The organism is Halomonas saccharevitans, from assembly GCF_032333995.1.
Taxonomy (GTDB): domain Bacteria; phylum Pseudomonadota; class Gammaproteobacteria; order Pseudomonadales; family Halomonadaceae; genus Halomonas; species Halomonas saccharevitans.
Map to the genome: position 1 here is coordinate 451,960 of NZ_JAVXUR010000002.1, position 54,887 is coordinate 506,846.

Sequence of the window (54,887 nt, forward strand, 5' to 3'; positions counted from 1 at the left end):
CCCGGCTGGTCGACATGAACGAGGGACAGGCGCATACCGCCTGCCGTCGCCTGGTGGCACAGGGCATGGAGTGCATGGTGGTCCAGGCCAGCCTCTGAGGCCTTGCCCCGGCTCGCGCCACCGACTAGCCTGAGCCATCTGACACCCCGCCGGCCTCCCAGGCCGGCGGGGTGATCGTTTTCGTCGCCGCCAGGGAGGGCCGTCGGCATGTCGTCGATCTACACGTCATCGACCTTCAAGGGCATCGGCTGCATGTGCCTGGGCGTGTTCTGCCTGGCACTGGGCGACGCCATCACCAAGTGGCTGGGCGAGGTGCACTCCCCGCTGCAGATCATCTTCTTTCGTACCCTGGTGTCGCTGCCGCTGATCGCCCTGATCGCGCGCTTCAACGGCGGCCTGCACACCCTGTCGACCCGCCGCCCCGGGGTGCATCTGCTGCGCGGCCTGATCTTCAGCGGCACCATGATCTGCTTCATGTGGGGCCTGACCCTGCTGCCCCTGGCCGAGACCACGGCCATCGCCTTCGCCGCGCCGCTGTTCGTGACCGTCCTGTCGGTGCCGCTGCTCGGCGAGCGGGTCGACGGGCCGACGCTCGCCGCTACGCTGCTGGGCTTTCTCGGCGTGCTGGTGGTGATCCGCCCGGGAGGCGAGAGCTTTCAGCCCGGCGCCCTGGTGGTGGTCGGCGCGGCGGTGTTCTATGCCCTGACCATGCTCACCGCGCGGCGCTATGGCGACCGCGAGCACCTCTGGGCGATGGTCTTCTACACCACCCTGGTGCCGCTTCTGGTCTCGGCGACGACGCTGCCCTGGGTGTGGCAGACGCCGGCACCGCTGCACTGGCCGGCCTTCCTGGTGGCGGGCGTGCTCGGGGTGGGCGCCATGACCGGCCTGACCCTGGCCTTTCGCTATGCGCCGGCGGCGCTGGTCGCGCCCTTCGACTACACGGCCCTGCTGTGGGCCGTGGGGCTGGGGTGGTGGTTCTGGGACGAGGTGCCGGACCTGTGGGTCTTCGTCGGCGGCACCCTGATCATCGCCAGCGGCCTGGCGATCGCCCACCACGAGCGGCGCACCACCCTGAAACGCCGGCCCACCGCCTGAGGCCTCGCGGCCTGCGCGCTCCTCTCGACGCCCCCGTGCGTGGTGTTTCTCGCCTCTTAAGTCTCTCGTAAGTTCGATGCTCGATGATGAGCCTGTCCCCTTGCCGGCAGCGGCCGGGGCGGCTATGGCCACCGCCTGGGTGGCCCTTCGACACCGACTCTCTGGAGATTTAGTCATGAAGCGCACCCTGATCACCGGCATTCTCGCCACCGGCCTGATGACCGCAAGCCTTGCGGCGCTGGCCGGGCCGACCTGCACCGATGCCCCGCAGAGCGACTGGATGAGCGAGGAGGCCATGCAGCAGCAGATCGCCGACATGGGCTACGAGGTCAAGGAATTCAAGACCACCGATGGCAGCTGCTACGAGATCTACGGCTGGGACGACCAGCAGCGGCGCGTCGAGATCTACTTCAATCCGGTCGACGGCGAGATCGTCAAGCAGGAGATCGACTGAAGGAGGCCGCGTCATGAGAGGCAAGGTGAGCAGCCGGCGGGTTCGCGTCTGGGATCCGCTGGTGCGCCTCGTGCACTGGTCGCTGGTGGCCGGGTTCCTGGCCAACTACTTCCTCACCGAGGGGGGCGAGCGCTGGCATCAGTGGATCGGCTACGGCGTGGCGGCGCTGATCGGCGTGAGGATCCTGTGGGGCTTCGTCGGCCCCTGGTCGGCACGCTGGACGAGCTTCTGGCCGACCCCCGAGCGCCTTCGCGCATCGCTGCGTCCCGCGGCCGGCGCCGGCACCGGGGCGGCCCGGTCGAACCCCGGCATCACCCATACCCCGCTGGGGGCGGTGATGATGCTGACGCTGCTGGCCCTGCTGCTGGGGCTGGGGGCCACTGGCTATATGATGGAGGAGACCGACCTCTTCTGGGGCGTCGCCTGGGTCGAGGAGGCCCATGAACTGATGAGCGATGCGATCCTCGCGCTGGTGCCCCTGCACGTGCTCGGCGCGCTCTGGGAGAGCCGCAAGCGGCAGGACAACCTGATCGCCGGCATGGTGCACGGCTACCATCGACCCCCGGGGCCTCCGCGCTCGGACGCCTGATCTCGGCCCGTCCCGATCCACGCCATCAGCGCGCCTGCCGCGGTGACGGCGTCCTCGTTGGTCAGCGGCGAGGCGGCCTGGCGATCGCCCATCACGATCGGCGCACCACCCTGAAGCGCTGCCCCATCGCCTGAGTCGCGTGCCGCTAGGCGGGGTCCAGCGTCAGCAACAGGCGCGGTTGGTCTGCCGGTACGTCCGGGCTGCGGTGTACCAGGCCGTGCGCCTCGTTGCCGATCCATCCGCTGCCCTTGAGCAGCGCCAGGTCACCGACCTCGAGCCGTTGCACGGCGCCCGGCTCGGTGACGATCTCCGGTTTCTCGGGCGTCGGCGCCCCCAAACCGTGGCGATTCACCGCCCACTCGGGCAGCCACTCGCTGCCGGGGCCGTGGTAGGTCGTGACCAGGCGCACCGGCAGGTTGTCGCAGTGAAAGCGGGGACACATGGCGCCGTCCATCCGGCGCAGGCGCAGACCCACGGTATCGGTGTCGAAGAGGTAGGCCATGGCGTCGGCCAGGGTCACGATATCCTCGATCAGCTCACCGCAGGCGTCGGGCGCATGGAGGTGTTGCGCCAGTTCCGCACGCAGGGCGTCTCCGGCGGGGCCGAGCCAGGCAAAGGAGAGCGCCCGCTCGGCCTGGAGCTGTGTCTTCACGCCGGCCTGGATATCGTCGGGAAGCCGGCGCCGCATGATGGCGATGTTGATGTCATCCTCGAAAACGCGGGGCAGGGTGCTGATCTCCTTGCCCTCCGCATGGCGGGGGATGGCGCGAGAGTCGGATGAATCCTGGCGGCGTGCGCTCGTCGGCATGGCGTGGCCTCAGCGGGTTCGAGGGTTGCTTTAATGTTATGTTATAACGTATCTTTTCTCGCGCTTGAAGCAAAGCCCACCTCATCCGACCGGGAGATCGCATGTCACGCCGCCCCTTCCACCTTCTCACACCGCTCGCCGCCACCCTGTTGATGGGCACGGCGGCACAGGGCCAAGAACACGGCGCCCACCAGCACGATCACGAGGCTCATGGGCATGCCCATGAGACGCATCGTCACGATCGCGGCCATGACAATGACCGTGCTGACGCGGGGCTTGCCGATCTGCGCCTGTCCGCCGCCTTGACCGTGGAGGGCATCTACCACAACCGCGTCTCGGGAGATGAGGGCTCGCCCGCCGGCTTTGGCCATGGCGAAGGTCATGATGAAGGCCACGAGGATCATGACGCTCACGGTCATGAGCATGGCCTCGATGAAGGCTTCAACCTGGGGCACTCGGAGCTGATGCTGCGCGGGCAGACCTCGCTGTTCGAGGGGCAGGCCGTGGTATCGCTTACCGAGGACGACGTCAGTCTCGAGGAGGCCTTCGTGGCGACGCGGGCGCTGCCTCACGACCTGAGGATCAAGGCCGGCCGGTTCCTGTCGGAGATCGGTCACGTCAACAGTCGCCATCCCCATGCCTGGGACTTCATCGAACGCCCGCTGGTCAACGAGTACCTGTTCGGCGATCACGGCCTGCGTGAGGATGGCGTGCAGCTCACCTGGTCACCCTCGCCGCACGCCACCCTGGGCACCGAGTGGCTGCAAGGGGACGGCGAGCCTCTCAGCCGCTTCGACGAGGGGGGCAGCGAGGCGCGCGATAGTGGCCCGCGGCTGGTGACGATCTTCGCCAAGCAGCGCGCCGCCCTGGGCGACGGCCAGACCCTCGACTACGGCGCATCCGCCGGCGTCAATCGCCAGTACGTCCGTCTCGATGACCATGGCGAGCATGCCCATAGCCTGGAGGGTGACGGCTGGTTCGCCGGCCTGGATGCCCGCTATCACTACCGCAGCGGCCGGCACGGGGGCCGGGGCGACTGGACCCTGGGCGCCGAATACTTCTACACCGAGCGCGATCTGACCGAGCGGGTCGAGCACCATCATGCCTGGGAGACGCGGGACGACTTCACCGAGCAGCAGGACGGCGCCTATGTCGAGGCCATCTACGGTGTTGCGCCGCACTGGGAGCTCGGGGTGCGCAGTGAGGCCCTGGGCCTGACCAACGAGACCGTCCACGTCCACCCCAGCGAACTGGAATCCGTCGACGCCTCCTACCGCCACAGCGGACAGGCGACCTGGCGCTTTCGAGACCATGCCTTCCTGCGCGCCCAGCTGAGTCACGAGGACTTCGCCGGCCAGGACGAGAGCTGGGTGGCCATGCTGCAGTTCAATGCCACCTTTGGTCACCAGGCCGGCCATGCCCATTGAAGGTGGCACAGCCCCTCGCGGTCGGCGTAGCGACCACCTGACCGAGATCGACTCGTCCGCCAGGGGCGTTGCCAAGCCGGACTCTCCCTTCCCCTTGCTAGAGGAGTCTCGACCCATGCCCCCACACCACCTGCCCGATGTGGCCGATGACAGAACCGTTCGCGACAGTCCCCTCTCCTGGGTCGGCATGGAGCAGGTCGCTCTGCCGCTCCAGCTGGCAGGACGGCCCGTCAACGGCCGGGTCTCGGCGGGGGTCAGTCTGGACGACCCCGCCGCGCGAGGCATTCATATGTCCCGGCTCTATCTGGCACTGGCCGAGCTGCAGGGCCATGAGCTGACGGTCTCGCGGATGGCGGCGGTGCTGGCGTCGTTCCTGGACACCCATCAGGGGCTCTCGGATGTCGCCTTTCTCGACCTGAGTGGCGAGGCGCTGCTGGAGCGGCCCGCGCTGATCAGTTCCCTCTCCGGGTGGCAGGCCTATCCCTTCGCGCTGCGTTGCCGGCGCGATGCCGAAGGCCTGGCGATCACCCTGGACCTGACGGTGGGCTACTCCTCGACCTGCCCCTGTTCCGCGGCCCTGGCCCGTCAGCTGATCCAGCAGGCCTTCGACGAGGACTTCGTCGACATCCCGATCACCCGTGGGGCGGTGCATGCCTGGCTGGGCAGCGAGCAGGGCGTGCTGGCCACGCCCCACAGCCAGCGCAGCCAAGCTCACTTGTCGCTGCGCCTGGGAGAAGACGTCGATGAACTGCCGCTGGCGGCTCTGGTAGAGCGTGTCGAACAGGCGCTCGGTACGCCCCTGCAGACGGCGGTCAAGCGTATCGATGAGCAGGCCTTCGCCCTGGCCAACGGTCAGAATCTGATGTTCTGCGAGGATGCCGCCCGGCGCCTGCATCACGCGCTTTGCGAACAGCCCGGTATCGACGGCTTCTCCCTGCGCGTCGTACATGCCGAAAGCCTGCACGCCCACGACGCCGTGGCACGTAGCCAGTGGAACTGGCAGGAGGCCTGATGGACGTCTGGAGGCAACTGGAACAGGCCGAGCGCGGTGAGCGCCGCCCGCTCGAAGCCGTCATCGCCGCCATGCCGTGGAACACGATGGCATGGTGACCGCCGTCGCCCAGCAGCATGACAGTGGCGAGGTGCTGATGCTCGCCTGGATGAACCGCGAGGCGCTGCGCGAGACCCTGGACACCGGGCGAGTCTGCTACTGGTCGCGCTCCCGGCAGGCCCTGTGGCGCAAGGGCGAGAGCTCGGGCCACCGGCAGCGGCTCATCGAGGCGCGACTGGACTGCGACGGCGACGCCGTGCTGCTGCTCGTCGACCAGCAGGGGCCGGCCTGCCATATGGGGCGGCCCAGCTGCTTTTATAATGCCGTGCGTGGCGAGGTGGTGGAGGTCATTACTGCGCCTCGGCCAGGAGGGCGGCCTTCACCCATGGGTGAAGACAGGCGCCCCATGCAGCGCCGGACGTCCTGCTCAAGGCGCCGCGTCGGGAGGCGACAAGCTGCGCGCCACTCGGCGCTTGAGCTGTCCAGTCAGGCTCGATAGGGCAAACAGGATCGCGGCCAGGCAGACGATGGTGGGGCCGGTGGGGGTGTCGAGCCAGAAGGCAGCCTGCAGGCCGCCGCTAGTCGAGGCGGCCCCGAACCCGGCTGCCAGCCATGCCATGGCTTCCGGGGTGCGACAGAAAGGCCTAGCGGCGGCAGCAGGAATGATCAGCAGCGCGGCGATCAGCAGCGCGCCCACCACCTTCAGCGCTACGGCCACGACCACGGCAAGCGACAGTGTCAGCACCAGCTGCTCGCGCTTGGGGTCGATGCCGCTGGCCCGGGCGAGATCACCATCCAGGGTGGCGGTGAGCAGCGCCGACCAGCGCCACCCGACCAGGCATATCACCAGCAGCGCCCCGCCGCCGATGATGGCCAGGTCGTCCTTGCCGACCGCCAGGATGTCGCCGAACAGGTAAGCCATCAGGTCGATGCGTACCCCGGAGAGGAACGAGACCGCCACCAGCCCGAAGGCGAGCGCCGAGTGCGCCATGACGCCGAGCAGGGTATCCATGGCGTAGCCCCGCCCGCTGAGTAGCGAGACCAGGGTGGCCATCAGCAGCGAGACCACCAGCACGCCGGCGAAGATGGAGGTGGAGAGTAGTAGCGATAGCGCCACGCCAAGGATGGCGGCGTGGGCGGTGGCATCGCCGAAGTAGGCCATGCGCCGCCATACCACGAAGCAGCCCAGCGGTGCGGCGGCGAGCGCCACGCCGAGGCCGGCCAGGGTGGCGCGAACCATGAAGTCGTCGAGCATCAGGGGGTGGCCTCCAGATGACTGGCGCCGGCTGCCGACGGTGCGGGCGGGTTGGCAGGGGCATCGTGATGTGAGTGGTCGTGATGATGGCGATAGAACGCCAAGGTGTCGGCGGTGTCGGCGCCAAACAGCTCCCGGTAGGCCGGTGAGGAGATCACCCGCTCGGGGGTACCCTGGCAGCAAACGTGGCGGTTCAGGCACACCACGCGATCCGAGGCGCGCATCACCACGTGCAGCTCGTGGCTGACCATCAGCACCGCGCAGCCCAGTTCGCGACGCACGCTCTCGATCTGGCGATAGAAGTCGGCCGTGCCGCGGTGATCGAGGCCCTGGGTGGCCTCGTCGAGCAGCAGCAGGTCGGGCTGCTCCAGCAGCGCCCGGGCGAGCAGGATGCGCTGGAACTGCCCGCCCGAGAGGTCCGTCACCTGCTGTCGGCTCAGCCCGGGAACACCGGCCTGTTCCAGAGCCTGGCGTACCGCCTGCTTGGGGTGGCGACGCGGCAGGTTCAGGAAGCGGGTGACCGTCATCGGCAGGGTGGCATCGATAGCCAGCCGCTGGGGCACGTAGCCGATGGTGAGGCCCGGCTGGCGCACGAGCTGGCCGCGAGTGGGTTGCACGGCGCCGATGATGGCCCGCAGCAGGGTCGACTTGCCGGAGCCGTTGGGACCGACCAGGGTGACGATCTCACCGCGGTCGAGGCGTAGATCGATGCCCTCGAGCACGGTTCGCCCGCCGAGGGCGACGTGCAGATCGTTGAGCGAGAGCAGCGGCATGGTGACCCTCCGGTGTAGTCGTCCTGGTGTTCGAAGCCATTGAAGTCGGATGGAGTTGACACGACCGTTAATGTTATAACATAACACTTTGTGCCACAATCGCTCGTTCACTGCCTGCACGTGTCCTGGATACGGAGAGGAATGATGAGGAACAAGCTACTACGTCCGCTTTGCCTGCCCTGGCTGCTAGCACCCGCCGTCGCGGTTGCCGAAGTGCCCGCTGTGGCCGTGGACATCCCGCCGGTCCACTCGCTGGTCGACCGGGTGATGGGAAAGTTGGGCTCGCCCGACCTGGTGATCCAGCCGGGCGCCTCCCCGCACGGCTACTCCATGCGGCCCTCGGAAGCCGAGGCGTTGGCCAATGCAGACATCGTCTTCTGGGTCAGCGACGACCTGACGCCGTGGCTGGCTCGGGCGCAAGATTCGTTGGCCGACGAGGCGCTGAAGGTGGAGCTGATGCAGACGCCGGGCACTCGCCGCCTTGCGTACCGTCAAGGCGCCACGTTCGAGGCGCACGACCATGGCCACGACGACCACGGGCACGACGATCAGGCGCATGACGATCAGGCTCACGACCAGGGTCACGGTCATGCCCACGACGGCGTGGACCCCCATGGCTGGCTCGATCCGGTGAATGCCCAGGCCTGGCTCGAGGCCATCGCCGGGTCGCTGGCCGATCTCGACCCCGGCAACGCCGACACCTATCGTCGGAATGCGGCCGAGGGGCAGGCCGAGCTGGAGGCCCTGATCGACGAACTGGACGACCACCTCGCGGATGACCGTGGAACGCGTTTCATCGTCTTCCACGATGCCTATCAGTACTTCGAGAACCGCTTCGACGTGCCGGCGGCCGGGGCAATCTCCCTGGGCGATGCCTCCGACCCGAGCCCGGCACGCGTCCGCGAGATCCAGGAACGCGTCGCCGAGCTCGGTGTGCAATGCGTGTTCCGCGAGCCGCAATACAACCCGGCGCTGGTCGAGAGCGTGTTCGAGGGCACCGAGGTCGAGACCTCGATCGTCATCGATCCCCTGGGCGTCGATCTGCCGCTCGGGGCCGGCCTCTATTCACAGCTGCTGCGTGGGCTGGCCGAGGGCGTGACGCGCTGCGCCGCCAACGAGGTATCGCCCAGCGACCACAGTCATGATCACGACCACGACCATGCGCACGACCATGATGAGGACGTCTACGCCGGGTATTTCGAGGACAGCCAGATCGAGGACCGGTCACTGTCAGACTGGGCAGGCGACTGGCAGTCGCTCTACCCCTACCTGCAGGATGGCACCCTCGATGAGGTGCAGGCCCACAAGGCAGAGCGGAGCGCCGAGAAAACGGCCGAAGAGATCAAGCAGTACTACGACAGGGGCTATCGGACTGACGTCGATCGCCTCGTGATCGACGGGAATTCCGTCACCTTCCACGAGAATGGCCAGGCGAGGTCCGGCGACTACGCGTACGACGGCTACGAGGTTCTGACCTACGCAGCCGGCAATCGAGGCGTGAGATACGTCTTCGAGCTCGAAGCCGGCGGCGATGCGCTACCGCGCTATATCCAGTTCAGCGACCATGCTATCACCCCGACCGACGCGGACCACTTCCACCTCTACTGTGGTGACGATCGTGAGGCACTGCTGGAGGAGGTCGTGCACTGGCCGACCTACTATCCCTCGCACCTGGACGGTGACGGCATCGTGCGGGACATGCTGGCGCACTGATTTGCCTGCCCCTCGTCACGACGACGCCCCTCCCCGAGAGGGGCGTCATGCTGAAGGGGCACATCATCATATGGGGTGCGTCGTCAGCGGCGCGGGAAGGCGCGGGCGGCGGCCTCGGGGTCCGGGGTGCCGCAGATGGCGGAGATCACCGCCAGGCCACCGGCGCCCGCCTGGCGCACCGCCTCGGCATGCTCGACCTTGAGCCCGCCGATGGCCACGCTCGGCAGCGGGCTCGCCGCCACCAGGGCGGCCAGGCCGTCGAAGCCCAGCGGCTCGGCGTGGTCGTGCTTGCTGGGGGTGGCGAACACCGGACCCAGGCCGAGGTAGTCCAGGGCGCTCGTGTCGAGGCGGGCGAGCTGCTCGTGGGTCTGCACCGAGAGCCCTAGGATCGCCTGGGGGCCGAGTGCGGCCCGGGCCCGGGCCACGTCGCCGTCGTCCTGGCCGATGTGCAGCCCGTCGGCACCCGAGGCGAGCGCCACCTCCAGCCGGTCGTTGATGATCAGCGCCACGCCGGTGCCCTCGAGCGCCGCCTTGAGGCGGCGGGCCTGGTCGATCATCTCGGCATCAGTGGCGTGCTTGTCCCGCAGCTGCACCAGGGTCACGCCGCCCCGGACCGCGGCGACCACGGTCTCCTCCAGGCCATGATCGGCGCAGAGTCCGCCGTCGGTGACGAGATAGAGCGAGAGATCAGGGTGCATCGGCAACCTCCAGTTGGGCCCGCTCGGTGAGGGCCTCGGTATCCAGGTGATAGAGGGCATCGAGGAAGGCGACCGCGAAGCTGCCGGGGCCGCGTGCCACCTCGCCGGCGAGCTCGCCGGCCACGGCGTAGCCGGCCAGCGCCGCCGTCGTCGCCTCGAAGGAGTCGTCGGCGCCGGCCAGGAAGGCCGCCACCACGCCGGTCAGCGCGCAGCCCAGGGTGGTGACTCGGGGCATCAGCGGGTGGCCGCCGTGCACCCGGGCGAGTCGCCGGCCGTCGGTGACCAGGTCCACCTCGCCGGTGACGGCCACCACGCCGCCGGTGCGCTCGGCCAGGCGACGGGCGGCCGCGAGGGCCGCCTCGGCGGGGTCGGTGCTGTCCACGCCGCGTCCGCCGCCGGCGCCGCCCGCCAGGGCGATGATCTCCGAGGCGTTGCCGCGGATCACGGTCGGCGAGAGCGCCAGCAGTCGCGCGCCGGTCTCGCGGCGATAGCGCGTGGCGCCCACCGCCACCGGATCCAGCACCCAGGGGCGCCCCGTCTCTCCGGCCGCCAGCGCGGCGGCCTCCATGGCCTCGACCCAGTGGGGCGAGAGGGTGCCGATGTTGATCGTCAGGGCGCCGGCCAGAGCGGTGAACTCGGCGGCCTCCTCGCGGGCGTGGACCATGGCCGGCGAGGCGCCGATCGCCAGCAGCACGTTGGCCATGCTGTTCATGGCGACATGGTTGGTGATGTTGTGGACCAGCGGGCGGATCTCGCGCACCCGGGCCAGGTGCGCGGCGGGATCGATGTGGTGCATGGGGCCTCCCCGGCGGGGGAGGTGCAGGTCGACGGGAGGCCGGCGCTGCACGACTCCCTACGCCGGCATTGTCCGGGTCAGGTTCCAAGGGTGCATCTCAGCTGCGGCCTGCTCGCCGCGGCGCCCCCGTCGTCAGGCCCCACTATCCTTGTCGTCCGCGCGACTGTAAAGGCCGCGCATCAGGCCAGCAGCTGAATGCCGGCCAGGGTGATCAGGCTGGCCAGGGTCAGGCTGTAGAGGGCCTCCATGACCTCATGCTGCCGGCTCATGCCCGGCGTCATCAGCACCAGGCCCGACGCCCCCAGGGCGACCACTTCGAGGGGCACGGCTACCGGCTGCCAGCCGATCAGCAGCGCGCCGAGGATCAGCAGCAGCAGGCCCGCGACGATCAGTTGGCCGGCCTGTCGCGGGCTCACCGGGATGGCATTCTGGGTGATCGTTTGCATGGTCGTGTCTCCTGGGGGTGGCCGGGCCGAACATCGGCCCCAGCCCCCCTGACGCTACGGGGGGCGTCTTAACGACCGCTTAAGAAGAGATGACCAGTGCGTGTCAGGGGGCGTTCGCGCGTCAGGCGGCTCGGTCGAGCCAGCGCTGGGCCGACCTTCGGGCGTGCTGCAGCTCCCTGCACCAGCTCAGCCGCCCGGCCGCCCGGCGAATGCCCGCACGGCGCAGCTTGACGAGGATCCGTGTCGGCAGGCCGACCAGCACCAGGGCGACCCCCTCACGGTGCATCGTGTCGATCAGCGCCTTTAGAGCGACGATGGCGGTGCCATCCATGCTCGGCACGTCGTGCATGTCGAGAATGACCACCCGCACCTTCGGGTCCACCCGGTGCAGCGAGGTGAGCGCCTTCTCGGCGGCGCCGAAGAACAGCGGACCATTGATGTCGTAGAGGGCGATCTCGTCGGGTAGTACGCCGATGCTGGCATGGGGCTCGCCGTCGACGCGCTGGGTCTCGGTCAGCAGCGCCATGCGCCGGATGAACAGCGCGGCGGCGAGCCCCATGCCCATGGCCACCGCCAGCACCATGTCGAAGAGCACGGTCAGGGTGAAGCAGGTCACGAGAATGGCCACGTCCCCCGGCGGGGCCGAGCGCAGGGTGTGCAGAACGTGTCGGGCCTCGCTCATGTTCCAGGCGACGATGAACAGCAGCGCCGCCAGGGCGGCCATCGGCACCCGTCCCAGCAGGTCCGCCAGGGCCACTACCGCCAGCAGCACCGCCAGGGCGTGGACCACCGCCGCGATCGGCGAGCGGGCGCCGCTTCTGATGCTGGTGGCGGTGCGGGCGATGGCCGCCGTGGCGGTGATGCCGCCGAACAGTGGCGCTACGAGGTTGCCGAGCCCCTGGCCGATCAGCTCGGCGTTGGGGTCGTGCCGGGTCCGGGTCAGACCATCCGAGACCACCGCGCACAGCAGCGACTCGATCGCCCCCAGCAGGGCGATGGCGAAGGCAGGGCCCAGCAGGGCGCGAATCAGCGCGAAATCCACCGCCAGCGGCTCGCCATCCGCACCGGGCAGCCGCCAGGGCGCGATGAAGCTCGGTGCGATGGGAGGAATGCCGCTGCCCGTCTCGCCCTGGGCCTCCCAGGTGAAGCGTGAGGCGATGGTCTCCACCTCCGCGCCCGACCCGGCCAGCCAGTGGTTGATGGCGAAGGCGGCCAGGGCACCGGCGACCAGGCCCACCAGCGGCGCGGGCAGCGGCAGCCCCAGGCGCGGCCAGAGCAGCATGACCCCCAGGGCGAAGAGGCCGACCCCCAGCTCGATAGGCTCCACGGTCGGCAACGAGATCGCGATCTGCCCGAGGTTGTCGATGAAATGCTCGCCCAGCTGGCCGACCTCGAGGCCCAGGAAATCGGGCAGCTGAAGCACCGCGATCACCACCGCGATCCCCGCCGTGAAGCCGAGTACCACCGGGTAGGGCACGTACTGGATCAGGCGACCCATGCCGGTGATGCCGAGGACGACCAGGATCATGCCGGCCATCATCGAGGCGATCAGCAGGCCGCCCAGTCCGTACTGCTGGACGATGGGGAAGAGGATGACCACGAAGGCCGCCGTCGGGCCCGAGACATTGAAGCGTGAGCCGCCGGTCAGCGCGATGAGCACGCCGGCGACGATCGCGGTGTAGAGCCCGTGCTGGGGAGGAACGCCGGTCGCGATCGCCAGCGCCATGGAGAGAGGCACGGCCACGGTGCCGACGGTCAGTCCGGCCAGGATGTCGCGGCGCAGGTCGTCCAGGCCGTAGCCGTCTCGCCAGGCCGCGCGCAGGCCGGTAGCGATGCCGGGAAGGGACGGTCGGTGGCGTGCCATGCTGAGGATCCTCCTTGAAGGTCGAGCCGATCAGGCATGTTAACGACATTAACATGTCATTAGCATTGTCGACAAAGGCGTCAGCGCCGTTGCCCCGCAAGGCGGCGAGCATTAACATTTGATGGTAATGCTCTGGAGAATTGTCATGGAAAAGAAGACGGCACGCCTGACCCTGCTGATCGACCCGCACAAGAAGCGCGCCTTCGAGCAGCTGTGTGCGGCCCAGGACCTGACGCCTTCCCAGGTGGTGAGGCAGTTGATCCGCGACTATCTGAGCGATCATGACGTGGCCTACGAGACGCGTCCTGACCTGGCCGGGCGCGCGTCCGAGAAGACCTGAGGCCCCGACCAGCGGCACCTCGATCGACCGTCGTCGTGGGCTCGGCGCCGCCAGCGACCCAGGGCGGCGGCGTTACGTCCCGCCTTGCGTTCTCGGCAGCGTAACCGTGACGCTCAGGCCGCCGCCCGGGGCGTCGCCGAGCCGCAGCCGGCCGTGGTGGCGCTGCAGCAGGCGGTCGACGATGGAGAGCCCCAGGCCGGCCCCGGCGCCCGGGCCGCCACGGTGGAAGCGTTCCAGCACCTGATGGCGTTCGTTTGCCGGGATGCCGGGTCCCTGATCCTCCACGTCGATCGTCACGGCGTCATGCTCGGCGGTGAGCACGATGCGGATCAGGGCCCCTGTCGGCGAGTGCTGCAGGGCGTTGCCGACCAGGTTCTGCAGCAGTGTATCGATGGCGCCGGGCTCCACCTCCAGCCGCCAGTCCGACGCCTCGTTGGCCTCCAGCTGCAGCTCCTGGCGACCCTCCACGGCCAGCGGCATCAGCTTGGCCAGCGCCTCGCGCACCTCGGGCAGCAGCGCGATCTCGCGCCCCTGGCCATTGCCCTCCTGCTCGGGCTCGAGGCGGGCCAGGGTGAGCAGCTGCGAGACCATCCGCGTGGCGCGGGCCACGCCGCCGCGCAGCTTGTCCAGCGCCTCGCGACGATCCTCGGGATCGTCGGCGGCCAGGGCGTTCTGGGCGTGCAGGTCGAGCACGGCCAGCGGCGTGCGCAGTTCATGGGCGGCGTCGGCGATGAAGCGCTGCTCCCGGGCGCGCAGGGTGCGGATCCGCTCGAGCAGCCGGTTGAGGGCGCCGGCGATGGTCTCCAGTTCACGGGGCAGCCGGTGCATGATCAACGGCTGCAGGTTCTGGGGGTTGCGGCTGCGGATCTGCTCGGCCAGCTGCGACAGCGGCCGCAGGCCCCAGCCGATGGCCCACCACAGCAGCAGGCCCAGTACCGGCAGCCCCAGCAGGTCCGGCATCAGGGTGCGCAGGGCGATGGCGGTGACCAGCTCGCCGCGCACGTCCTCGCGCTCCGCCACCAGCACCCGCCGCGGGCTGCCCGGGGCGTCCAGGGCGAAGACCCGCCACTCGTAGTCATCGAGGCGCGCGCTGCCGAAGCCGTTGCGCAGCGTCGTGAGCGGGGCCTCGGGGGCCTCGGCAGAGCGCAGCAGCAGGGTCTCGCCACCCCAGGCCTGGAAGATCAGCTTGCTCTCGTAGGGGTGGCGCACCACTGGGCCCAGTGTATCGTCACCGCGCTGCAGCGCGGTGCCGATGCTGGCCAGCAGTTCACGGCGCTGATCCTCGGGGAGCGGAGCGCCCACCAGCCCCTCCAGCAGCCGCGCGTTCTGGGCGAGCCTGGCATCGAAGAGCTCCTCCACCTCGTGGGCGGCGTCGCGATAGCTGGTCAGCCCGATCACCAGCATGCTCAGGCCGAATACCAGCAGCACCACGCCCAGGGTGCGGCGGCGAATCGAGGTCATGAGGAGGGCTTGTCCATCACGTAGCCGATGCCGCGCACGGTGCGGATCAGCTCGGGGAAGAGCTTGCGGCGCAGGTGGTGCACGTGGACCTCGATGGCGTTGCTCTCCACCTCCTCGTCCCAGCCATAGACCAGGCGGGTCAGGGTGTCGCGGGTGAAGACCCGCCCCGGATGGCTGAGGAACTCCTGCAGCAGGGCGAATTCGCGCCGCGACAGCGGCACGGGCGTTTCCCGGCAGCTGACGCTGTGGGTGGCGGGGTCGAGGCGGATGCCGCGCGCCTCGAGCACGCTGCTGGCCTGTCCCTGGCTGCGGCGCAGCAGGGCCCTCAGGCGCGCCTTGAGCTCGTCGACCTGGAAGGGCTTGATCAGGTAGTCGTCGGCGCCGGCGTCCAGGCCGGCGATGCGATCATCGATGCCGTCCCGGGCGGTCAGCACCAGCACCGGCACGCGGTTCCCCCGCCGGCGCACCGCCTCGAGCACCTGCATGCCGTCGAGCCCGGGCAGGCCCAGGTCGAGGATCACCGCATCGAAGGGTTCGTCGCCCTTCAGCGCCGCCAGGGCCTGCCGGCCATCGGCCAGCAGGTCCACGGCGTAGTGTTCGGGCTTGAGCGCCAGGCGAATGCCCGCGGCCAGGCTGGGGTCGTCCTCGACCAGCAGTATGCGCATGTCCTGTCCTTGCGATGATCATGTTCCGAGCGTTTCCAGCAGGGCGCGGACTTCCTCGCGGCGGCCGGCATCGGCTCGCTCTCGTCCCGGCCGCGGCGGTGCCTGAAGGGCCTTCTCAAGCGCCTGGCGGGCCTCGGTGTCGCGTCCCTGCTCATGCAGATAGTCGCCCCAGAAGTAGAGGCTGTCGAGCCCGTCGGGGTCGATGGCCAGGGCCCGCTTCAGGTAGCGCTCGGCCTTGTCGTCGTCGCCGAAGCCGAGCGGCCAGCCCGGCACCTGGTAGTAGAGGGCGCCGAGGCTGGTGTAGGCCGAGCCGTCCAGTGCCAGCGGGTCGAGCGCCAGGGCATGCTCCAGGTCGCGCCGGGCGTCCTTCACCAGCGACAGCGCGCCGAGGCCGCCGCTGGCGCCGGCCTGGGTCGAGCGCACGATGCCGGCCCAGATCTGCAGCCCGGCGGCCTCGGGGTGGGCGGCCACCCGCCGGTCCGCCTTGGCGGCCAGGGCCTCGAGGGCCGTCGCCTGCTCGTCCTTGGGCAGGGTGTAGTGGATCTCGGCCCAGCGCTGCTGCAGGTGCTCGATCCCCTCGGCCACGCTCTCGTCAGCGGAGGTGGGCGTCGCGGCCAGCAGGGGGACGGCTGGCAACCCGACGAGCAGGACCAGCAGGGTGGCCCGCAGGGCGGGCGTCACTCGGGGCATCATGGCGTGTCTCCTCGGGGCTTGGTGATGAAGCGGCGAATGGTGGGCAGCTGGCGGCGCAGGGCCCGGTCGACCACGCCCGGCAGCAGCGCGTTGAGCCGGGCGAAGAGTCGCTCGGGGCCGCCCAGCTGGGTCTCCTCCCGCCCGGCCTCGATGGCGCGGCGGACCAGGCCGGCGACCCGCTGCGGGGCATCCATGGCGTTGCCCAGGGCCTGGTTCATCGCCTCGATCTCCGGGGCATTCATGCCGGTGCGGGTGGCCCGGGGCGCCACGTGCAGCACATGGACCCGGGTGTCGGCGAGCTCCCGGCGTAGGGCCTGGGTGAAGCCGCGCAGGGCGAACTTGGTGGCGCAGTAGCCGGCCTGACCGGGATAGCCGATGGTGCCGAAGGTCGACCCCAGATTGATCACCCAGCCGTGCTCCGCGGCGAGCAGCCGGGGCAGCAGTGCGCGGGTCAGCTGCAGGGTGCTGGTGAGGTTGAGGGTGATCAGGGCCTCGATCTCGTCGTCGCTCGAGGATTCGAACAGCCCCACCCGGTTCACCCCGGCGGCGTTGATCAGCATGGTGCAGCCCGCCTCAAGGGCCTGCTCGACCATTCGCCGGCGCTCCTCGGCGCGGGTCAGGTCGGCGGCCATGACCGTCACCCGGCCCGGATGGCGCGCCGCCAGGGCGTCCAGGGCCTCCCGGCGGCGACCGGTGATCAGCAGGCGCGCCCCGGCGCCTGCCAGCTCGTCGACCAGCGCCTGGCCGATGCCGCCGCTCGCCCCGGTGATCAGCACCGACTGGGCGGCCCAGCCGCCCTCGGGGAGCTGCCTGGACCAGGGCTTTCTAGACCAGGGCATCGGCGAGCTCCCGGATCGCGTCGTTGCCGGCGCAGCGGGCGGTGACGCCGCGGAACATGGCGCCATAGAGCCGATAGACCATCTTCGCGGTGTCGATCACCGCCGCCAGATCCTCGTCGTCGAGCCGGTTCACCAGGCCCTCGAAGAAGGCCAGGTGGCCGATATCCAGGCTGCCGTGGGAGGTCAGGTAGCGCACTGCGTCGTCCGGCAGGCCGAGGCTCGCCTGAAGCCCCTCGGCGGCCCGGGTGGCGATCGCCGTGCTGGTGCCCTCGAGCACCTGCACCATGCCGAAGAAGCCCACCGGGTTGCCGTGCTCGATGATGTCGCGCACGTGGGAGACCATCAGCGTCGTGGCCGGGTCGGGCGCGGCGGCGGCCGCCGCCTCCGGGTCGCCGCCGGCCGCGCGGATGTCGTCGAGGATCCACTGCTCATGGCCGTGCTCCTCCTCGATATACTCCACCAGGGCGCTGCGCAGCCAGCCGAGGCGCTCGGGCAGGCGCGCCCCGCAGGCCATCATCAGCGGCACCGTGAAGCGCACGTGATGGTAGGCCTGGCCGAGAAAGGCCAGGTACTCCTCGCGGCTTACCTCACCGCTCTCGTCGCCACCTAGGGCGCGGGTCAGCAGCGGGGTGGCCAGCAGCCAGTCGCGTTCGGCGCGGGTGGCGTCCTGCAGGTGCTGGTAGGGGGTCATGGCGTGTCTCCTTCTGAGAGCGGCGGTGTCGGCCGGGCCGGCATCGGGGTGCGGCTGGCGAGAGGCGAGCAGCCAGTCGCGGTAGGTGTCGTGGAGGGTGTCGCGGCGCAGGCGGCCGTTGGCCGTCAGCTGGTGATTGGCGGGGGTGAAGGGCGGGCAGCGGCGCCATTCGCCGATCCGGGCATAGTCGGGAAGGTCGGCGTTGGCGCAGGCGATCGCTGATGCCAGGGCGTGGTCGTCGCACTCGGGGCCGGCGGGCACGATCAGCGCCCGGTTGCGCGACAGGGCCTCGCCGAACACCAGCGCCTGGGCGATGGCCGGCCTCGCGCAGAGCTCGCCCTCCACCCACTGGGGATCGACGTTGCGGCCGTAGGCGGTGATGAAGACGTCGCGCCGGCGGCCGTCGAGCACCAGGTGTTCGCCCTGCCAGTGGCCGAGATCGCCGCTTGGGTGCCAGCCGTCCAGGGGCGGCTCACCCAGGTAGCCCAGCATGGTGGTGCCCCGGATCTGCACCTCGCCGTCGGCGGCGAGACGCACCTGGGCGTGGGGCAGTGGGCGACCCACGCCGAGGGCGGGCTCGCCGGGTCGGTTGAGACAGACCACCGAGGCGGCCTCCGAGAGGCCGTAGCCCTCGACGACCGGCCAGCCCCCGGCGCGCGCCCGGTCGAGCAGCGAGGTGGCGACCCGGGCCCCGCCCACGGCGACGGCGCGCAGCCCGGCGGGGGCCTGCGGTGAATGCTCGACCAGCGCCTGCAGCAGCTGGGGGACCAGGATCAGGCTATGCGGGCGAAAGGCCTCGAGAGCCGCCAGGGCCCGGCGGGGATCGAAGCCGCTGCTGCCGGTCCAGCCCAGGTCGGCGGCCCCGGGCAGGCCGGCGGTGGCGCCCAGCAGCAGCGGTACGTAGAGGCCGCCGATGTTCTCCAGCAGGGTAGCCAGGGGCAGCATGGCCAGGTGGCGGTGAATATGCAGCGGCGCCACCGCCTCGGCGAGGCTCTCGGCGACGCGCAGTGGGGCCTCGCGGTCGAGGCACACGCCCTTGGGGTGGCCGCTGGTGCCGGAGGTGAAGGTGATCATGCCGGTGCCGGCATGCAGTGCGGGCGGTGAGGCCACCCGCCGGTGGGCGATGGCCGGGTCGGGGCTTTCCGCGAAGCCGAGCGACGCGCCGCCGGGGCCGATCCAGGCGTCCAGGCCGGCCTTTACCACCAGGTGGCGACGCTGGGTCTCGCTGAAGAAGTCGGGGATCGGCACGTCGACGCGGCCATCGGCCAGCAGGGCGAGGTGCCATAGCGCCCAGTCGAGGCCGTTGTCCAGCGCCAGGCCGACTCGCCGGGCGTCGAGCGCCGTCAGGCGGGCTCGGCGCGCCGCGATCTCTCCCGGCAGTGCGCCGTAGGCGATGCGCCGCCGACCGTCGTCCAGCGCCAGGGTGTCGGGCGTGGCCTCGGCGTGGTGGGCCAGGCGCGCCAGCAGGGCCTCAGTGCCGCGGGACATGGTCGACCTCCACGGGGCGCGCCGGGCCCAGCAGGCCGTGCGCGGTGAGCACCCGGTGGGCCAGGCGCAGGTCGCCGGCCATCACCCGGGGCTGATGCTCGTAGTAGCGGCCCCAGCCGGTCTGCTCGTCGCCCAGCCGCGTCGGGTCGGCGAGTTGCAGCGGATGCAGCTCGATGCCGAGGCGCCGGATGCCGTTGGCCACCGTCGGCGTCGCGGTGAACAGCACCCACTCGAGGCCGTCGTCGACCAGCTGATCGATCAGCGGCACGAAGATGCGCCGCTGCAGGCCGCGGCGCTGACTCGCCAGGTTGCCGATCTCGGCGATCGCCTCGCGGCCTACGGGCCGGCCGAGGTGGTGGGAGAGGAAGGCTTCGACGGGCTCGTCGAAGTAGTGCTCCTGAAAGAGCGGCCCTTCGCTTGCCCGACCCGCCCCGACCGCCGCCAGGGGCGTATCGCCTTCCCAGAGCCCGAAGAGGCGCGGCAGGAAATGGCGGATGCGGGCGCCGTGGTCGAGGGTGAAGCAGCGGCGCACCAGCCGCTCCAGGCGGCGGCGCTCATACCAGTGGCGGCCCTCCCGCCACACGAGCGGGGAGGCCACCACGGTCGAAGCGTTCGGGGTGACAGGGGCGATCGTGACCAGAGGAGCCGTCGGCGGGCACTGGCCGGAAGCGGTGGCGTGAGCGGGATCGGGGATCGACATTGGGGCGTCTCCATGACGTTTCCCCAATACTGTGGTTGCGGCAACTTAACGATGGCTTAAGGGGCGGGAAGAAGCGCTGCTAGCCACAGGAAAGTGGTCAGGGCGCGGGCGCGGCGGCGCCCAGGAAGCGCTCCTGCCAGTAGTCCAGGGTCAGGGTCGTGGTGGTGACGCTGCGTCCATGTCCCGGGGCGTGGATCATCTCGCCGTCGCCCAGGTAGATGCCGACATGGCTCGCCTTGCGGCCCCCGGCGGTGGCGAAGAACAGCAGGTCGCCGGGTCGCGCCTCATCGACGCGCGGTAGGGCCTGGAATTGCGCCCGGGAGGTGCGTGGTACGCGGATGCCTGCGCGGGAGTAGGCGCGCTGCACCAGGCCCGAGCAGTCCAGCCCTCGCTCGCTGGTGCCGCCATAGCGATAGGGGGTGCCGAGAGAGCGCTTGGCCTCGGCGAGGATCAGCGCCCGGTCGATGGAGAGGGCGCCCGGCTCGTCGCGGGTGGCGAGTTCGCGACCCGCGCAGCCGGTCAGCAGCCAGGCGATCAGTAGGCCGATTAGCAGCCTGAGTGCGCCGTCCCTGGCCGATCGGCGGTCAAACATCAGCGAAAGGCGATGCGCGTGCCGCTGGCCAGCATCTCGTCCGGCGAGAGGGCATGGCCCGGCACGCCGATCATCTCGTCGCCGCACTGGTCGCCCCAGGTGAGCACGCCGTGGGTCAGGCCGATGCCGCCAAGCAGATCGCGGATCTCGCCGGTACCCAGGAAGGTGCGAGTCTTGCCGTGGGCGTCGGAGAGCTCCGAAACGTCATTGGCATGGTGGAAGCGTACGGTATAGATGCCGTCCATGGATTCGACCTCGACGATCGGCGTCAGGCCGTGATGGATGGCGTTGGCGATTTCCTTGAGGGTGACGTGATCACCTAGCTGGTAGGCCGCGATGGACATGAGGGATGCCTCGGTGGTGAATGATGTTGGCGTTGTACAACTAGTGTAGAAGGTTGGCGGGCCACTTCAAGGGGTATTCGCGACTCCATGCCGCCTGGCGCTGTCGGCGCGTCACTTCTGTACATGTTGATCGACGCGAGGCGAGCCGCACGCCTGCCGGGGCTGGAAAAGCCTGCCCGTCGTCCCCACTTCCTACATTCTCGTCAGCAGTCCGGCATCATGCCGCTATTTTTTACCCACCCGTTCTTGTCCATTCGTTACTACACACTCGTTATCACACATGAGGAGCTCCGCATGAGTTTTCAGGGAGAACAGCACCCCGGCGTCCAGGCCCCCACGGCCGAGAGCCACGGCTTTCGCTTCAACCACACCATGCTGCGTATCAAGGATCCCGAGCGCGCGCTGGCCTTCTATACGCGCGTCTTCGGCATGCGGGTGCTGCGTCGGCTCGACTTCGAGGAGATGCAGTTCTCGCTCTACTTCCTGGCACGCTCCGAAGCCGGAGAGCAGATCCCCGAGGCGAGTGACGAACGCACCGCCTGGACCTTCGATCAGCGCGGCGTGCTGGAGCTGACCCACAACTGGGGCACCGAGAGCCAGGACGACTTCGCCTACCACGACGGCAATGCCGAACCCCAGGGCTTCGGCCACATCTGCTTCAGCGTGCCGGATCTCGAGGCGGCCCAGGCCTGGTTCGATGCCAACGAGGTCGAGTTCATCAAGCGCGCCGACCAGGGCAAGATGAAGGATGTGGTGTTCATCAAGGACGCCGACGGCTACTGGATCGAGGTGGTCGAAGCGGCCCGCATGGCCGCCAAGGGCGACTGAGCGCGGGCGTAGCGTTGGTGGCCAAACATTGATAGGCCGCGCCAGGGGGAATAGGGTGATGGGTTGATCTATAACGGCATGACCTGCCAAGGAGTCCCGATGAATCTGCCTCTTCGTCCCCTGACGCTGGCGCTCGCCGGCACCCTGCTGGCGGCCCCGCTGGCCGTGACCGCTGTGGCCCAGGCCGCTGAACCCGAACAGGTGCGCTTCTCCGTGCCGGCTTGGCCCGGCGTGACCGTCAAGACGGCGCTGGCCGAGACGCTGCTCGAGACCCTCGGTTACGAGGTGGATCAGGAAGAGCTTGGCTCGACCATCACCTACCAGGCGCTGACCCAGGAAGAGGTCGACGTTTTCCTCGCGGCCTGGCTGCCCGCCCAGCAGGCGATGTTCGATGCCACCCTGGAGAAGGGCGCCATTGTCGATCTCGGCAATAACGTCGACGGCGCGCGCCTCGGATTCGCCGTGCCGACCTACGTGTATGACGCGGGCGTGACCACCGCCGAGGATCTGGCCGACGAAGAGATTGCCGAGAAGCTCGACCGCACCATCTATTCCATCGAGGTCGGCTCCGGCATGAGCGACACCCTCAACGGAGCGGTCGAGAACGACACCTACGGCCTCGGCGACTGGGATCTCTCCGAGACCTCCACGCCGGGCATGCTGAGCGCCGTGGATGCCGCCATCGACCGTGAGGAGTGGGTCGTCTTCGCTGGCTGGACGCCGCACTGGATGAACATCGAATACGATGTGAAGTTCCTGACCGATACCCAAGACATGTGGGGCCCGGAGGGCGGGCGCAGCGACGTGCGCACTCTGGTCTCCACCGCCTTCAGCGAGTCCAGCCCCAACGCTACTCTGCTGCTCGATCAGCTCAGCTTCACCGCCGACGATCAGAGCGCGATGATTCGCGGCTTCAGCTATGAAGAGCAGGAGCCCGAGGACGTGGCGCTGGCATGGCTGCGCGACAACCCCGCCAAGGTCAAGGCGTTCCTCGACGGCGTGACCACCCGCGAGGGTGAGCCGGCTTGGCCGGCCGTGCAGCAGGCGCTGGAGATCCCCGACGCCTGATCGCCGACGCCTAATGCTCGAAGACATGTGCGACGCGACGAGGCCGCCCTTTGGGGCGGCCTCGTTGTCGTTCGGGCCTTGAGGCCCGCCCGTCAGTAGCCGGTCATCAGTAGCCGGTCATCTCGAGATACCCCGCACCGCGCGGGGAGCCGTCGCCGCGGTCGGTGACCCGCACCTCGCCCTCCCAGTAGCTCACCGTGGTGGCCATCCAGCGCTCGGCGTGGGGCGCCGAGACGATCAGGTCGAGCCCTCGCCCCGGGAGCTCAAGCCGCCAGCGGATGGGCATCTCGCGCCCCGCCACCGTGCGTCGTTCCAGCGGGGTCAGGCGCAGGGCGTCAGGCGCGAGCGGCGTGGCCTCGCCAGCGGGCGTGATCCAGGTGCCGGAGAGATAGTCGCCGCCCGCCGCGCCGCCGCCGCGCAGGCGAAAAGTCATCAGCTTGTGGCCGTCGGCGAGGTGCAGCGAGAACCAGTCCCAGCCGGTCTGGTCCGGGCCGAGCAGCTGGCTGCTCCATTCGCGGTCGAGCCAGGCGCGGCCGGTGACGCTGCGGGTCTCGCCGGCCAGGGTGACCTCGCCGGCGACATCGAAGAAGGGCTGGCTCACATAGATCGAGCCCTGGCCGTCGGCGGACTTCTGGCTGAAGCCGGCCTCGCCGTGGCGCACCAGCGGGCCCTTGGCCGTCAGGCTCAGCCGATAGCCGAAGGCGTCATCGCCCGTGCCGGCGCGGGCGCGCACCGTCAGCCGGTCCAGGGCGTCCCGCTGCGGGTCCTCTACCTGGCTCTCCATCGACCAGTCGTCGAGCCAGGCGCGGAAGGGCCGGACGGTGACGCCGGCCTGATCCCGCTCCTGCGAGGCCTCGCCGGAATCGCCCCGGGCGAAGCGCTCGGCGACCCGATGGACCTCGCCCCGGGAGACCGCCATGTGCGCCATCCACAGCTGGTCGGCGGCCCAGGAGCCGGGTGGCTCCCGGCGCTCCGCCGGGGGCAGCTGGGCCTGGCGGAACAGCGTCCATTGAATGCCCAGCGCCTCGCCCTGTGCGTCCTCCAGGTTGGCGGTCAGATACCACCACTCCAGGCGGTGGTCGGGGTGGGGGCCATGATCCTCGGGGAAGCGCAGCGGCGTGCCCGGTGAGGCCGGCACGAAGCCGTCGGCCTCGGCGCCCAGCCCGGCGAAGCCCCCGGCGGGAGCGCGGGACGTCTGCTCTTCGCAGCCCGCCAGCAGGGCGACCAGCAACCAAGCCGGCCATCTCCTCATGCTTTTCCCCTGCCTCGCGGCTTGCCTCATGTGGTCTCCTCCTCGGCGAGCAGCGCGCGCGGCGGGGTGCGCCACAGCGTCAGGGCCGGCAGGCCGGCCGCCAGCAGCGCCACACCCAGGGCGGTGGCCAGGGTCAGCGCGATCTCGCCGGGGAAGACGTGCAGCGGCAGGCGCCAGCCGAAGGCGGCCACGTTGATCACCGACACCAGGCTGGCCGTGATGGCGATGCCCAGCGGCACGGCGGCAAGCCCGGTCACCAGCGCCGCGCCGCCCAGCTGGGCCAGCTGCAGACCCACCAGCTCGCGTCTTGGCACGCCCAGCGCCCACAGCGGCGCCAGCCGGCGGCGGCGCTCCCGAGCCTGGGCGAGCAGGCTGGCGAGCAGCGCCAGGGCCGCCACGGCCAGCGTCAGGCCATTGAGGGCACGGGTGATGGCGAAGGTGCGCTCGAAGATCTCGGTGGAGAGCGCCTTGATCTGGCGCTGGTCGAGCACGGCCTCGTCGTCGAGGCCGAAGCGCTCGGTCAACGCTCGGGTGAGCGGGGCGGCGTCGTGTCCCTCGGCGAGCGCGATGCCGAGGGAGTCCGGCGGCGCGTCGAAGCGCTCGCGCAGCCGGGTCGCGGTCAGCAGTACCTCGCCGCGGGGGTTGCCGTAGTCCGGATAGATGCCGGCCACCGTGACTTCCTCGCGGCCTCGGCGTCTGTCCGAGCCCTGGCCGCCCGGCGCCTGCAGGACGAGTCGATCCCCGGGGGCGATGCCCTGACCCAGGGCCAGCTGCTCGTTGATGAAGGCCTCGCCCGCCTCGAGGGCGGCCCAGGCCGCGTCGCGACCGGCCGCCGTCTGAAGCAGCGGCCAGCTCGGGGTCAGGCGCTCGCCCGGGGTGATGCCGAAGAGCGTCACCGGCACGTTCAGGGACTGGGCTGCGTTCCGGTCACGGTGCGCGAGCAGCACCGCCTCGGCGTCGGCGGTGGGCAGCAGCTCGGCGACCTCGTCGCGGCGCGTGAGCCAGGCCTGCACCTCGTCGAAGCGCTCGGGCGGCGGTCGCAGGTAGAGATCGGCGGCCAGCCGCTGGTCCAGCCAGTCGAGGAAGGTCAGGCGAAAGCCGCCGACCATGCTGCCGACGCCCAGGTTGGCGGAGAGGGCGATCGCGAGCGCCATCATGGCGAGCGACAGTCGCGGCAGCTGCAGCTGCAGGTCGGCCAGGGCCCACTGAGTCAGCGGACGACGGCGGGCGAGCCCGGCCAGCCTGGCGAGCCCGATCGCCAGCAGCGGCGACAGCCACAGCGCGCAGGCGAGCATCAGCGCCGCGATCATCACGAAGCCGGCGACCAGGCCCTCGCCGGGCGGCCGGGTGGCAAGCCACCCCCCCGTGGCCAGCGCCAGCAGGGCGGCGAGGCTGCCGGCGATGGCTTGCCCGCGCAGCTGGCGCTGGAAGCCGGCGCGCCAGGCCTGGGCCTGGCCGAGTTCCAGCACGCCGAGTCGGGCGGCCCGCCACAGGGTGCCGCTGCCGGCGATGGTGAGCCCGCCCAGGGTCACGCCGAGCCCGCCGAGCCAGTAGTGCCAGGGCAGCTGGAGCCGGGTGCCCACCGCGGCGCCGTAGAGGCCCTGCAGGGTGGCGGCCACGTCCGGCAGCAGCGCGCGGGCCAGCCACACGCCGCTGGCGATCCCGGCCAGCGCACCGAGAAGACCGAGCAGGGCGAGCTCGAGGGCCAGCACGCCGACCAGGGTGCGCCCCGGCACGCCCAGGGCGCGCAGGGTGCGCAGCAGCCCCAGGCGCTGCTCCAGCGCCAGACCCAGCGCCGCCTGCACGATGAAGAGCCCGACGATCAGTGCCAGCAGCGCCATGGCGGTGAGGTTGAGGTGAAAGCTCTCGGTGAGCTCGCCCGGGTCCGCCAGGGTCTCGGCGCGGATCAGCCGATAGCCCGCCGGGGCCGCGTCCAGCGCGCCCGCCTCGGCCACCAGCCGGCTGACGGCGGCGCCGCTTTCCAGCAGCCGCGCCGCGGCGGCGATGTCCATCACCAGGGTATCCGGTGGCAGCGACGGGGCGAGGTCCAGCGGCGGCAGCGGTCGGCCGTCGGCAAGCATCGGCGTGGCGCCGGGGGCCGTGGAGGCCTCGAGCCCCAGTCGTTCCACGCTGGCCGGGGCCAGGCGGGTCTGCCAGGGCGGCGTAAAGAAGGCGGTCAGTCCGCCCGGGTTTGAATTGGATGGGCTGCCGGCGGTGGCGAAGGCGCTGTCGCCGGGCAGGGTCAGCGGATCGATGCCGATCACCGTCAGCCGCTCGCCCTGCACGGTGACCACCTCGCCCTCCAGCAGCGGCGAGACGGCAAGGCCGGCACGGCGCAGGCTCACGAAGTCCGCGTGATCCAGGGCCTCGCCGTCGCGGCGCTCCAGGCGATCCAGGCCGCTGGTGAAGAGCGCCTCGGCCCGAGCGTAGCTGTCCCGGGCGGAGGCGTTGATCGCCTGCACGCCGCTCCACAGTGCGCCGGCGACCCAGAGGCCCAGCAGCAGCATGGCCAGCTGGCCGGGGTGGCGGCGATAGTGGCCGAGCAGCGTGGCCAGGGCGACGAGCGTCAGGCGCATGCGTCCTGCCCCGCCGTGGGTGTCGCCAGCCGGCCATGGGTGAGGTGCAGGCGGCGATCCAGCGGGGCGGCCACCCGCGGGCTATGGGTCACCATTAGCAGGGCGCAGCCGGTGTCGCGCACCAGCGCCAGCAGCAGGTCGAGTACCTCGTCGGCGGTGTCCTCGTCCAGGTTGCCGGTGGGCTCATCGGCGAGCAGCAGGGCGGGACGGGGCGCCAGCGCCCGACCGATGGCCAGGCGCTGCTGCTGGCCGCCGGAGAGCTGTTCGGGATAGCGCTTCTCCAGCCCCGCGAGGCCCAGCCGCGCGATCAGCTCGGCCGTCCAGTCGGGCCGTTCGCGACCCGCCAGGCGCGCCTGCAGGCGCAGGTTATCTAGCACGTTGAGGCTCGCCACCAGGTGGAACTGCTGGAACACCAGGCCCAGGGTCTCGCGGCGCAGCCGCGCCCGGGCCGGCTCGGCGAGCGACGAGATCGCGCGCCCGGCGAGGCGCACCTCGCCGCGATCGGGCAGGTCGAGCCCCGCCGCCAGGTGCAGCAGGGTCGACTTGCCGCTGCCCGACTCGCCCATCAGCGCCAGGCTCTCGCCGGCCGACAGTGCGAGGTCCACGTCCGCAAGCACCTCGAGCGGCCCCTGGGGCGTGGCGTAGGCCTTGGCGACCTGGCGGAACTCGAGCATGGCGGCGATCCTGGCGAAGGGCGTGGCTCGATATTACACAAAACGGGCGCCCTTCGAAGAGGGCGCCCGTGTCGGTGCGTGCTGCGCGCGGGGCCTGAGTGCGTGGGGCCCAGTGCGTGAAGATGGTGCGTGAAGATTCAGTGCGCGTGGTCGTGCGCCGCTGCTTCCTCGTCGGCGTGGCCGTGAGCGTCGCCGTTCCCCTCATGCCCCGGCGCTTCATGGCCCGGCTCTTCATGGTCCGGCTCTTTATGATTACGGCCCGGTTCGGCCAGGGCATCGTGGAGCACCCGGGCGTTGTGGCGCATCATGCCGAGCCAGCTCGAGGCCTCGCCGTCGCTCGCCAGGGCATCGGCATAGAGGGTGCCGGCCACCGGCAGATCGGTCTCCTCGGCGAGCTGATCGATCATGGCGGGGCTGGTCATGTTCTCGTGGAACAGCGCCCGCACGTTCTGCTCGCGGATCACGTCGATCAGCCGCGCCATGTTGGCCGCGCTCGGCTCGCCCGCGGTGGAGAGCCCCTGGGGCGAGAGGAAGCGCAGGCCGTAGGCGCGGGCGAAGTGGCCGAAGGAGGCGTGGCCGGTGATCACGGCGGTCTCGTCGGGGATCTCGTCGAGCAGGGCGCGAAGTTCGTCGTCGGCGGCGGCGATGGCGTCGAGATAGCGCTCGGCGTTGGCTCGGTAGGCATCGCCGTGAGCCGGGTCGGCGGCGATCAAGCCGTCGCGGATGTTATCCACATAGACCTCGCCCAGCCCCAGGTCCTGCCAGGCGTGGGGGTCGGTCCCGCCATGTTCGTGACCATGGTCGTGTTCGGCGTGTTCGGCGTGGTCGCCGTGTTCGTCACCGTGGCCGTCGTCCTCGGCGGCGCCGAGATGTGCCTCGAGGCCGTCGGTCGCCACCACCAGCGGGCCCGCGAAGTCGCTGGCGTCGATCAGCCGCTCCATCCAGCCCTCGAACTGCAGGCCGTTGAAGACCACCAGGTCCGCCTCGGCGAGCCGGCGGGCATCGGTGGGGCGCGGCGAGTAGACGTGGGCGTCGCTGTCCGGCCCGACCAGCGATGTCACCTCGACGTGCTCGCCGCCGACCTGGTCGATCATGTCGGCGAGCACGCTGAAGCTGGTGACCACCTGGACGCGCTCGGCGGCCAGGGCGGCGGGCAGGGCCAGCAGGGTGGGCATCCCGGCGAGCAGGGCAAGAGATCGGGAGAGGCGCATGGCGGGCTTCCTTGTTTGGGTATGTCAGTCGTTGACGGCGGCGCCCAGCGGCTGGGCATGGCGGCGCCGGCGGGCGGTCAGGCTGTGGTGGCGGCCGAACAGCGCGGAGAGCACGTAGGCGAGGCCGGCCAGCAGGATGATCGCCGGGCCCGAGGGCAGGCTCAGGTGGTAGGAGAGCAGCAGGCCGCCGGTGCTGGCGGCGAGGGCCACGCCGATGGCGATGGCGATCAGCCCCTCCAGGCGCTGGCTCCAGAAGCGCGCCGTGGTGGCGGGCAACATCATCAGGCCCACGGCCATTAGCGTGCCGAGCGTCTGGAAGCCGGCGGTGAGGTTGAGCACCACCAGGCCGAGGAAGACGCCGTGGACCAGGCCGCCGCGCACCCCCTGGCCGCGCAGGAAGAGCGGGTCGAGGCACTCCACCACCAGGGCGCGGAAGATCACCGCCAGGGTGATCACGATCAGGCTGCTGATGCCGGCGATCAGCGTCAGGGCGGTGGAGTCGACGGCCAGGATCGAACCGAACAGCACGTGGGTGAGGTCCACGCTGCTGCCGCCCAGCGACACCAGCATCACCCCCGCGGCCAGCGAGATGAGGAAGAAGCTGGCCATGGCCGAGTCCTCCTTGTGGCCGGTCATCTGCGACACGCTGCCGGCGAGCACCGCGATCAACAGCCCCGAGAGGATGCCGCCGAGGCTCATCATCGGCAGCGAGAAGCCGGCGGCCAGAAAGCCCAGCGCGACGCCGGGCAGGATGGCGTGAGCCATGGCGTCGCCGATCAGGCTCATGCCGCGCAGCATCAAAAACACGCCCAGCGGCGGGGCGGCAAGCGACAGCGCCAGCCCGGCCACCAGGGCGCGCTGCATGAAGCCGTAGTCGAAGGGGGCGATCAGCCAGGCGTCAAGCAGTGCCAGCATGGGAAGTATCCGGAAAGGTCAGGGGCAGGCGCGGTGCGCGGGGCACCAGGCCGCTGTGGTGGTCGAGCAGGGCGTCGGGGCGCACCCAGCGGCCGTGGCCGCCGGAAAGCAGCAGCACGTCGTCGGCCAGGCGGGCGAGCTGCTCCATGTCGTGGAGCACCACGATGATGGTGGTGCCGGCACGGGCCATCTCGCGCAGCACCTCCATCAGCACGTCCACCGTCTCGATGTCGACATTGGCGAAGGGCTCGTCGAGCAGCAGCAGCTCGGCCTCCTGCATCAGGGTGCGGCCGAACAGTGCGCGCTGGCGTTGGCCGCCGGAGAGTTCGCCCAGCGGGCGGTGGGCCAGCGACGAGATGCCCAGCTTGGCCATGATCTCGCGGCAGCGACGGTAGTGGGGGCCGCAGTAACCCTTCAGGGCGCCGTGGCTCGGCCAGGTGCCGCTCATGATCAGCTCTTCCACGCTCATCGGGAAGGTCAGGTCCAGCGCCAGCTGCTGGGGCAGCCAGGCACGGCGCTCGCGGGGTACCACGCACTCGACTCGCCCGTCGACGGGCGACAGCATGCCCATGATCGCCGCGATCAGGGTGCTCTTGCCGGCGCCGTTGGCGCCGATCAGCGCCGTGATGGCGCCGTCCATGAAGCGCCCGTCGAGGTGCTCGAGGATCGTCTGGCCGCCGCGGGCCAGCTGCAGGTCGTGGAGTTGCAGGCGCGACATCAGGACCACCACCCCGCGGCCCAGGAGACCGCCAGCCACAGGGCGGCCAGCGGCGCGGCGACGAGCAGCAGCCGGCGCGTCGCGGAGAGCGACATCAGCGAGAAGTGGCAGGGCCCTTCGGGGCGATGCCGGTGGTGTCGGTGTGCCATGGGGGTACGCCTCCGGGAATGCGGCGAAAGTTATAACATAACAATACGTGCCCGGGCCACCGCCCGGTCGCCTTCCCGCCTGCCTGTCATCGTCCGTGGTCAGAGCCCCAGGGCGTGGCGCATCACCTGCCGCTTGGCACTCTCCAGGCGGTCGGCCAGCGCCAGCCCGGCGCCCCCGGCCTGGCGCAGGGGCGCCGCCCCGGTGAATACCCGATGGAAGGTCTCCATGGCGGCGATCATCGCGAGTGTCTGGGGGCGCCGCTCCCGGCCATAGCCGGCCAGCACCCGACGATCGCCCGGATCCTGACCGGCCCGGAAGGCGGCGGTTACTCGGCGACTCAGCGCCTCGGCATCCTGCAGGCCGAGGTTGAGCCCCTGCCCGGCCAGCGGGTGGATCACATGGGCGGCGTCGCCCACCAGCGCCAGGCGCGGGCGCACGTAGCGCTCGGCGTGGCGGCGGCGGATGGGAAAGCTGGCGCGACCCAGCACTGCCTCGACGCCGCCCAGCCGCTCGGGGAAGTCGCGCTCGATGGCCTGGCGCAGCGCCTCGTCGTCGAGCGCCTCTCGGGCTCGGGTGGCCGCGTCGCCGTCATACCACACCAGCGAGGCGTGGTGGCCGGGCAGTGGCAGCATCGCCCTGGGCCCGCTGGCGGTGAAGCGCTGCCAGCTCACATCCTGCTGGGGCAGCCGGGTACGCACATTGATGATCAGGGCGCGCTGGCCATAGTCCTCGTCGCGGGTGGCGATGCCGGCAAGCGCCCGGGTACGCGAGCCGGCCCCGTCGGCCCCCACCACCAGCCGCGCGGCCAGCAGCCGGCCGTCGTCGAGCTCCAGCAGGCCGTGCTGCCCGCCGGGGAGCCAGGCCACCGGGCCGGCGCGGCAGATGACCCTCACCTGCGGCAGCTCGGAAAGGCGCTGCCACAGGGCGCGGCGGATCACCCGATTCTCGACGAAGTGGCCGAAGTCCGGCAGCTCGAGCGCCTCGGCGCCGAAGTGGACATGGCGCTGGCCGGACTCGTCGCTGGCCTCGATATGCCGGAAGGGGCAGCGCCGGGCCTCGGGGATGTGGTCCCAGGCGCCGATCGCCTCCAGCAGGCGCTGGGAGGCGAGGTTGAGCGACGAGACCCGCAGGTCGAAGGGGGCGTCATCGGGGATCGCCGCGGGCGGCTCGCCGCCCTCCACCAGCGCCACGCGCATGCCGGCCTGAGCCAGCGCCGCGGCGGTCGTTGCGCCGACCATGCCGCCGCCCACGATGAGGGCATCCAGGATCTCGTCCATGTCTCTCTCCCAGCACATATGCTTCACGGCAGGACAGCCACCGCCTACGATACCGAATTCACCATGACATGGAGTGATCATGACCGCGATGCGTTCCGCCCTGGTGCTGACGGGCTGGCTGGCGCTGGTGGCGCTGGCCGCCCTGACTGGCATCGCCACCCCGCCCGGCGACTGGTATGCAGGCCTTACCAAGCCGCCGCTCACGCCGCCCGACCTCGCCTTCCCCATTGCCTGGAGCACGCTCTACCTGCTGATGGCACTGGCCGCCTGGCGGGTCACCCTGGCGGTACCGCCCGCGGCGCGCTGGCAGACCCTCTGGCCCTTCCTGGCCCAGCTCGTCGCCAACGCGCTCTGGTCGATTCTCTTCTTCGGCCTGCACTGGATGGGCCTGGCGCTGCTCGACCTGCTGCTGCTGTGGGGGCTGATCGCCCTGACGATCCGCCGCTTCGCCCGGGTCTCGCCCGCCGCCGCCTGGCTGCTGGTGCCTTATCTCGCCTGGGTGAGCTTCGCCGCCTACCTCAATGCCGCCACCTGGTGGCTCAACGGCTAGGCAAGGCCCTCCGCGGACGAACATCCCAAGGCTTGCGAGGCGCGCCACGGCCGCGGGCTGTGGTGTCGCCGCGTGGTCGCGTACACTCGCCGCTCCCTGAAAGGCTCACAGGAGTGATGACATGCCTCGGACGTTCTTCTTCCGCCCCCTGATGGCCGCCGGCCTGGCCTCGGCCCTTGCGCTGAGCGCCGCGCCCGCCATGGCCGCCGGTACCGGCTTCTATGTCGGAGCCGGCGCCGGCGAGACCCACGCTGATGGCGACTTCGACGACGAGACGAGCCACTGGAAACTCACCGGCGGCTATCACTTCGGCTGGCTGCCGTTGATCGATCTCGGCGCCGAGGTGAGCTACGTCAACACCGGCGAGCTCGATGGCGATGTGGGCGGCCGCTCGGCGACCCTCGAGGTGGAGAGCTTCCAGGCCATGGGGCTGGCCGGGCTGAGCTTCGGCCCGCTGGGCCTCTATGCCAAGGCCGGCATGGCCGACTGGGACGCCAAGCGTCGCGGCCGTGGGCTCGGCGACCGCTCCGGCACCGATCCGGTCTACGGCGTGGGCGCGCGGCTGGGGCTGTTCGGCCTGAGCGGCCGGCTGGAGTACGAGCGCATCGACGCCGACGAGATCAATGATCTCGACATGCTCACCGCCGGGGTGATCTACACCTTCTGAGGATGATGACGGCACTGCGCCGCGCACTCAGGAGTGCACGGCGCAGTGTCATGATGCTCTCTCGAGGCGCCGCCGCCGGAGCGCCCGATATTGGCGGTCCGGCGGTCCGGCGCTGCGGCGATTCGGTTGCCCGCCGGGCGGTTAGAACGACTCCCACTCGGCTACCTCGTCTGCGCGCGACGTGCTCTTTGCCGCGTGGGGCTGGGGTGGCGTGCGCATCGGGGGCGTGGTCTGCGTGCGAGACTCCCTGCTCGCCTGGGGGGCTTCGCTCTCTCCCAGGACGAAGGAGCCGACCAGCTCATTGAGCTTGCCCGCATGCCGGCGCAGCTCCACGGCGGCGGTGGAGGTCTGCTGCACCATCGAGGCATTCTGCTGGGTCATGGCGTCCATCTCGGAGACGGCGGTGTTGATCTGGGTGATGCCGGAGCTTTGCTCACCCGCCCCCGCGCTGATCTCGGTCATCACGCCCGCCATCTGGCTGACGCTGTCGACGATCTCGCGAATCTTATCGCCGGCTCCCGCGACCAGCTGCGTGCCGGTGTCCGTGTGGGTCGTCGACTCGTCGATCAGCGTGCGGATCGCCTTCGACGCATCCGCGCTGCGACTGGCCAGGGTGCGCACCTCGCTTGCCACCACGGCGAACCCTCTCCCGTGTTCGCCGGCTCTCGCGGCCTCGACCGAGGCATTGAGCGCCAGGATGTTGGTCTGGAAGGCGATGCCATCGATCAGGGTGATGATGTCGCGGATCTGGCTGCCCGACTTGGCGATGTCGGTCATGGTCGTCTCGACCTGCTGCATCGCCCCCTGACCCTCCTCGGCCACCGTAGCGGCACTGCGTGCCAGGCTCTCGCCTTGCTTCGCGCCATCGGCCGCGTGAGCCACGTTGGCGGAGATCTGCTCCATGGAAGAGGACGTCTCCTGCAGGTTGGCCGCTGCCTGTTCCGTCCGAGTCGCCAGCTCCTGGCTGCCTTCGGCGATCTCCCCCGAGGCGCTGAAGACCTGGTCGCTGCTGGCGCGGACTTCCTGCAGCGTCTCCTGCATCCGGCTGACGAAGGCGTTGAACTCGATCGACAGCTTGCCAAGCTCGTCGTGCGAGGTGACCTGCAGGCGCTTGGTCAGATCGCCCTTGCCGTGGGCAATGTCGCGCATGGCGTCGGCGGTGATGCGTATCGGCCGCACCGTGCGGCGCACCAGCACCAGGGCCAGCAGGGCCACCAGCGCAAACATCACGACCCCGAACACGATGTCGGTAATGACGGACTGGCGGAGACCGGCGGTGGCCACCGCCTGGGCGTCTGCCATCGCGGCGTCGATGTCCGTGGTGTAGACACCAGCCCCAACCATCCACTCCCACTCAGGAATGGACATGACATAGCTGACCTTGGGGGAAGGCTGGCCGGATACCGGGTGCTCCCACGTGTAGTCGTAGAACCCTCCCCCGTTCTTGGCGATCTCGAGCATGTCGCTGACGAGCGGCTTACCGTCGGCGTCCTTCGCCGCCAGCATGCTGACCCCCTCGTTCTCCGGGTTGAGTCGCGACGCGACGTTGATGCCCTGGGCGTCGTAGACAAACAGGTAGTTATCCTGTCCGAACGCGACGCTGCGCAGCGCATCGGCAGCGCGCCGTGTCGCCTGCTGCGGCGTCAGGCCGTCATTCTCGATGATCGGCTGGATCGAGGACACGGCCGTTCGCACGACATCCTGTACGGCGGCCTGGCGGTTCTCCATGAGGGAAGCCCGCTGTTCTTCGAGCAGCGTCTTGGTCTTTTCCTGGCTCACCAGGGCGGCCTTGGTGACCAGGATGGCCGTTGCCAGGAACAGCGGTATCAGCACCAGGGCGAGCACCTTCGTCTGGATCGTCATGGCAAGGCGGGGTTTGGAGCGGGCATCTGATTTCAAGGGGGAGCCTCCTCGGGATTTAACGCAGTAACTCGGTATCGGCCTCGAAAGCTATTCCTTTACCCGTAAGTCGGGCTCCAGGGCTCAACGCCTCTCCCGACGGCCCATCTGCTTGCGTGCCTCCAAGCGTTGGCGCTGGCAAGACCGCGCAGCGGCAGGGTGCCTGGGGGTGAGAGAGCGGCGAGAGGAGAGGGGAAAGGAGAGGGGCAAAGCTTGCCCGCCCGCTCGCCCCCTGCGCATGATGGGTGGGCGGTCGTCGTGCCGTTACTCGTGCCGCCTCGCCTACCGTGACCGCCATTACAGGGAGAAACTCCGTATGTCCGAGCGCGTGATCCTCACTACCTCCTCGCACCTCGAGGGCTACCGGGTGACCGAACACATCGACATCGTGTCCGCCGAATGCGTGTTCGGCATGAACGTTCTCAAGGACATGTTCGCCGGCTTTCGCGACTTCTTCGGCGGGCGCAACAAGTCATCCCAGGATGCGCTTCGCGATGCTCGCGTCTCCTGCCTGGACGAGCTGCGCCGGGAGGCGGCGTCGAGGGGTGCCAATGCCGTCATCGGCATCGATCTCGACTACAGCGAGATCTCCGGCGGCGGCAAGTCGATGCTGTTTCTGGTGGCGACGGGCACGGCGGTGAAGGTCGCCCGCGCCTGAATCGGTCGCGGAGAAGCCGATGGCTTTCCACAACCCTGACCCGAAGATGCGCGAGCTGGAGCAGCGCAACGCCCGGCTGCGCGCGGCGCTGTTTGCCAAGGTGTTTCGTGGCGCCTGGCGCGGGCTTCGCCGAGGCGTTCGTCATCTGGCGAGGAAGCGACCCGGTCGACGTCGGTGCCGGTCACCGGCCTGCCGTCGACGCTAACGCCGCGGCCGCCCAAGCGGCCGTGGGCACCGCATCATTGGCCACTTGTCTGCGTAGTTTCCGGCTTTCGATGACTCGACTCGGGGTGCGGCGGAAGAGATCCCATGACTGTCCTGGCCCGGTTTCTTCCTGAGAGCGATGACTGTCTATGTTTCAGATGAAAGCCAGACAGTACGCTATTACCTCGGCGAAGCGACGACCGAAAGTAGCGGTCACCTAACCCAACGGGCCCTTCCATCGCCGAAGGTAGCGGGGTCGGTTAGGGTAGCTCCTTCTTTTTCGGATCCGTTGCGGGTGCGAAAAAACGGGATCAAGGAGGAGCATATGCCGCCGTCATTGAAAGGCATTCTGTGGATGTGTGCCGGAGTGTTCTGCTTTTCGGCGGGTGATGCACTTTCCAAGTGGCTGGGCGAGGTGCATTCGCCAGTCCAGATCATCTTCTTCCGTACCCTGGTTTCTCTTCCATTGATCGCCCTGATCGCCCACTTCAGCGGCGGCCTTCGCAAGCTGTCCACCCAGCGTCCGGGCTTGCACCTAGTACGTGGCTTATTGGCTACTGCGGCGATGCTGTGCTTCGTGTATAGCTTAACGCTGCTACCGCTGGCAGAGACCACTGCGATCGCCTTCGCCGCACCACTCTTCGTGACGCTGCTCTCGGTGCCACTGCTCGGCGAGCGAGTTGAAGGCTTGCCCCTGACAGCCGCCATTGTCGGATTCCTCGGGGTACTGGTGGTAGTGCGTCCTGGCGGGGAGAGCTTTCAACCGGGGGGGCTGGTGGTAGTGGCTACCGCGCTCTTTTACGCATTGGTGATGATCACCACCCGACGCTATGGGGTCCGAGAATATCTGTGGGCGATGGTCTTCTACGTGACCCTTGTGCCACTGCTGGTTACCGGCGCTCTATTGCCCTGGGTTTGGCAACCGCCCTTGCCCTGGCACTGGTTGGGGTTTCTGGCCGCCGGTGTCTTCGGCATCGGCGCCATGGCCAGCATCACCTTGGCCTTTCGCCATGCTCCAGCGGCGCTTGCTGCACCCTTCGATTACACCGCCATGGTCTGGGCGGTGCTACTGGGCTGGTGGTTCTGGGATGAGCAGCCGGATCTGTGGGTCTATATCGGCACCCTGATCATCATCGCCAGTGGCCTGGCGATCGCTTATCACGAGAAGCGCACCAGCCTGAAGCGTAGGCCGGTGTCGTGAAAATGCCGTTTGGCCTCAGGTAACTGTCGCATACCATCCGTCATCGCTCGTAGGCTGAGCACTATCTGGGTTCTAGGTAGAGGCCAGGCAGCAGCCGCCTCGAGGCACGTCACTTGAAGGATGGTAGCGCCGTCGACATGGGATTCACTGCGCGGTACGTCCGCTACCAGAAGGCTGGATCATTGAACGCCTCGACACAGTGCGCCGTTCCCTTCAGCGGCGTCATCTCGGTCTTCGTGAGTGATTGTGCGAGCCAGCCCTCGTGGTATTGCAGCTTGAACGGCGCCGGAATGAATGCCTCAGTGACCGGCGCAAAGCCAACACGCGAGTAGTAGTTGGGGTCACCATAGGTCACGGCGATGTCGATCCCCGCCTCACGCAGCGTCTGCAGAGCATAGGTCAGCAGCTGCCGCCCAATACCTTGGCCTTGCCACTCGGTCGCCACTGCTACTGGGCCGAGTACAAACACGCTCCGATCATCCTGGTCGTAGTTCAGCCTCGTGAAGACTGCCCCACCGATGACCATGCCAGCGGACTCGGCGGTGAAAACATAGAGATCCGCCGCTGGCGTGCGAGACAGCTGGTCACGCACCAGGTCGCCAATCAGCGTACCTTCCGACGCTCCCTCAGAGGCGGTGAAGGTCGCCGTGAACAGCGCAATGAGCTCCTGATCGCGCCCTCGGACGCCTTGCGAAAATTCCATGGGGGCTCCTCTGGTGCCATGCGCATGTGCAGGGCCGCTGTCTGGGTTCCAACCAGAAGCCAGACAGTAACAGCCGCCTCGAGTCGAGTCATATCAAGAAAGATCGTGTGTCTGGACCCGCTGCCACGCCGCCCACGCGCCCCTTCAGGCGGGTGTCGCCTTCAGTCGGCTGGCGTGCCAGGCGATCATGCGTTCCTCGTCGGTGGGGATGATCCAGGCGCCGACGCGGCTGTTGGTGCGGGAAATGCAGGCCGCATCGTGACGATTGGCATCGTCGTCCAGGTCAACGCCGAGCCAGGCGCACCCCCGGGCGATGGCGCGGCGCACCGGGGCCGCCCGCTCGCCGATGCCCGCCGTGAACACCAGATGATCCAGCCCGCCCATGGCGGCGGCGAGGCTGCCGATGTCGCGGACGATGCGATACACGAAGAGGTCGATCGCTTCCCGGGCCTCGGCGGCGTCGCTCTCCAGCAGTCGGCGCATGTCGCCACTGATGCCGGAAACGCCGAGCAGGCCGGAGCGTGAGTAGAGCAGCTCATTGACCTCGTCGACGCTCATGCCCTCCTCGCCGAGCAGGTAGAGGACCAGGCCGGGATCGAGGCTGCCGCAGCGGGTGCCCATGGGCAGGCCTTCGAGCGCGGTGAAGCCCATGGTCGAGCCCACGCTCTGGCCGTCCTGAATGGCGCAGAGGCTGGCGCCGTTGCCCAGGTGGGCGACCACCACCCGTCCGGCGGGCTGGCCGTTCAAGTGACGGGGCAGCATGCGATTGATGTAGTCGTAGGAGAGTCCATGAAAGCCGTAGCGAATCAGGCCCCTGGCGGTCAGTTCGCGAGGCAGGGCGAAGTGCCTGGCCACTGCCGGCTGGGTGGTGTGAAAGGCGGTATCGAAGCAGGCGATCTGCGTGATCTCGGGAAGCCGCTCGGCCAGGCGCCTGATCGGCTCGAGGCCGAAGGGCTGATGCAGCGGAGCCAGGGGCTCGAGGGTCTGCAGTTCATCGATGATGGCCGCGTCGAGCACCACCGGTGCATGGAAGTGGCGTCCGCCGTGCACCACGCGATGGCCGACCACGGCGAGGTCGTCGAGATCGGGACGCTCATCGATCCAGTCGAGCAGCCGCACCAACGCACCGTGATGATCCAGGGCGGGGGGCAGGTCGCTGAAGGCGCCGGCCCGTACCGGCCGGCCCTCAGCGTCTGCCAGGCGGGCGGCGGAGGCGGCCTGACCCTGGCCGAGCCCGGTGAGCTTGCCTTGATAACGCAGCGCGAGGCCGTCGAGGTCGTGATAGTCCGCATCGGGCGCGGAAAACAGGGCGAACTTGAGACTCGACGAACCGCTGTTGATGACCAGGATATCGCCCATCTCAGCGCTCCTGTTGCGGCGCGGCGCCCTGGCGCTGCTGGTGGTCGGCCAGCAGCAATGCCAGGGCGCAGGAGGCCATGCGCGTGATGGCTTCGTCGGCGCGGCTGGTCAGCACGATCGGCACCCTGGCCCCCAGCACGATGCCGGCACCGGTGGCGTCGGCGAGGTAGGTGAGTTGTTTCATCAGCATGTTGGCGGCCTCGAGATCCGGGGCGACCAGGATGTCGGCCTTGCCGGCCACCGGCGAGACGATGTGCTTGGCCTCGGCGGCGGACTCGGAGACGGCGTTGTCGAAGGCCAGCGGGCCATCCAGTGTACCGCCGGTGATCTGGCCGCGTTCGGCCATCTTGCAGAGCGCGGCGGCGTCCAGGGTGGAGGTGATCTTGGGGTTGATGGTTTCCACCGCCGAGAGTATCGCCACCTTGGGGTCGGCGTTGCCCAGCGCCTGGGCCAGCTCGATCACGTTCTGCACGATGTCGCGCTTGTGGGCGAGGGTGGGATAGATGTTGATGGCGGCATCGGTGATGAACAGCGGGCGGGGGTAGGTGGGCACGTCGAACGCCATCACGTGGCTGATGCAGCGTTCGGTGCGCAGGCCGCTCTCGCGCTTGAACACTTCGCGCATCAGCTCGTCGGTGTGCAGGGCCCCCTTCATCAGCGAAGCGGCGCGACCTTCGCGTACCAGGGCCACGGCCTTTTCTGCCGCGGCGTGACTGTGCGGCGTGTCGATCACCTCGATGTCACGGAGATCGACCTCGGCGGCATCGGCGGCGGCCTGTATCTTGCCCGCGGGGCCCACCAGCAAGGGCACGATGAGCCCATGCTCGGCGGCGGCCACGGCGCCCAGCAGCGATTCGCGATCCACCGGGTGGACCACGGCCATGGTGATGGGCTCGGGGTGGTCGGCGGCGCTGAGGATCTCATGCAGGCGGCCACGCTCGGCGAGACGCACCTCGGGCATGGCGGTGCGCGGCCGCCGAATCTTCTCGGTCGGGGCGAGCACATGGGCCTGGCCCTCAATGACGACCTTGCCCTTCTGATTCTCGCCGCGGCACTCCAGGTCGAGCTGCTTTCTCGCCTCGTCCTTCGCCGTGACGCGGACGCTCACCTTGAGCACGTCGCCGAGGTTGACCGGGGCGTGAAAGCTCAGGGTCTGCCCCATGTAGATGGTGCCGGGCCCGGGCAGCTGGGTGCCGAGCACCGTGGAGATCAGCGCGCCGCCCCACATGCCATGGGCAATCACCTCCTGGAAGCGCGTGCTGCGGGCGAAGTCGTCGTCGACGTGGGCCGGGTTGACGTCGCCGGACATGATCGCGAAAAGCTTGATGTCTTCCATGGTCAGGCGCTTTTCGAGACACGCCTGGTCGCCGATCCTGATCTCGTCGAAGGTGCGGTTCTCTATAAGGCCATCGTCGCTTGTCGCGGGCATTTTCCTCTCCTCGTCGTTCGCTTCGCCAGGGGCTTCGCTGGCGATGTGGGGCTCAGTAGCGGATGTGGTCGCCGGCATCGACATAGTGCAGCGAGCCGGTGGTCGCGGCGCCGGCAGGGGAGGCCAGGTAGACGACCGCATTGCCCACGTCGCGCACCGTCGCCAAACGCCGCAACGGCGCATGGGCTTCGCTTTCCCGGGCCAGGGCCTCGAAATCCTGGAGGCCGGAGGCCGCGCGGGTGCGGATCGGCCCCGGGGAGACGGCGTGCACGCGAATGCCCTTGGGCCCCAGCTCGGCGGCCAGGTAGCGGGTGGCGGATTCCAGGGCGGCCTTCACCGGGCCCATCAGGTTGTAGTTGTCCACCACCCGTTCGGCGCCGTAGTAGGACATGCACACCAGGGTGCCGCCATGCGGCATCAGCGACTCGGCGCGTTTCGCCATGCGCAGGAAGGAGTGGCAGGAGACATCCATCGCCAGCGTGAAACCGTCTCGCGAGCAATCCACCACGCGGCCATGCAGGTCATCCAGCGGTGCAAAGGCGATCGAGTGCACCACGAAGTCCAGACGCCCCCAGCGCTGATGAGCCCGGTCGAAAAGCTCATCCAGCTGGGCGTCGTCCTGCACATCGCAGAGCCGCAGTTCGGGATGACCCATCTCGGCACCGAGTGGAGTGACGAAGCGCTCGGCCTTGGGGCTGGCATAGGTCACCAGCATCTCGGCGCCGGCTTGGTGCAGGGCCTGGGCACAGCCGAAGGCGATACTGTCTTGGTTGGCCAGGCCGGTCACGATGCCGACCTTGCCCTCCAGAGAGAAGGGGTTCGTCATAGGGGCTCCACGATTTATTGCGTTGCAGCACAGGCTAGCCCAGTGGTGTGGCCGATGCATTACATTGATCTGAATTGCGGGTCCCTGATCGACGCATGCCCAGGCGGTCAGGCGTTTTTTTCCGGCGGGCGGGCGAATGCCAGCCCATGCGCCCTGGCGCACGGACCTTCGGCGATACGAAGGGCTTATGTTGCACTGCACAAAAGCGCCTGCTATGATGCAATCCATCAGAACGGGGATCGCCCGTTCCATGGTACTCAGAACCTTGGAGGTTCCCATCATGACCAACGTATTCGCTTTCGACACCAAGCAATTCGACACCGCTCAGTTCGAGTCCATGTTCTTCGCTCCGGCGCGTGCCTTTGCCGCCTTGTCCGTCGACTTCACCGAGAAGATGGTTAACGCCCAGCTCGACGCCACCAAGGCCTATGCCGACACCAACATGGCGCAGCTGCGCAAGCTGGTAGAGGTCAAGGACGCCGAAGGCTTCAAGAGCTTCCTGGAAGGCCAGCAGGAGGTCGCCAAGTCTCTGACCGAGCGCGTGCAGGGCGATGCCGAGAAGATGACGGCTCTCCAGCAGGAGTTCGCCCAGGAAAGCCAGAAACTGAGCGAGGGCAGCGTCAAGCAGGCCCAGGAAAGCGCCCAGCAGGCCACCGAGACCGCCAGCAAGGCCGTCACCGCATCCAAGGCAGCCAAGTAAGCCTTGAACTCGGCCTGCGGGCCGGGGTGAGGAAAGCATCCAGAAGGCCGCCGATCATTGATCGGCGGCCTTTTTTCGTTCGGCGACGGGCTAACCGGACAGAGCCCATGTCAGCCGTTTCCCGGCGTCGCCAGGAGATCAAGCCGCGCCAGACCGCCTCGTGGTCGTTATTTGAATGGTCAATCAAAATAAAGCAGGATAGAAGCGTTACCTACCAATAACGACATACTCTGCAAGGGAGCGCTTCAATGACCAAGCGGCTCGAACGACTACTGCTTGCCGGCCTGCTGGCCGGCGCCTCCGCGGCGTCTCACGCCGATGTCAGCATCACCCGCGGCGCCACAACGATCCCCGATGGGGAAGCCCAGGCGAGCGAGGACCTGACCATCGCCAATGAGCGGCTGGCCTTCTCCCTCGCCGTGGAATCCGCGCCGCCCTGGGGCGTGCCCCGCGGCACCCTGGTCGACCTGGCCGCCGTGAAGGAGGGCGAGATCGACCTGGATCGCATCGCCTTCGCCGACTTCATCCCCAACAACTGGTCCTCCTGGCCCAACGACGGCAAGGAGGTGGAGATCGTCGAGGACTCGCCCGAGCGTGCCGTGGTCCGCATCCGCCGCAACTGGGGCGAGGCCTGGGTCACCACCAGCTACACCCTCGAGGCGGGAAGCGATCGCATCCGGCTCAAGACCGAGCTGGAAAACGCCGGCGAGGCGCCGCTGGAGGCCATTCGTTCGGGCTACACCCTGTGGCCGGACACCGGCTTCCTGTTCGGCGTCCCGGGGCTTGGCGATGCCAAGGAAACCGTGGCCGTTGAGGCGCTGACCGATCGCATGGTCGCCTACGATCGCGACTGGGTCTTCGCGCTGCATACCCCCTACTTCGATCGCGTCAACTACGAAGGCCAGGACATGTACCTGGAGCATGACCTCGCGCCCGGCGAGTCGCGCACCTTCGATGGCTGGCTGCAGGTGGTGCCCGAGGGCGACCTGGCGCCGGTGGTGGCCTTCGAGGCCGAGCGGCATGGCGATGCCGTCGGGCAGATCGCGGGCAGCCTGCGCAACGACAGCGGCGAGGCCCCGCAGGACGGCCTGGTCATGGTGGAGCAGGACGGCCACCCCTATGCCTGGACCCTGGCCGAGGACGGCAGCTTCGCGATGTCCCTGCCGGCGGGCGAGTACCGCGCCTATGCCACGGCCCAGGGCCACGCCAACAGCGAGCCCGTCGCGCTGACGGTGACCGAGGGCGGCGAGCAGACGCTCGACTTCGCGGGCCTTAAAGGGCCGGGGACGCTGAGCCTCGACGTGCGCGATGCCGAGACCGGCGCGCCCCGCGATGCCCGCCTGGCAATCCTCGAGGGGCAGCAGCCGCCCGTCGAGTTCCTCGGCAAGCAGACCTTCTTCACCGAGCTGACCCCGGCCGGCACGGCGGAGCTCAACTTGGCGCCCGGCGACTATCGCATGAGCGTCAATGCCGGCGCCGGCTTCACCGCCGGGCAGCAGGAGCTCGAGGTCAGCCTGGCCTCCGGCGAGAGCGTGCAGAAGACCCTCGAGATCGAGCGGCTCGCCGAGCCCAACAACGACTCCTGGTACGGCGCCGACCTGCACCACCACGCCAACATCCTCGAGGGCACCACTCCGCCGGAGACGGTCGTTCGGGCGCAGCTTGCCACCGATCTCGACCTGACGTTCATCAGCGACCATGACTCCACGGCCAACCATGAACGCTTCCAGGCGCTCTCCGGGCAGCGCGGCGTGCCCTTCATCCCGTCCATGGAGGTGTCGGCGTCCTGGGGGCACATGAATCCCTTCCCCATCGACATTGCCGGTGAGCTTCAGGTGGATCCGGGTACCGACAGCGTCCAGGAGATCCTGGCGGAGGCCCGTCGCCTGAACGCCGAGGTGATCCCCCTCAACCACCCGTTCAACGACTACGGTTACCTGCGCAACCTCGCCAACGACAGCGTGCCGGGCGGCTTCGCCACCGGGTTCGACCTGCTGGAGCTCAACGCCGAGGTCGACAACGTCCCGACGCTTCAGACGGCGCATAACCTGTGGGACGAGGGCAGCCGCGTCTTCTTCACCGCGGGCACCGACACCCACGATGCCTGGAACGACCTGACCGGCCGCATTCGCATGATGGCCAAGGTGCCGGGCGAGCTGACTCCGCGCGCCTTCGCCCGCGCCCTCAAGGACGGTCACGGCTACGCGACCCAGGGCCCGCTGCTGCATCCGCGCAATGGCCTGTTCGGCGACGAGCTGCGCCTGCCCGAGGGCGAGGCCTTCACCTGGCAGGTGGACGTCGTGGCCGTCGACGGCCTCAAGGAGGCCCGCCTGATCGGACCGGGCGGTGAGGTGCTCGAGACCGTCGCCCTGGACGGCCGCGAGGCCAGCCTCTCGTTCACCCTGGGCGAGGCCGTCGAGGGCTGGGTCGCCCTCGAGGTCGACGACCAGGACGACGAGACCGCCTGGAGCAACCCGCTGTGGGTGGAGCGTGAGCAGCCGGCCCCCTACACGGCCGCCGCCGAAGGCTGATCGCCCGGCTGTCGTGCGTGACCAGGCCGCGCCCTTTGGGGCGCGGCCTTTTTGTATGGCGCCTTTGCAGCGGTGCCGTCGACGGCCATCATGTCGGCTGACCCGGTGAGGAGCCGAAGACCATGCTCGATATCCCCCTGCTGATCGCCGTCGCCGCCCTGGCCGGTGCCGTCCTCTCGGCGCGCGGCGTATGGCGGCGGCGCGGCGCGAATCGCTGGCCGCAGGTGACGGCCACGGTGACCGGCAGCGAGCTCGAGGAGCTCGGTTCGCCGGTGCAGAATCGCGAGAGCCCGGATCAGTCGCGCCGCTACCTGGCGCGGGTGCACTTCGCCTATCGGGTCGACGGCCATGAGATCATCTCCGACAACGGCCGCTTCGATGGCGCGCCCACCTTCGAGAGCCGGGAGGAGGCCGAGGCGTACCTGGCCGACTACCCGCCCGGCCGCACGCTGGCGATTCGCCACGACCCGGGCAGGCCCTCGCACGCCCTCATCGGCGCGGCGCACCTGCCGACCCGGCGCCTCGGCCTGACGCTCTTCCTGCTGGGCGTGGCCGCCGCCGCGCTGTGGCTCGGGTGGCGCTGAGTCCCGGGCCGGTTATCTCTCTCCCTCGTTTGTCGCCTTTCGTAACAGATTGATCTTCATGCAAAATGCCGCCAGGATAGCGGCCTTTTGCCTGGAGATGGCATGCCGCGTTATCTGCTGGCAGGGCTGCTGGCCCTGTCCCCCCTTTCCCTCTCGGCCGACGTGCTCGTCGGCAGCTGGAACATCGAGCATCTGGGCTGGAACAACGACAAGGCCATGCCCCAGGTAGCCCACGTGGCCAACCATTTCGACCTGCTGGCGGTGCAGGAGCTGATGGATCCGGTGGCCCTGAGCGCGCTGGAGCGTGAGCTCGAGGCGCGCTCGGGCGAGGCCTGGTCCTCCATGGCCAGCCACGCTCTGGGGCGCGGTTCCTACGAGGAGCACTACGGCTTCCTGTGGCGGGAGAGCGAGGTGGCCTACCAGGACGGGGCCGTGGTGTTCATCGATCACGGCGACGTCTTCTCCCGCGAGCCCTACTCGGCGCGCTTTCGCGACGTGGCGAGCGGCGAGCGCTTCACCCTGGCGACCGTGCACGTGGTCTACGGCGACAGCGTGGGCGACCGCCTGCCGGAGATCGCGGCGCTGGCCGACTACTGGCAGTGGCTCGGCGAGATCGCGCCACAGACGCCGCGGCTGCTGGCGGGCGACTTCAACCTGCCGCCCGACCATCCGGGCTGGGCGCCGCTGCGTGCCCTGGGCGCGGTGCCGGCGATCACCGAGGGGCGCTCGACCCTGGCGACCACGGCGGGCGAGTACGCAAGCCTCTACGACAACCTCTGGTACGACGCCGAGCGCCTGACGCCCGACGGCCGGGGCATCCTGCGCTATCCGGCACTGCTGCCCCTGGATCACCGGGCATCGCGCGAGCGGGTCTCGGACCATGCGCCGGTCTACCTGGCGCTCAACGGCGCACGCCTCGAGCCCATACCGGCGGCAGGCGGCGGGGCGCTGGCGGTCGGCGGCTCGCGGAGGCGCTGCATCGACCTCAACGACAGCGACGCGACGCGGCTCGCCGAGCTGCCCCACGTGGGGCCGGCGCGCGCCGCGGATATCATCGCCGGGCGGCCGTGGCGAGGTGCCACCGAACTCACCCGGATCGGGGGGATCGGCGACGGACGGCTGGGGGAGATTCGCGGCAGCGGCCTGCTCTGTGGCGATCGCGGCTGACGGCCGAGGCGCTCAGATCGCCCGCTGGTTGACGCGTGCGGAGAGCTCACTGGCGCTCTCCTTTCGCTCGGAGTAGCGGTCGGTGAGGGTGTCGGTGCGCCCGCGCACCAGCCAGGTGAACTTCACCAGCTCCTCCATCACGTCGACGATGCGGTCGTAATAGGGCGATGCCCGCATGCGATCGTGTTCGTCGAACTCCAGGTAGGCCTTGGGCACCGACGACTGGTTGGGGATGGTCAGCATGCGCATCCAGCGCCCCAGTACGCGCAGCTGATTGACGCTGTTGAATGACTGGGAGCCGCCGCAGACCTGCATCACGGCCAGCGTCTTGCCCTGGGTGGGGCGCACGGCGCCCAGCGAGAGCGGAATCCAGTCGATCTGCGCCTTCATGATGCCGGTCATCGCCCCATGGCGCTCCGGCGAGCACCACACCATGCCCTCGGCCCAGGCGGCCAGCTCCCGCAGCTCGGCGACCTTGGGGTGGCTGGCTTCCTCGGCATCGGGCAGCGGCAGGCCGCGAGGATCGAAGATGCGGGTCTCGGCGCCCATGGCCTCCAGCAGCCGCGCGGCTTCCTCCACCGCGAGGCGACTGAAACTGCGCGTGCGCAGCGAGCCGTAGAGCAGCAGGATCCGGGGCCGATGCGCCGCGGCATCGGCGCCGAGGGCCTCGGGGTCGGGGATGCGAAACAGCGGGCGGTCGATATTGGGAAGGTCGTGCAGAGAGGGCATGAACGTTACGGGGCCTGGGAGGTGGAATGTCTTGCCAACATATCTGCCATTCCATATGTAAGCAACGCCGCCAGCCTGCATCCCTGAGTGCCGGGGAGTCGGCGGCGTGACATCCCGATGATCTTGCGGTGTCCCGGTAATCTCGCTGGGGCCTGATGATCTCTGACGAGGCGCGATCGGCGGGCCGTGATGGGGCAGCGGGCCGGCGTGTGGATCCGCCATGGTGCAGGTGCGAAGTGATCGGGTGCCGCTAGACGTGGCGTCGAGGCGTCATTTTCCGTCAAGAGGTTGTTATATATGTGCTTTATTTTTATTGGCCCGCTTATCGCAACACGTATGACAGGATCGCCATTGGAGTGGCGATGCAACGAGTGAGCTGGCGTGCTCCCACTGGCCCCCTTCGGGGGGCCTTTTTTATGCGCGCTCGTTACGCCTCGTGCGGGCCGAGGCGAGCGAGGCCATCGCACGATCACCGCGGCCTGGGCGGAGGACGATCCGTGGCGGCGGGGCTGGGCCCCGCGCCCGGCGGCCCGGTATGCTGTGGCCGGCGGCGGCCGTCGCCGTCACCGGACCCGACCCTATCCGATCAAGGAGTGCGCCCATGCCCGTCGAATCCCCTCGCGACCCCTCTCCGTTCGCGGCGACCCTCGCCGCCCTGGATGCCCTGCACGCGGAGGACCCTCGCCGAGTGACGGTGGAGGGCGAGTCGATGCCTCAGGAGCTGTGGCACGCGGGGCGGATGAGCGCCTGGCTGGAGCGGCTCGTCGAGGCGCCGGACGAACTGGTGCGCCTGGCGGTGCGCGGCCAGCACCTGCAGCGCTGGCAGGTGCCGCGCGGCGACTATCCCGAGGGGCGCGTGGGCTATCTGACCTGGCGTCGTGATCAGGGGCAGCGCGCCGGCGAGACCACCGCGGCGCTGATGATTGATGCGGGCTACGACGACGCCTCGGCCGAGCGGGTGGCGACGATGATCCGCAAGCAGGGACTGGGACGCGACGCGGGGGTGCAGGCGGTGGAGGACTGCGCCTGCCTGGTGTTCCTGGAGAACTACTTCGGCGACTTCTCCCGGCAGGTCGACCACGATCACCTGATTCGCATCGTGCAGAAGACCTGGCGGAAGATGTCGCCGGGCGCCCATGGGCTGGCCCTCGAGCTGCCGATGACCGCCGAGGCCCGTGCGCTGGTCGAGGAGGCCCTGGCCGGCTGAGGCGCCGGCGCGGCCGTGAGGGCCGCGTTCAGGCCCTTACTCTGCTGCCGTCAGCGGACGCGCGCCGTTGAGGTAGGCCATGCCGTTGAGGCGCACGCGCTCGCGATCGACGCTCTCCGAACCTAGGTGCACTTCCTCGAGGGAGACGGCCATGGCGTCGACCTCGGCATCGATGCGGGCCAGGGCGTTCTCCAGGGTGTAGGAGAGCTCGTGGACGGTGCCCAGGTCGCGGTTGCTCAGCTCGTCCTTGGCCAGCAGCTCGGTCAGCCGCTCGTTGTACTCGCCGAGGTTGGCAATCGCCTCCTCGAGGGTGCGCGACGGCTCGCCCGAGAAGTGGTCCGGCCCTTCGGCGTGGGCGGTGGTGGCGAGCATACCGGTGCAGAGGGCGGTAGAGAATGCGGTGAGCAGCAGCTTCTTCATGCGGGGATCCTTGGTGCAAATGAGAATGTATCGCACGGCTAAGCTATCACCCGTCATTGCACCTGACAATCATTATTGTTCGTCACCCTGTCGCGTTTGACCCGAATCAACGCCGGGCTCGTCGCCGAACTGGACCGTCAGGCTCTCGTCGCTCTCGCACGGCTTGCCGTGGCGCAGCGTGAGGCGCCGCTGGGTCAGGTCCATCACCACCGAGAACAGCGTCTCCATGCGCTCCTCGGCGGGCTGATCGGGGTTGAAGTGGCGACACAGCGAGAGCGGTGCGCCCTCGTGGTCGGCGAGCAGCGCGAACAGCTCCCTCTCGCCGATCGGGCCCTGGTGTGGCAGCGCATCATCCTTCAGAGCGCCCAGCAGGGCATCCAGCCGGGCCAGGCGAGACCGGGAATCGGCGCGCGGGAAGTCCGCCACACGCTGGGCACCGTCGCCGGCATAGAGATGGTTGGTGTGGGTGACCAGGCCGTTCTCGGGGAGCAGCACGCCGGGCTCGCCGGGCTGCACCTCGAGGCCCAGCGCCCGGCCGTCGCCCTGGGCGATAAGGAAGTGCGCCGGCGAGCAGACCCGGTCGTGGCGCGCCACCGCCATGGCGTCGTCCAGGTCGCGGCACTCCAGGATCTTGCGCAGGGCGACGTGGATGGGCAGCCCCGCACCGCAGGTACGGGAGCGGATGGCGTTGAGGCATACGCCGAGGCCGTGTTCGTTCATGCCGATCTTGGCCACCATGCCGGCCTCGCCGATGCTGAACAGCGTCGGGGCGTCGTCGCCGCTGATCTCCAGCGCCACCACGTTGTGCAGCTGATCGCTGCGCCAGTCCCAGTTCTGGGCCAGCCACTGGGTGTGGTCGCGGGCGAGGGCAAAGGCCGAGCAGCCGCCGTTGGCCTGGGTCAGCGAGATCTCGCTTCGGCAGTTCAGGGTCAGGATATCGGCGAAGTCGAGGCCCGCGCCCCGGGCGATGCCGTCCATCTCCTCGAGGATCGCCGGGAAGCCGCGCTCGATCATCGGCAAGAAGCGCTCGGCCACACGGCGCGCCCGGGCCCAGTCCATTCCCACGAAGTCCTGGAAGAGCCGGTCGTAGACCGCGAGGCTGTGGGTGATCCGCTCGCCATGGGCGCGGCCGTGGGCCTCGCCGATCTCGGCCCGGCTGCCGGAGAGAGGGGTGATATGCATGGTGACCTCGCGACTCGCTGCGCATCGACAGGGTCACTGTAGCATTCGCCGGGAGCCGGCAGGGCAGGGGGCTGGTCGCGAGCCGGGTCGGGGGCGCGCCAGGATAGCGGCCCAGGGCGAGCCGTTTATTACAGCGGCCCGGGATGCGCCGTTTATTACAGCGGCCCGGGACGCGCCGCGGAGGGACGCGGCGCCGGAACGGGTCCGGCGCCGCGGGGGATCAGCTCTTGTGAGTGGCGTTGTAGACGCTCTCGTCTAGCTCGCCCTCGCTCTTGCCGACCAGGGTGGTGACCATCAGGTCGCCGGCCACGTTGACGCTGGTGCGGGCCATGTCGAGGATGCGGTCGATGCCGGCGATCACCGCGATCGCCTCCAGCGGGAGGCCGATCTGGGCCATCACGATGGAGAGCATCACCAGGCCCGCGCCGGGCACGCCGGCGGTACCGATAGAGGCCAGGGTGCCGGTCACGATGATCATGCCGTAGTCCATCATGCTGAGCTCGACGCCCAGCAGCTGGGCGATGAACACCGCCACCACGCCCTGGTAGATGGCCGTGCCGTCCATGTTGATGGTGGCACCCACCGGCAGTACGAAGCCGGCCACGCCCTCGGAGACGCCGAGGTTCTTCTGGGCGCAGCGCAGCGAGACCGGCAGGGTGCCGGAGGAGGAGGCCGAGGAGTAGGCCACCACCAGAGCATCGAGGATGCCCTGCAGGTAGCGCACCGGGTTGAGGCGGCCGAGCAGCGCCAGCAGGCCGGAGTAGACGACCAGCACGTGCACCACGCTGGCCAGGTAGGCCACGCCGATGACCTTGGCCAGCGGCAGTAGCACCTCGAGGCCGTAGCTGCCCGAGACGTGGGCGATCAGGCCGAACACGCCGAACGGGGCGAGGGCCATGACGAAGCTGGTCAGCTTGTACATCGCCTCGGCGAAGCTCTCGAAGACGCGCACGACCGGCTCGCCCTTCTCGCCGATCAGGGTCAGCGAGATGCCGAGTCCGATGGCGAAGACGATGATCTGCAGGATGTTGCCGTTGGCCAGCGCGTCGATGGGGTTCTGGGGCACCAGGCCGACCAGGATCTCCACCAGGCTGGGGGCCTCCTTGGCCTCCATGCCGGACTCGAAACTCATCTCCAGGCCCACGCCGGGCTGGAAGATCAGCGAGGCCAGCAGGCCGATGGCGATGGCGAAGGCGGTGGTGATCAGGTACAGGCCGATGGTGCGCACGCCGATGCGGCCCATCTTCTGCGGGTCGCGCATCGCCGTGATGCCCACCACCAGGGTGGAGAACACCAGCGGCACGATCAGCATCTTGATGGCGCTGATGAAGACGTCACCAATGGGCTTGAAGACGCTGGCGTCCTCGCCCATCAGCGCGCCGGCGAGGATGCCGAGCGCCAGGCCGGCGAGGATCTTCTGCCACAGGGGAATGCGCCGCCACACGTTGGTGGGCGCGGCCGTCGAGGGGCTCGTCACGTCGGTACTCCTTTCTGCAAAACAGCTTTTATGTGGTGGTTGTCAGTTCCGGAAAGCGATTCTACAGAAAGAAAAACCATTAATCTTTGATTAAACGAACGGCTTCTTGCGAGATGGCGACGAGTGCGGCGACCCGCGCCGCGGGCCGCCCGGGGGGATCACAGCGCCTCGTCGAGCAGACTCAGGAAGGCGGCCCAGGACTTCTCGTCGGCCCGCGCCTGGTAGCGCTCGCTGCCGAAGACGGTGAAGGCGTGGGGCGCGCCCGAGTAGATCTCGATCTCGTAGGGGGTGCCGGCGGCCTCGAGCTCACGGCCCAGGGCCGCGACGTCGTCCAGCGAGATCGAGCCATCGGCGCCGCCGTGGGCCACCAGGATCGGTCCGGTATCGGCGCGATAGCCCTGGCCGTCGGGGGTGGTCAGGCCGCCGTGGAAGGTAGCGAAGCCGGCCATCTCCCCGGCCGCGTCCGAACGGGCGAGCTCCAGCACCACCGCGCCCCCGAAGCAGTAGCCCATGATCACCACCGGGCCGGCGGCCCCCTGGGCGCGCGCCTCCTCGAGGCCGGCCAGGGTCAGGCGGCGCATGCGCTCGCGATCCTCGTAGAGTCGCGCGGTCTCGGCCTTCTTGGCGTCCGTCTCCACCGGGCGATTACCCTGTCCGTACAGATCGATGGCGAAGGCGTCGACGCCCAGCTCGGCGAGCATGTCGGCGCGCCGGCGCTCGTAGTCGGTGAGGCCGTCCCAGTCGTGGACGATCAGCACGGTGCCGCGGGATTCATCCGGGGCGCTCGCCAGGTAGCCGGCGAAGGCCTCGCCGTCCACGGCGTAGTCGATGGCCTGGCCGGCGGGTTGATCGGCCTGGGCATGGCTCATGAAAAACGTGAGGGGAGTGATCAGGGCGAAGGCGAGGGGCGTCAGGCGTGGTGTCATGGTGACCTCTTGGCAGGGGGAACGGCCCTCAGTATAGGTCGGGGTGTGCGGTTGCGTTGAAGCGTGTGTGCGAACCCTTAAGCACTGGCGTTCCGCCATTTTGATCAATGACTTGGCGAGTTCCGACGGGCCCGAAGCGTTGGCAGCGCCGGCTTGTGTTTTACTCCTCGGCCTTCCAGATTGGGAGGTGTGATTCATGCAGTTCATGATCCGAGCAACCAGAGCGAGACTAACAATCATGAAGAAACGCGTTCTAGCGACGGCGGTGGCGGCGACCACCCTGGCCCTCTCCGGCATGGCGCAGGCCGAGGTCAAGGTCGGCTTCCTGGGTGGCTTCACCGGCGGCATCGAGAGCCTGACGCCGCCGATCTTCGACGGCGCCCAGCTGGCGGTGAGTCAGGTCAACGAGCAGGGCGGCCTGCTGGGCGGCCAGGAGCTGGTGATGCCCACCGGCGACACTACCTGTTCCGATGCCTCGGCCGCCTCGAATGCCGCCGACCGCATGGTCAACACCGAGCAGGTCACCGCCATCGTCGGGGCTCTGTGCACCGGCGCGACCATCGCCGCGGCCAACAACGCCGCCGTCCCGGGCGGGGTGACCATGGTCTCGCCGGCCTCCACGGCGCCGGCGGTAACCGACCTCGACGACAACGACCTGGTGTTCCGCACCGTGCCCTCGGATGCCTTCCAGGGCGAGATGCTCGCCAAGTTGCTGATCTCCAAGGACATCGAGGAAGTCGTCGTCACCTACGTCAACAACGACTACGGCCGCGGCCTCTCCGAGGCCTTCAGCGCGGCCTTCGAGGCCGCGGGCGGCACGGTGGTGGAGAACCTCGCCCACGAGGACAATCGCGCCGACTACCGCTCGGAGCTGGGGATCCTTTCCTCCACCGGCGTGCCGAACCTGGTGGTGCTGGCCTACGCCGACACCTCCGGCCAGACGGTGGTGCGCCAGGCCTACGAGAGCGGCATGTTCACCCAGTACATCGGGGCCGACGGCATGGTCGGCGACAGCCTGGTCGAGGCCATCGGCGCCGACGTGCTCGACGGCATGATCGCCACCCGCCCGGGCAGCCCCGAATTGCCGGGCACCGAGATGTTCCAGGCCCAGGCCGAGGAAGCCGGCATCGATCCCAGCGCGGTGTTCGCCGCCCAGGCCTACGACGCCGCCTTCCTGGTGGCGCTGGCCATCGAACAGCACGGCAGTGCCGAGCGCGAGGGGCTCAACGAGGCGCTGCGCAGCGTGGCCAGCGCGCCGGGCGAGGTGGTGCTGCCCGGCGAGTGGGAGAAGGCGGTGGAGCTGATCGCCGCCGGCACCGAGATCAACTACGAGGGCGCCTCCGGCACCCACGAGTTCGATGCCAACGGCGATGTGCCGGGCGTGGTGCTGGAGATGGTGATCGAGGACGGCACCTTTACCAGTCAGGGCTACGTCGACCTCTGAGGGTCGCGCTCCCGTTGATCGGAGGCGAATGAACGAGGGCCCCGGCGGGCAACCGCCGGGGCTTTTCTCGTGGTGGTCTCGAAGGCGATTCGTTAAGTTAGTCTTATATATAACAACAAATCTTGATATACATCATGTAACGACAGCGCCCAATCCCGACAATGGGACGATGTGTGGCATCGACTCGCCAGGCCCGCGTCGAGAGCCGCGCCCATGACATCCTCGCTTCACGCCCTTCGGTGCCGCCGTCGGCTTGGCCAATTGTCATGCCGCGGTCTGTCCCCATCTCGCGACGCCCGCGCTTTCTAGCCACTTCTGTTTCCCTGGGAGACCCAATAATGAACAATGCTTCCTCCGCCGCGCCCCCCCGGTTTCGCCTGCTGCGGTTCGTCACCGACAGCCTGCAGGTGAAGATCCTGCTGCTGGTCCTCATGCCGCTGATTCTCTCCTCCTCCTGCCTGCTGCTGCTCGAGGGGTATGGCAGTTTTCAGGCCAATCAGGAACAGGTCGAGCAGCAGCGTGAGCTGCTGCTCGAGGCGCGCCAGCGCGGCGTGCGGGGCCACGTCGAGCTCGCCACGTCCATGGTGGAACGAATCGCCGCCACGGTGCCCGACACCGACGAGGCGAAACGGCGCGCCATGGAGTTGCTCGATAGCCTGCGCTTCGAGGGCGACAACTACATCTTTGCCTTCGAGTCGGACGGCCACATGCTGGTGCAGCCGGCGGCGCCCGACACGGTGGGCACCAACATGTTCGGGGCCACCGACGCCAACGGCATTCACATGATCCGCGACATGGCCCAGCTGGCCGCGGCGGGCGGCGGTTCCTATCGGTACGAGTGGCCGGACCCCGAGACCGGCGAGCCCGAGCCCAAGCACTCCTATGTCGCCTCCGTCGAGCCCTGGGGCTGGGTGATCGGGGCCGGCGTCTATGTCAGTGATATCGAGGCGGCCATGGCGGGTATCGAGGCGGCGGCCGAGGAGTCGCTCATCGCTTCTCTGGTCCGGCTCTGGAGCCTGGGCACCGTGGCCAACCTGATCATTGCGGCCTTCGCGATGTGGCTGGCGCGCCGCACGGTTCACCAGGTGCGCTATACGGCCTCGACCATCAAGGAGGTCGCCAGCGAGGTGGCGGCCGGCCGGGGGGATCTGACCCGGCGCCTGACCGTTCGCAGCCGCGACGAGATCGGCGAGCTGGGCGAGCAGTTCAACGCCTTCCTCGAACGCATGCAGTCGATGCTGCGCGACGTGCGCCACGGCGCCAACGCGGTCTCCTGGGCGGCCAACGATATCGCCCAGGGCAGCGAGGAGCTGGCGGCACGCACCGACCAGGCCGCGGCCAGCCTGCAGCAGACCTCCTCGGCCATGGAAGAGATCACCTCCACGGCGGAGAACAACGCCAGCCACACCGAGCAGGCCGACCAGCTGGTCACCGCCACCTCCGGTGTCGCCCAGCAGGGCCAGGCGGCCATGCAGGGCGTCGAGAAGACCATGGGCGACATCAACCGCTCGTCGTCGCAGATCGGCGATATCGTCTCGATGATCGACTCCATCGCCTTCCAGACCAATAT

The 54,887-nt window shown here is 69.0% G+C and carries 54 protein-coding genes, 1 pseudogene and 1 riboswitch (2 of these 56 only partly in view); of the genes and pseudogenes, 22 read left to right on the forward strand and 33 right to left on the reverse strand.

The window, feature by feature from the left end; translation table 11 throughout:
- The 4 genes from RSO68_RS07535 to RSO68_RS07550 form a co-directional block, all read left to right on the forward strand.
- A protein-coding gene (locus RSO68_RS07535) for a serine hydrolase (protein WP_315586110.1) crosses the window boundary here: on the forward strand, positions 1-98 show its 3' end. It extends 1,309 nt beyond the left edge of the window; the window shows 98 of its 1,407 coding nt (coding positions 1,310-1,407); its start codon lies off the left edge, out of view; it ends in the stop codon at positions 96-98.
- A 109-nt stretch (positions 99-207) separates the two neighbouring features.
- Complete coding sequence (locus RSO68_RS07540) at positions 208-1,098, forward strand: DMT family transporter (RefSeq protein WP_245781430.1); 891 nt, start codon at positions 208-210, stop codon at positions 1,096-1,098.
- Between the two features lie 175 nt (positions 1,099-1,273).
- Complete coding sequence (locus RSO68_RS07545; RefSeq protein WP_315586112.1) at positions 1,274-1,552, forward strand: PepSY domain-containing protein; 279 nt, start codon at positions 1,274-1,276, stop codon at positions 1,550-1,552.
- 13 nt (positions 1,553-1,565) lie between these two features.
- A complete protein-coding gene (locus tag RSO68_RS07550) occupies positions 1,566-2,141 on the forward strand; it encodes a cytochrome b/b6 domain-containing protein (RefSeq protein WP_315586113.1) in 576 nt (191 codons plus the stop codon).
- Positions 2,142-2,286: 145 nt separating this feature from the next.
- Here RSO68_RS07550 and RSO68_RS07555 read toward each other — a convergent pair whose 3' ends face one another.
- Positions 2,287-2,949, reverse strand: a complete 663-nt coding sequence (locus tag RSO68_RS07555) for a DUF1826 domain-containing protein (protein WP_315586114.1) — start codon at positions 2,947-2,949, stop codon at positions 2,287-2,289.
- A 101-nt stretch (positions 2,950-3,050) separates the two neighbouring features.
- On the opposite strand from RSO68_RS07555, the gene RSO68_RS07560 reads away from it, so the two are divergent.
- From RSO68_RS07560 to hisI, 3 genes and pseudogenes are all read left to right on the forward strand, one after another.
- On the forward strand, positions 3,051-4,376 hold the full coding sequence (locus tag RSO68_RS07560) for a TonB-dependent receptor (protein ID WP_315586116.1): 1,326 nt from the start codon (positions 3,051-3,053) through the stop codon (positions 4,374-4,376).
- Positions 4,377-4,491: 115 nt separating this feature from the next.
- Positions 4,492-5,388 (forward strand): GTP cyclohydrolase FolE2, encoded by an 897-nt coding sequence (gene folE2 / locus RSO68_RS07565; protein ID WP_315586117.1) that lies wholly within the window; start codon positions 4,492-4,494, stop codon positions 5,386-5,388.
- Positions 5,388-5,788 (forward strand): annotated as a pseudogene (gene hisI / locus RSO68_RS07570) (phosphoribosyl-AMP cyclohydrolase); the annotation flags it as partial. The gene folE2 and the pseudogene hisI, both read left to right, overlap by 1 nt.
- A gap of 66 nt (positions 5,789-5,854) precedes the next feature.
- Here hisI and RSO68_RS07575 read toward each other — a convergent pair.
- A complete protein-coding gene (locus RSO68_RS07575; protein WP_315586119.1) occupies positions 5,855-6,682 on the reverse strand; it encodes a metal ABC transporter permease in 828 nt (275 codons plus the stop codon).
- Positions 6,682-7,455: a metal ABC transporter ATP-binding protein gene (locus RSO68_RS07580; protein WP_315586120.1), complete on the reverse strand. Its 774-nt coding sequence runs from the start codon at positions 7,453-7,455 to the stop codon at positions 6,682-6,684. The genes RSO68_RS07575 and RSO68_RS07580 overlap by 1 nt, the downstream gene beginning before the upstream one ends.
- Before the next feature lie 144 nt (positions 7,456-7,599).
- Between RSO68_RS07580 and RSO68_RS07585 the strand changes: the two genes are divergently transcribed.
- The gene (locus RSO68_RS07585) at positions 7,600-9,168 is read left to right on the forward strand and encodes a metal ABC transporter solute-binding protein, Zn/Mn family (protein ID WP_315586121.1); all 1,569 of its coding nucleotides are present in this window, start codon (positions 7,600-7,602) and stop codon (positions 9,166-9,168) included.
- A gap of 83 nt (positions 9,169-9,251) precedes the next feature.
- On the opposite strand, the gene thiE is transcribed toward RSO68_RS07585, so the two are convergent.
- The 4 genes from thiE to dauA all read right to left on the reverse strand — a co-directional run bounded on the left by thiE (position 9,252) and on the right by dauA (position 12,972).
- Positions 9,252-9,866, reverse strand: a complete 615-nt coding sequence (gene thiE / locus RSO68_RS07590) for a thiamine phosphate synthase (protein ID WP_315586122.1) — start codon at positions 9,864-9,866, stop codon at positions 9,252-9,254.
- Entirely contained in the window at positions 9,856-10,662 is an 807-nt protein-coding gene (gene thiM, locus RSO68_RS07595; protein ID WP_315586124.1) for a hydroxyethylthiazole kinase, read from the reverse strand. Before thiM ends, thiE begins: the two co-directional genes overlap by 11 nt.
- 37 nt (positions 10,663-10,699) lie before the next feature.
- Positions 10,700-10,800, reverse strand: a riboswitch (TPP riboswitch).
- Between the two features lie 41 nt (positions 10,801-10,841).
- The gene (locus RSO68_RS07600; protein ID WP_315586126.1) at positions 10,842-11,108 is read right to left on the reverse strand and encodes a hypothetical protein; all 267 of its coding nucleotides are present in this window, start codon (positions 11,106-11,108) and stop codon (positions 10,842-10,844) included.
- A gap of 121 nt (positions 11,109-11,229) precedes the next feature.
- Positions 11,230-12,972 carry a C4-dicarboxylic acid transporter DauA gene (gene dauA, locus RSO68_RS07605; RefSeq protein WP_315586128.1) on the reverse strand — a complete coding sequence of 581 codons (1,743 nt, stop codon included), beginning with the start codon at positions 12,970-12,972 and terminating at the stop codon, positions 11,230-11,232.
- A gap of 145 nt (positions 12,973-13,117) precedes the next feature.
- On the opposite strand from dauA, the gene RSO68_RS07610 reads away from it, so the two are divergent.
- Positions 13,118-13,312 (forward strand): CopG family transcriptional regulator, encoded by a 195-nt coding sequence (locus tag RSO68_RS07610; RefSeq protein WP_315586130.1) that lies wholly within the window; start codon positions 13,118-13,120, stop codon positions 13,310-13,312.
- 72 nt (positions 13,313-13,384) lie between these two features.
- On the opposite strand, the gene RSO68_RS07615 is transcribed toward RSO68_RS07610, so the two are convergent.
- The 8 genes from RSO68_RS07615 to RSO68_RS07650 all read right to left on the reverse strand — a co-directional run bounded on the left by RSO68_RS07615 (position 13,385) and on the right by RSO68_RS07650 (position 20,785).
- Positions 13,385-14,773, reverse strand: coding sequence for an ATP-binding protein (locus RSO68_RS07615; RefSeq protein WP_315586132.1), 1,389 nt, complete (start codon positions 14,771-14,773; stop codon positions 13,385-13,387).
- Entirely contained in the window at positions 14,770-15,438 is a 669-nt protein-coding gene (locus RSO68_RS07620) for a response regulator transcription factor (protein ID WP_315586134.1), read from the reverse strand. Before RSO68_RS07620 ends, RSO68_RS07615 begins: the two co-directional genes overlap by 4 nt.
- A gap of 18 nt (positions 15,439-15,456) precedes the next feature.
- On the reverse strand, positions 15,457-16,131 hold the full coding sequence (locus tag RSO68_RS07625) for a hypothetical protein (protein WP_315586136.1): 675 nt from the start codon (positions 16,129-16,131) through the stop codon (positions 15,457-15,459).
- On the reverse strand, positions 16,128-16,970 hold the full coding sequence (locus RSO68_RS07630) for an SDR family oxidoreductase (protein ID WP_315586138.1): 843 nt from the start codon (positions 16,968-16,970) through the stop codon (positions 16,128-16,130). Before RSO68_RS07630 ends, RSO68_RS07625 begins: the two co-directional genes overlap by 4 nt.
- Positions 16,957-19,149, reverse strand: coding sequence for an AMP-binding protein (locus RSO68_RS07635; RefSeq protein WP_315586139.1), 2,193 nt, complete (start codon positions 19,147-19,149; stop codon positions 16,957-16,959). The genes RSO68_RS07630 and RSO68_RS07635 overlap by 14 nt, the downstream gene beginning before the upstream one ends.
- Positions 19,133-19,849, reverse strand: a complete 717-nt coding sequence (locus RSO68_RS07640) for a thermostable hemolysin (protein ID WP_315586140.1) — start codon at positions 19,847-19,849, stop codon at positions 19,133-19,135. The genes RSO68_RS07635 and RSO68_RS07640 overlap by 17 nt, the downstream gene beginning before the upstream one ends.
- 97 nt (positions 19,850-19,946) lie before the next feature.
- The gene (locus RSO68_RS07645) at positions 19,947-20,441 is read right to left on the reverse strand and encodes a C40 family peptidase (RefSeq protein WP_315586141.1); all 495 of its coding nucleotides are present in this window, start codon (positions 20,439-20,441) and stop codon (positions 19,947-19,949) included.
- A complete protein-coding gene (locus RSO68_RS07650; protein ID WP_089846537.1) occupies positions 20,441-20,785 on the reverse strand; it encodes a hypothetical protein in 345 nt (114 codons plus the stop codon). Before RSO68_RS07650 ends, RSO68_RS07645 begins: the two co-directional genes overlap by 1 nt.
- A gap of 294 nt (positions 20,786-21,079) precedes the next feature.
- Here RSO68_RS07650 and gloA point away from each other — a divergent pair, with 294 nt between their 5' ends.
- Entirely contained in the window at positions 21,080-21,613 is a 534-nt protein-coding gene (gloA, locus tag RSO68_RS07655; RefSeq protein WP_315586142.1) for a lactoylglutathione lyase, read from the forward strand.
- Positions 21,614-21,712: 99 nt separating this feature from the next.
- Positions 21,713-22,681 (forward strand): ABC transporter substrate-binding protein, encoded by a 969-nt coding sequence (locus RSO68_RS07660; protein ID WP_315586143.1) that lies wholly within the window; start codon positions 21,713-21,715, stop codon positions 22,679-22,681.
- Between the two features lie 106 nt (positions 22,682-22,787).
- Here RSO68_RS07660 and RSO68_RS07665 read toward each other — a convergent pair whose 3' ends face one another.
- From RSO68_RS07665 to RSO68_RS07700, 8 genes are all read right to left on the reverse strand, one after another.
- Positions 22,788-23,912 carry a lipocalin-like domain-containing protein gene (locus RSO68_RS07665; protein WP_315586144.1) on the reverse strand — a complete coding sequence of 375 codons (1,125 nt, stop codon included), beginning with the start codon at positions 23,910-23,912 and terminating at the stop codon, positions 22,788-22,790.
- A 47-nt stretch (positions 23,913-23,959) separates the two neighbouring features.
- The gene (locus RSO68_RS07670; RefSeq protein WP_315586145.1) at positions 23,960-26,509 is read right to left on the reverse strand and encodes an ABC transporter permease; all 2,550 of its coding nucleotides are present in this window, start codon (positions 26,507-26,509) and stop codon (positions 23,960-23,962) included.
- Entirely contained in the window at positions 26,500-27,183 is a 684-nt protein-coding gene (locus tag RSO68_RS07675) for an ABC transporter ATP-binding protein (protein ID WP_315586146.1), read from the reverse strand. The genes RSO68_RS07670 and RSO68_RS07675 overlap by 10 nt, the downstream gene beginning before the upstream one ends.
- A 137-nt stretch (positions 27,184-27,320) precedes the next feature.
- Entirely contained in the window at positions 27,321-28,394 is a 1,074-nt protein-coding gene (locus RSO68_RS07680) for a metal ABC transporter solute-binding protein, Zn/Mn family (protein ID WP_315586147.1), read from the reverse strand.
- Between the two features lie 24 nt (positions 28,395-28,418).
- Positions 28,419-29,309, reverse strand: a complete 891-nt coding sequence (locus RSO68_RS07685; RefSeq protein ID WP_315586148.1) for a metal ABC transporter permease — start codon at positions 29,307-29,309, stop codon at positions 28,419-28,421.
- Complete coding sequence (locus tag RSO68_RS07690; protein WP_315586149.1) at positions 29,293-30,027, reverse strand: metal ABC transporter ATP-binding protein; 735 nt, start codon at positions 30,025-30,027, stop codon at positions 29,293-29,295. Before RSO68_RS07690 ends, RSO68_RS07685 begins: the two co-directional genes overlap by 17 nt.
- Complete coding sequence (locus tag RSO68_RS07695; RefSeq protein ID WP_175535013.1) at positions 30,027-30,176, reverse strand: hypothetical protein; 150 nt, start codon at positions 30,174-30,176, stop codon at positions 30,027-30,029. Before RSO68_RS07695 ends, RSO68_RS07690 begins: the two co-directional genes overlap by 1 nt.
- A gap of 99 nt (positions 30,177-30,275) precedes the next feature.
- The gene (locus RSO68_RS07700; protein ID WP_089846553.1) at positions 30,276-31,454 is read right to left on the reverse strand and encodes a UbiH/UbiF/VisC/COQ6 family ubiquinone biosynthesis hydroxylase; all 1,179 of its coding nucleotides are present in this window, start codon (positions 31,452-31,454) and stop codon (positions 30,276-30,278) included.
- 79 nt (positions 31,455-31,533) lie between these two features.
- Between RSO68_RS07700 and RSO68_RS07705 the strand changes: the two genes are divergently transcribed.
- The gene (locus RSO68_RS07705; protein WP_089846555.1) at positions 31,534-32,004 is read left to right on the forward strand and encodes a TspO/MBR family protein; all 471 of its coding nucleotides are present in this window, start codon (positions 31,534-31,536) and stop codon (positions 32,002-32,004) included.
- 121 nt (positions 32,005-32,125) lie between these two features.
- Entirely contained in the window at positions 32,126-32,671 is a 546-nt protein-coding gene (locus tag RSO68_RS07710) for an outer membrane beta-barrel protein (RefSeq protein WP_315586150.1), read from the forward strand.
- A 141-nt stretch (positions 32,672-32,812) separates the two neighbouring features.
- On the opposite strand, the gene RSO68_RS07715 is transcribed toward RSO68_RS07710, so the two are convergent.
- Positions 32,813-34,570 carry a methyl-accepting chemotaxis protein gene (locus RSO68_RS07715; RefSeq protein WP_315586151.1) on the reverse strand — a complete coding sequence of 586 codons (1,758 nt, stop codon included), beginning with the start codon at positions 34,568-34,570 and terminating at the stop codon, positions 32,813-32,815.
- 316 nt (positions 34,571-34,886) lie between these two features.
- Here RSO68_RS07715 and RSO68_RS07720 point away from each other — a divergent pair, with 316 nt between their 5' ends.
- The gene (locus RSO68_RS07720) at positions 34,887-35,228 is read left to right on the forward strand and encodes a YbjQ family protein (protein ID WP_315586152.1); all 342 of its coding nucleotides are present in this window, start codon (positions 34,887-34,889) and stop codon (positions 35,226-35,228) included.
- A gap of 529 nt (positions 35,229-35,757) precedes the next feature.
- Entirely contained in the window at positions 35,758-36,633 is an 876-nt protein-coding gene (locus RSO68_RS07725; protein ID WP_315586153.1) for a DMT family transporter, read from the forward strand.
- Positions 36,634-36,796: 163 nt separating this feature from the next.
- On the opposite strand, the gene RSO68_RS07730 is transcribed toward RSO68_RS07725, so the two are convergent.
- The 4 genes from RSO68_RS07730 to fabI form a co-directional block, all read right to left on the reverse strand.
- On the reverse strand, positions 36,797-37,336 hold the full coding sequence (locus RSO68_RS07730) for a GNAT family N-acetyltransferase (protein ID WP_315586154.1): 540 nt from the start codon (positions 37,334-37,336) through the stop codon (positions 36,797-36,799).
- A gap of 144 nt (positions 37,337-37,480) precedes the next feature.
- A complete protein-coding gene (locus RSO68_RS07735) occupies positions 37,481-38,695 on the reverse strand; it encodes an acetate/propionate family kinase (protein ID WP_315586155.1) in 1,215 nt (404 codons plus the stop codon).
- 1 nt (position 38,696) lies between these two features.
- On the reverse strand, positions 38,697-40,124 hold the full coding sequence (locus tag RSO68_RS07740) for a bifunctional enoyl-CoA hydratase/phosphate acetyltransferase (RefSeq protein ID WP_315586156.1): 1,428 nt from the start codon (positions 40,122-40,124) through the stop codon (positions 38,697-38,699).
- Positions 40,125-40,176: 52 nt separating this feature from the next.
- Complete coding sequence (fabI, locus tag RSO68_RS07745; protein WP_089846583.1) at positions 40,177-40,950, reverse strand: enoyl-ACP reductase FabI; 774 nt, start codon at positions 40,948-40,950, stop codon at positions 40,177-40,179.
- A 280-nt stretch (positions 40,951-41,230) separates the two neighbouring features.
- On the opposite strand from fabI, the gene RSO68_RS07750 reads away from it, so the two are divergent.
- The 4 genes from RSO68_RS07750 to RSO68_RS07765 all read left to right on the forward strand — a co-directional run bounded on the left by RSO68_RS07750 (position 41,231) and on the right by RSO68_RS07765 (position 45,932).
- A complete protein-coding gene (locus tag RSO68_RS07750) occupies positions 41,231-41,650 on the forward strand; it encodes a phasin family protein (protein WP_315586157.1) in 420 nt (139 codons plus the stop codon).
- 248 nt (positions 41,651-41,898) lie between these two features.
- A complete protein-coding gene (locus RSO68_RS07755) occupies positions 41,899-44,181 on the forward strand; it encodes a CehA/McbA family metallohydrolase (RefSeq protein ID WP_315586158.1) in 2,283 nt (760 codons plus the stop codon).
- A 122-nt stretch (positions 44,182-44,303) separates the two neighbouring features.
- On the forward strand, positions 44,304-44,765 hold the full coding sequence (locus RSO68_RS07760; RefSeq protein ID WP_315586159.1) for a DUF3592 domain-containing protein: 462 nt from the start codon (positions 44,304-44,306) through the stop codon (positions 44,763-44,765).
- A gap of 102 nt (positions 44,766-44,867) precedes the next feature.
- Positions 44,868-45,932, forward strand: coding sequence for an endonuclease (locus RSO68_RS07765; RefSeq protein ID WP_315586160.1), 1,065 nt, complete (start codon positions 44,868-44,870; stop codon positions 45,930-45,932).
- Positions 45,933-45,944: 12 nt separating this feature from the next.
- Here the strand turns inward: RSO68_RS07765 and arsH are convergent, their stop codons facing one another.
- On the reverse strand, positions 45,945-46,661 hold the full coding sequence (gene arsH, locus RSO68_RS07770; protein ID WP_315586161.1) for an arsenical resistance protein ArsH: 717 nt from the start codon (positions 46,659-46,661) through the stop codon (positions 45,945-45,947).
- 601 nt (positions 46,662-47,262) lie between these two features.
- On the opposite strand from arsH, the gene RSO68_RS07775 reads away from it, so the two are divergent.
- On the forward strand, positions 47,263-47,868 hold the full coding sequence (locus RSO68_RS07775) for a DUF4202 domain-containing protein (protein ID WP_315586162.1): 606 nt from the start codon (positions 47,263-47,265) through the stop codon (positions 47,866-47,868).
- Positions 47,869-47,904: 36 nt separating this feature from the next.
- On the opposite strand, the gene RSO68_RS07780 is transcribed toward RSO68_RS07775, so the two are convergent.
- The 4 genes from RSO68_RS07780 to RSO68_RS07795 all read right to left on the reverse strand — a co-directional run bounded on the left by RSO68_RS07780 (position 47,905) and on the right by RSO68_RS07795 (position 51,873).
- Complete coding sequence (locus RSO68_RS07780; RefSeq protein WP_315586163.1) at positions 47,905-48,288, reverse strand: DUF6746 family protein; 384 nt, start codon at positions 48,286-48,288, stop codon at positions 47,905-47,907.
- A gap of 72 nt (positions 48,289-48,360) precedes the next feature.
- Positions 48,361-49,470 carry a C45 family peptidase gene (locus RSO68_RS07785; protein WP_315586164.1) on the reverse strand — a complete coding sequence of 370 codons (1,110 nt, stop codon included), beginning with the start codon at positions 49,468-49,470 and terminating at the stop codon, positions 48,361-48,363.
- Between the two features lie 220 nt (positions 49,471-49,690).
- Positions 49,691-50,947, reverse strand: coding sequence for a dicarboxylate/amino acid:cation symporter (locus RSO68_RS07790; protein WP_089846599.1), 1,257 nt, complete (start codon positions 50,945-50,947; stop codon positions 49,691-49,693).
- Positions 50,948-51,105: 158 nt separating this feature from the next.
- Positions 51,106-51,873 (reverse strand): dienelactone hydrolase family protein, encoded by a 768-nt coding sequence (locus RSO68_RS07795; protein ID WP_390882397.1) that lies wholly within the window; start codon positions 51,871-51,873, stop codon positions 51,106-51,108.
- 235 nt (positions 51,874-52,108) lie between these two features.
- On the opposite strand from RSO68_RS07795, the gene RSO68_RS07800 reads away from it, so the two are divergent.
- Positions 52,109-53,317 (forward strand): ABC transporter substrate-binding protein, encoded by a 1,209-nt coding sequence (locus RSO68_RS07800; RefSeq protein WP_089846700.1) that lies wholly within the window; start codon positions 52,109-52,111, stop codon positions 53,315-53,317.
- A gap of 338 nt (positions 53,318-53,655) precedes the next feature.
- On the forward strand, positions 53,656-54,887 hold the 5' portion of the coding sequence (locus RSO68_RS07805; RefSeq protein WP_315586167.1) for a methyl-accepting chemotaxis protein. The gene runs 574 nt beyond the window's last position; 1,232 of the gene's 1,806 nt are visible here — the first part of the coding sequence; its start codon is at positions 53,656-53,658; the stop codon falls past the right edge of the window.

Excerpts from the sequence above, each read along its gene's own strand:
- RSO68_RS07640 (WP_315586140.1), bottom strand. The coding sequence starts at position 19,849 with ATGTCGATCCCCGATCCCGCTCACGCCACCGCTTCCGGCCAGTGCCCG.
- fabI (WP_089846583.1), bottom strand. The coding sequence starts at position 40,950 with ATGACGAACCCCTTCTCTCTGGAGGGCAAGGTCGGCATCGTGACCGGC.
- arsH (WP_315586161.1), bottom strand. The coding sequence starts at position 46,661 with ATGCCCTCTCTGCACGACCTTCCCAATATCGACCGCCCGCTGTTTCGC.
- RSO68_RS07650 (WP_089846537.1), bottom strand. The coding sequence starts at position 20,785 with ATGTCCATCGCGGCCTACCAGCTAGGTGATCACGTCACCCTCAAGGAA.
- RSO68_RS07705 (WP_089846555.1), top strand. The coding sequence starts at position 31,534 with ATGACCGCGATGCGTTCCGCCCTGGTGCTGACGGGCTGGCTGGCGCTG.
- RSO68_RS07680 (WP_315586147.1), bottom strand. The coding sequence starts at position 28,394 with ATGCGCCTCTCCCGATCTCTTGCCCTGCTCGCCGGGATGCCCACCCTG.
- RSO68_RS07675 (WP_315586146.1), bottom strand. The coding sequence starts at position 27,183 with ATGCTCGAGTTCCGCCAGGTCGCCAAGGCCTACGCCACGCCCCAGGGG.
- RSO68_RS07785 (WP_315586164.1), bottom strand. The coding sequence starts at position 49,470 with ATGCATATCACCCCTCTCTCCGGCAGCCGGGCCGAGATCGGCGAGGCC.
- RSO68_RS07695 (WP_175535013.1), bottom strand. The coding sequence starts at position 30,176 with ATGGCACACCGACACCACCGGCATCGCCCCGAAGGGCCCTGCCACTTC.
- RSO68_RS07685 (WP_315586148.1), bottom strand. The coding sequence starts at position 29,309 with ATGCTGGCACTGCTTGACGCCTGGCTGATCGCCCCCTTCGACTACGGC.
- RSO68_RS07700 (WP_089846553.1), bottom strand. The coding sequence starts at position 31,454 with ATGGACGAGATCCTGGATGCCCTCATCGTGGGCGGCGGCATGGTCGGC.
- RSO68_RS07775 (WP_315586162.1), top strand. The coding sequence starts at position 47,263 with ATGCCCGTCGAATCCCCTCGCGACCCCTCTCCGTTCGCGGCGACCCTC.
- RSO68_RS07620 (WP_315586134.1), bottom strand. The coding sequence starts at position 15,438 with ATGCGCATACTGCTGGTCGAGGACGACCCCAGCCTGGCCGCGGGCATT.
- RSO68_RS07755 (WP_315586158.1), top strand. The coding sequence starts at position 41,899 with ATGACCAAGCGGCTCGAACGACTACTGCTTGCCGGCCTGCTGGCCGGC.
- RSO68_RS07555 (WP_315586114.1), bottom strand. The coding sequence starts at position 2,949 with ATGCCGACGAGCGCACGCCGCCAGGATTCATCCGACTCTCGCGCCATC.
- gloA (WP_315586142.1), top strand. The coding sequence starts at position 21,080 with ATGAGTTTTCAGGGAGAACAGCACCCCGGCGTCCAGGCCCCCACGGCC.
- folE2 (WP_315586117.1), top strand. The coding sequence starts at position 4,492 with ATGCCCCCACACCACCTGCCCGATGTGGCCGATGACAGAACCGTTCGC.
- RSO68_RS07730 (WP_315586154.1), bottom strand. The coding sequence starts at position 37,336 with ATGGAATTTTCGCAAGGCGTCCGAGGGCGCGATCAGGAGCTCATTGCG.
- RSO68_RS07635 (WP_315586139.1), bottom strand. The coding sequence starts at position 19,149 with ATGTCCCGCGGCACTGAGGCCCTGCTGGCGCGCCTGGCCCACCACGCC.
- thiE (WP_315586122.1), bottom strand. The coding sequence starts at position 9,866 with ATGCACCCTGATCTCTCGCTCTATCTCGTCACCGACGGCGGACTCTGC.
- RSO68_RS07645 (WP_315586141.1), bottom strand. The coding sequence starts at position 20,441 with ATGTTTGACCGCCGATCGGCCAGGGACGGCGCACTCAGGCTGCTAATC.
- RSO68_RS07710 (WP_315586150.1), top strand. The coding sequence starts at position 32,126 with ATGCCTCGGACGTTCTTCTTCCGCCCCCTGATGGCCGCCGGCCTGGCC.
- dauA (WP_315586128.1), bottom strand. The coding sequence starts at position 12,972 with ATGGCACGCCACCGACCGTCCCTTCCCGGCATCGCTACCGGCCTGCGC.
- RSO68_RS07580 (WP_315586120.1), bottom strand. The coding sequence starts at position 7,455 with ATGCCGCTGCTCTCGCTCAACGATCTGCACGTCGCCCTCGGCGGGCGA.
- RSO68_RS07560 (WP_315586116.1), top strand. The coding sequence starts at position 3,051 with ATGTCACGCCGCCCCTTCCACCTTCTCACACCGCTCGCCGCCACCCTG.
- RSO68_RS07740 (WP_315586156.1), bottom strand. The coding sequence starts at position 40,124 with ATGCCCGCGACAAGCGACGATGGCCTTATAGAGAACCGCACCTTCGAC.
- RSO68_RS07780 (WP_315586163.1), bottom strand. The coding sequence starts at position 48,288 with ATGAAGAAGCTGCTGCTCACCGCATTCTCTACCGCCCTCTGCACCGGT.
- RSO68_RS07545 (WP_315586112.1), top strand. The coding sequence starts at position 1,274 with ATGAAGCGCACCCTGATCACCGGCATTCTCGCCACCGGCCTGATGACC.
- RSO68_RS07585 (WP_315586121.1), top strand. The coding sequence starts at position 7,600 with ATGAGGAACAAGCTACTACGTCCGCTTTGCCTGCCCTGGCTGCTAGCA.
- RSO68_RS07795 (WP_390882397.1), bottom strand. The coding sequence starts at position 51,873 with ATGACACCACGCCTGACGCCCCTCGCCTTCGCCCTGATCACTCCCCTC.
- RSO68_RS07575 (WP_315586119.1), bottom strand. The coding sequence starts at position 6,682 with ATGCTCGACGACTTCATGGTTCGCGCCACCCTGGCCGGCCTCGGCGTG.
- thiM (WP_315586124.1), bottom strand. The coding sequence starts at position 10,662 with ATGCACCACATCGATCCCGCCGCGCACCTGGCCCGGGTGCGCGAGATC.
- RSO68_RS07550 (WP_315586113.1), top strand. The coding sequence starts at position 1,566 with ATGAGAGGCAAGGTGAGCAGCCGGCGGGTTCGCGTCTGGGATCCGCTG.
- RSO68_RS07660 (WP_315586143.1), top strand. The coding sequence starts at position 21,713 with ATGAATCTGCCTCTTCGTCCCCTGACGCTGGCGCTCGCCGGCACCCTG.
- RSO68_RS07600 (WP_315586126.1), bottom strand. The coding sequence starts at position 11,108 with ATGCAAACGATCACCCAGAATGCCATCCCGGTGAGCCCGCGACAGGCC.
- RSO68_RS07760 (WP_315586159.1), top strand. The coding sequence starts at position 44,304 with ATGCTCGATATCCCCCTGCTGATCGCCGTCGCCGCCCTGGCCGGTGCC.
- RSO68_RS07765 (WP_315586160.1), top strand. The coding sequence starts at position 44,868 with ATGCCGCGTTATCTGCTGGCAGGGCTGCTGGCCCTGTCCCCCCTTTCC.
- RSO68_RS07690 (WP_315586149.1), bottom strand. The coding sequence starts at position 30,027 with ATGTCGCGCCTGCAACTCCACGACCTGCAGCTGGCCCGCGGCGGCCAG.
- RSO68_RS07725 (WP_315586153.1), top strand. The coding sequence starts at position 35,758 with ATGCCGCCGTCATTGAAAGGCATTCTGTGGATGTGTGCCGGAGTGTTC.
- RSO68_RS07720 (WP_315586152.1), top strand. The coding sequence starts at position 34,887 with ATGTCCGAGCGCGTGATCCTCACTACCTCCTCGCACCTCGAGGGCTAC.
- RSO68_RS07540 (WP_245781430.1), top strand. The coding sequence starts at position 208 with ATGTCGTCGATCTACACGTCATCGACCTTCAAGGGCATCGGCTGCATG.
- RSO68_RS07610 (WP_315586130.1), top strand. The coding sequence starts at position 13,118 with ATGGAAAAGAAGACGGCACGCCTGACCCTGCTGATCGACCCGCACAAG.
- RSO68_RS07630 (WP_315586138.1), bottom strand. The coding sequence starts at position 16,970 with ATGCCCTGGTCTAGAAAGCCCTGGTCCAGGCAGCTCCCCGAGGGCGGC.
- RSO68_RS07615 (WP_315586132.1), bottom strand. The coding sequence starts at position 14,773 with ATGACCTCGATTCGCCGCCGCACCCTGGGCGTGGTGCTGCTGGTATTC.
- RSO68_RS07750 (WP_315586157.1), top strand. The coding sequence starts at position 41,231 with ATGACCAACGTATTCGCTTTCGACACCAAGCAATTCGACACCGCTCAG.
- RSO68_RS07670 (WP_315586145.1), bottom strand. The coding sequence starts at position 26,509 with ATGCGCCTGACGCTCGTCGCCCTGGCCACGCTGCTCGGCCACTATCGC.
- RSO68_RS07625 (WP_315586136.1), bottom strand. The coding sequence starts at position 16,131 with ATGATGCCCCGAGTGACGCCCGCCCTGCGGGCCACCCTGCTGGTCCTG.
- RSO68_RS07735 (WP_315586155.1), bottom strand. The coding sequence starts at position 38,695 with ATGGGCGATATCCTGGTCATCAACAGCGGTTCGTCGAGTCTCAAGTTC.